Genomic DNA, 57671 nt, shown 5'->3' on the forward strand with positions numbered 1-57671 from the left:
AGTGTGCTGAAGGACTTCTTCATATTGGTCAAGTAAGCCACGAAAGATTTCATCCCAGCTTTTTGATTTGGCATAAGACGTAGCAGCTAGCCCCATTTGTATCAGTTTCTGTTCATTTTGCAATAAAGAATGGATGGATGATAGAAATGAATCCGCATGTTTGGGCGGACAAAGAACTCCCGTTTTTCCATCTGTAATAATATTTTTAACCCCGCCACTATTTGCACCAATGACAGGTGTGCCGCATGCAAGTGATTCGAGTACGACATTTCCGAACGTTTCAGTAGCGGATGGAAATACCATGATGTTAGAGCAAGCATATGCTTCAGCTAAATCCTTACCTTGTAAATATCCAGTAAAAGTGACATTTACTTTCGGAACAGCTTCACGTAAATTTGTTGTTAGAGGACCGTCTCCTGCGATGAGCCAATGAACGTCGTTTCGAGTATGCACTGTTTTCACGATAAGGTGTTGCAACGTATCAATATCTTTTTCTGGGGCAATCCGTCCAACATAGGAAAGGACATACTTCGCTGTAATATTATATTTTTTTCGGAATAGGTCTGTATTGTAAGATGGATGAAAGAGTGTGCAATCTACACCGCGTCCCCATATGGATAGGGCCTGAAAGCCTTTATTTTTTAGTTGGTGTAACGTTTCAAAAGAAGGAACGAAATTTTTTTGCATATGACTATGAAACCATTTTAAATAGTTCCAAAGCATATTAGAGAGAAATTCGATTTTGTAATAGCGTAAATAAGCATCGAAATCAGTATGATAAGAACCGACAACTGGGATGTTCAACTTTTTTGCATAATACAATCCACAAAGTCCCATGTTGAAAGGGGTGGCAATGTGAATAATGTCAGGCTTAAAGGAAAGAAGTTCTCGTTTAATGCGCGGAGTAGGAAAAGAAAAGCGACATTCTGGATATAATATTGTTAACGGGATACTTCTCATCTTGTTGACATTAGCTACGAAATTATCTTCAGCTGTATGCTGAGGGGCGAAAACAGAATAGGCGATCTTTTCTTTCTGAAAGTAACGTGTTAATCGTTCTAAGGTTTTCGCAACCCCGTTGACTTGTGGTGTAAAAGTATCGGTAAAAATGGCGACTCTCATCATATCACTCCTTTATGTGAAAAGTGGGATGAATTGATAAAAAGAGATGATGCCAGAGCAAGTGCCGAGGCACATACCGACAAATACATCAGATGGATAGTGAAGCCCTAAATAAATGCGAGAAATACCAACGCATAATGCTAACGGTAATAGAAAAAGAAATAAACTTGGATTATAGCAAATAAATGGAATAAGGACAGAGAAAACGGCTGTTGTATGACCAGACGGGAAAGAGTGGTCTTTTAATGGATGGACTGGATATTTCGCATCCTGAATTGTTAAATAAGGACGTTTTCGCGGATACCATCTTTTTAATATTTGCACCGGCATATGGCTAATTGCTAAAGAAATAGCAGTTGCGATTGCAGCTTGATGCAAAGTCCCTTTTGTGAAAATTAAAAAGAAAAGTGTGAGTGCAATTGAGAAAGTAGCACCACCGATATGAGTAATATTGCTGAAAAAGATATTTAATGTTTTTTGATCAAAGTATCGGTTAATTCCTTTGAAAATGTAGCATTCTATTTTATACAGTCCACTGACCTTCATGGAAATTCTCCTCCCTCGTTTACATATATATGGAGATATTAGCTTTTATTTTAATAAGATTTTATTGAGGGAGTAATAATGTTTTGTAAAGAAAAAGTTAGTTTTTATACAAAAAGCTGCCACTTTAATGGCAGCTGAAAAAGTTACTTCTGTAATGATTTATAGTACTGACCTTTTTCAACATATTGTGTGCGAATTCGCTCCATATCTTTACGGTCTTCTTCTGTTAACTCACGAATGACTTTCGCAGGGCGACCAAAAGCTAACGTGTTTGGTGGGATTTTCTTTCCTTGTGAAACGAGGCTTCCAGCACCGATAAAGGCTCCTTCGCCAATTTCAGCACCATCTAATATAATAGAACCCATTCCAATTAAAGCATCTTTTTTAATATGACAGCTATGTAAAATAACTTGATGCCCAACTGTAACATCGTTTTCTAAAATAAGAGAGTACTGTGGGCTTTGATGAAGTGTACATTGGTCTTGTACATTTACTCGGTCTCCAATTATTGTTGGTGACACATCGCCGCGTATGACTGTATTAAACCAAATACTTGATTCCTCGCCAACGGAAACATCGCCTGTAATCGTAACGTAGTCAGCGATAAAAGCACTACTCGCAATTTTCGGATTTTTTTCTTTGTAAGGATATATCATGTAAAGCCTTCCTTTCCTAGAGACTAGTTTCAGTGTATCAAATTATGAGAAAGAGTGAAATGGAGGAGAGCCGTATGTGGAATTATGAAGCAGAGGAAGCGAAAGCTGTCGTTGTTATCGTGCACGGCGCAATGGAATACCACGGACGTTACGAAGCTGTTGCTGAAATGTGGAATCATAGTGGCTACCACGTCGTGATGGGAGACCTTCCGTCGCATGGAACGACTTCAAGAAATAGAGGACATATTGATTCGTTTGATGAATACATAGAGGAAGTTAAATTATGGGTGAAAGAGGCAAGGAAGTACAGGTTACCTATTTTTCTATTCGGTCATAGTATGGGCGGTCTTATCGTCATTCGTATGATGCAAGAAACGAAGAGAGAAGATGTAGACGGTATTGTTTTAAGTTCGCCATGTTTAGGTGTAGTAGCTGGACCTTCAGCACCGCTTCAAGTTGCCTCAAAAATATTAAATGTGATCGCTCCAAAATTGCAATTTGCAACGAATCTTACAGTGGAAATGTCAACTCGTAATCATGAAGTTAGGGACGCGATGGAGAATGATTCATTGTTCTTGCGCAAAGTATCAGTACGTTGGTATAGTGAATTGATTAAGTCTATTGAAATTGCTCATAAAAAAATAGATGATTTTCCAGATGTTCCGCTCTTGCTAATGCAAGCTTGTGAGGATAAACTTGTAGATAAAATACGTGTCCGCACCTGGTTTGATAATGTTAAAATAAGTGATAAGGCTTTTAAAGAATGGCCCAATTGTTATCATGAGTTATTAAATGAGTATGAGCGCGATGAAATTTTGAGTTATATTCAGTCATTTACTGAAATACGCATCAATAACATAATAGAAACAAATAAGTAAATTATTTGTACATTGAATAGAGGAGATGAAGGAAGAAGTGAACGTACCGAGTAATCCCATAACGCTCATGGCGAAAGTATACCGTGATGTGTTTCCGGTTGTACACCATGAGCTAGCGGTGTGGAAAGAGCGTGCCTACCATATTCCGAATGATGAGCTTCATAGTCAGGCAATCGCAAGTATTGAGAATAAAACGTTTCATTGCGAAGGCGGTGGCATTTTAGCGCTATTAGCAAATGAGCACCGAGAGGAATGCATTCGTTTTATCGTAGCGTATCAAACAATCAGCGATTATTTAGATAATTTATGTGACCGCAGTACATCACTTGACCCAAATGATTTTGCCGCACTGCATGAATCTATGTTAATGGCATTATCACCTGAAGTAGAAGGTGGCGGTAATTATTATCGCTATCGTGATGATCAAGACGATGGTGGTTATTTAGATGAACTTGTTGAAACATGCCAAGACGTTTTAAAGAAAACGAAGCACTATGACAAAATTGCTCCTGTTCTTCATGAACTTGCTTGTTATTATTGTGATTTGCAAATTCATAAACACGTGAAATTAGAAGAAAGAGAACCACGCTTAAAAACATGGTTTGAAGCACATAAAGAAAACTTACCTGAAATGAGCTGGTTTGAATTTTCAGCATGTGCCGGTTCGACGCTTGGAATTTTCTGTCTTGTAGCATATGCATTTCATGATGAATTACATGATGAAGATATTGCGAAAATTAGACAAGGGTACTTCCCTTACGTACAAGGACTTCACATTTTACTTGATTATTTCATTGATCAAGAAGAAGACCGCGCCGGCGGGGATTTGAATTTCTGTAGTTATTATGAAAACGAGCAAGCGATATTAGATCGTATGAAACACTTTGTAGAAGAAGCAGAGAAGAGCATTGGTGATTTGCCTCATGCGAAGTTTCATCGTCTCATAAGCCGAGGGTTACTTGGTATTTATTTATCAGACCAAAAAGTATCAGCACAAAAGAATATGCACAAAATGGCACGGCGCATTGTAAAATATGGAGGCCTCACTTCAAGATTCTTCTATTGGAACGGGAAGATGTACCGAAAGAAAATGGCGCAGTGATGAAGAAAGCCACTCTTTTAGAGTGGCTTTTTTGTTATAATATGGTAAAGGTGGTGGTGGAAGTGAAGAGATTGTTTCAAAAGCTATATGACCATATTGAAGTAACATTACTCGTGCTACTTTCCATTTCATTTGTAACAGGAACGTATATGATGATGAATAAAGCCGGCGGTCCTACAACGATGGATTATGTAGCCCAAGTTATTATTGCATTGATTATTATAGTAGATATCGTCTTTTTAATAAGTGGTAGAAAAAAAGAAAATAGTAAATAAAAAAGCATTTGTACACGAGAGTACAAATGCTTTTTATTATGATCGTATTTTTGAAAATACATATATAAGAAGTTCAATCGCGAAAATAACTAAAACAGATAGTCCGAATAAAGGCATGACAGCGCCTAGTATAACCATCATGATAAAGAAAACGATTATGCTTTTCTTATCTCTTTGCTTTGGCGGTGCGGCTAATTTTCCTTTCGGTTTTCTTGCTAACCACATTTTTATTCCGTAATAAATGAGAAGTAATAAAGATAATGTCGTTAGTAAGCATAATATTTTATTTGGCCATCCGAATAAATGTCCTTCGTGAAGCGGGATACCGTAAGTGAACCATTGTGCAAATAAGCCATAATCACGATAGTCCGTTTTCGAAATGAGTTTTCCGCTATACTGATCAAAGTAAGCTGTTATTTCTTCATTTGGTGCCACATGCATACCTGTAATACCAGAACCGCTTGATTTTGAAACAGTGAATACGCCTTTCGGATCAGCTGGTAGTGAGATAACGTATGGCTTCTTTAGTTCAATTTCTTTTTGTAATTCATCGACAGAAATTGCTTTCGGTTCACTCGAATTCGATTCAGGAGGAGCTTCTTTTCTTGTTGCCCATGGTAATTCTTTTACCTTTGATTCAGGCGGTGCCATATACAACTTTGGATATCCGATCGATTCATTCGACGATGCGATTTTATAAATTTGATTCCCCATAAATCCTGACCACGGCAATCCAGATGCGACTAACAGAACGAGAGGAATTGTAAATATAATACCGATAATAGAATGACGTCGTTTTGCTTTTTCTCGCTTATTGGATGCGGGTGTGTTTTTGAATTGGCGTATACTCATATACAAACCAGTTATAATTAAAAAGATTGTCCAACATGCCGCAAGTTCTACAATATAGTTAACGACAGTGCCCCCAACTAAAAGAGAACTATGTAATTCCCTCATTATATTGGCAAACGTTTCACTTGCGTTTTGATCTCCAACAATTTGATTATTGCTATCTAAATATACATATTTTTGTTGTCCTGTATACTCATTTGCGATAGTGAGTCTCGTATTATAATCCCCATTAAACTCACTGATTTTCGCCACGCTATAATGTGGATATTTTTTCTCTGTTAATAAAAGCGAATCAGCCATCGAAATAGATTCTGTTTGGGCGCTCTTTCCAAAATATAAATCTTTATAGATGAAATCTTCAACCTCTTCCCGAAATAAATACCCAATCCCGCTCAGTGACAAAGTAATAAGAAGCGGCGTAATAAAAAGCCCAGCATAAAAATGCCAACGCCAAAAAATGTAATGAAGCGAACGTTTTACTTTCATACTTTCAGTTCCCCTAACCTTCCCTATATGAATAGATTCCTCATTTTAATATAGCGAGATTAAGTGTGGATATTTTGAAGGAATTGTGAAAAATGTTAAAAGTTTTGGGGATTTTCATCAAACATAAACCACATTTCAGAAAGTATGTTTTCTATGTTTACGAAGGTTTCTTTATATTTGATAGATACATCCTAACAACCGCTTCAGCAAGACATTGAGCAGAATCAACAAAATCCTCATTCGCCACAACATTCAAATCAGTACATGCGATAATAGCGGTATCTACTTCATCTTGCAATTGTAAAACAAGCGTACTCCATAATTTACGGGCTTCTTCAACTTCTCCGCTTTTAATATAAATAATAATTTGATTAATCATTGTCTGCCATTTTTCATGATGAATGTACTCTATATTACGTTTTGTAATCTCGTCTTGGTAAATACCAGCTTGAATTGTCGCTTCTGTTGCGAGAAGAGCGACTCTTTTTATATTTTCAAGAATTGCTTGTAACGTCTCATCGACGATATTTAAAATCGGAATGGACAGAGAAAATTGTAACTCTTCAAAATAAAGATGCGCCGTATTGCACGGCATAGCGATAAATTCTACACCAGTACTTTCCAGCTTTTGTGCCCCTTCAATAATTGCTTTTTTCATCGCCTCATGATCAATAGGACGATCCATATAAAACGGTGTTAGACAAGAATAAATCATCATATGAGGAAAGTCCATATCATGTGTTGCTCCGTATACTGTTTGGCACTTTGCTACAATTGTATCAACGAATGGTCCAGTTGATTTTGGTCCCATTCCTGCTAGTATTCCGATCATTGGTTTGTCTCCTTTAAAATGTAATTAAAAACGTTTTTTACGAACGATAAAAAGAAATAAAGTAAGTAATAAAAATGAATATACGATAGCCCAAGCTGTGAGCCATAGAGTGTGAGTAAGTATATTACATTTGTATTGTCCAAGCATTAGAAAGCTTTCGACAGGTGGTAAAAACCATAGTAACTCTTTTTTAAACCGGATGGAGGCGATCGTTATAAGTAATATAAATGTAAGGCTAAGCCAAGCGGTGCTTGCTTTTTGAATAATATTTCTAGTAAATAAAGTTGCAATTGAAATTCCTAGTATAGAGAGAGACATGTGAGCGAGAAATCCGACTAAAAATAAAGAAATTGTCATTTCTTCATTAAACATTTGCAAAATAATTGGGTAGATTACGGATATAAAAGATAAAACAGAACAAATGAGAAGAGCCGTAATATATTTACCCACATATAGTGCGGAAATATTATTTGTGTGAGAAATAGTAATTTGTTCTTGTACAGGGTCTTCAGTATGAAAAATTGTGACCGTAATCCAGGCAGATAATAAATAAAGTGCGAGTGCCGTTTCTAAGTATGTTGGCACAATAGGAGTCGGTTTATATGTATAGACAAAAAGTAAGCTCACAAAGTACATCGCAATAGGAGGGACGTACTTATAGGATTTTGTATAGTCGAGAAAATGGTAACGAATAAGCGCGAACATAATAAACCTTCTTTCGATTTAAAAGTTAGGTTGTAGCAGTGTGATAGATGCTTTTTTATGTAATAAAAACTGAAGCATTTCGTTTGTATATTCTTTTTCGATTTGTAATTGAATAAGGTTTTGATTTGAATTGTGTGCAACGTGTATAAATCCTAATTGCTTCCGTAGTTCTATCGCTGAAAATGTTTCGTGAACGATTGCTTCAATATAGACTTGTTCTGCCCCTTTTTGCACAGAGATATCTTCCGTGATTGTATGATTTGCTAACGTCACAATTCTATCAGCGAAGTTTTCTAGTAGTTGTTTTTCGTGGCATGTGAAGAGTATAGATATGCCGTGTTGTTTTAATGAGAGTAAAATATGTTCTAGTTCTTGCTGAGAGTTAGGATCAAGTCCAGAAAGAGGTTCATCTAAAATTAATAAATGGACGTCTGTAAGCAATGCTTGCATAATGCCTGTTTTTTGTTTCATGCCTTTTGAAAAGTTTCGTACAACGGAATGCCTTGCATGATGTAAATGAAAAGATTCGAGAAGCATGGGAATTTTATCTTTTAAATATTTTGTTGATAAACCGTGAATGTGGCCGAGATGATATAAATAATCCTCTAATGTAAAACGAATTCCTTCAGGAAAATGTTCAGGTACATAGCCGATTTGTATATGTTCTTTTCTTTGAAGTGTCCCTGTTGTAGGTGAAATAAATCCTGCAATTATTTTGAGTAGAGTACTTTTTCCAGTCCCATTCCCGCCAATAATAGCGAGTGCCTCTCCTTCTGGAACGGATAAATTAATGTTGTCTAGTATAAGTGATTTGCCGTACTTCTTTTGAATTCTCCTTAGTTCTACTAGCAAAGTTCTATCCTTCTTTCTTCAAATATTGTATACATCCATTATATAGGAGAATAAGAAAAAGACGTGCAATGAGTGCACGTCTTTTTTTGTTATGTTTTGTCGATAAGTTGATATAGTGTGTCGAATCGTAGATATATCGAAAAAATCGTTGATATATCTGGAGTTACGATAGATATAGTTGAAAAATCGTTGATATAATTATCGCTTCTCAATCGCCACAATAAATGGTGGGTTATTTTGCTGGTTAATGAAGCCATATCGCAAAACGTGAGCTTGTTTTTGATCTAGTTCTTCTGCAAATTTAAGAACAGCGTCGCGTTCTATTTGTCCTTCTGGGTGTCCGTGATAAATGACAAGGACGATGATTCCTTCAGGTGCCATTACTTCTAGTAATTGTTCAATTGCCGAAATTGTTGAGTTCGGTTTTGTAACGATATGCTTGTCACCGCCAGGAAGGTAACCTAAGTTGAAGATTGCGCCTGTTACTTTTCCTTTTGCATCTTCTGGTAATACAGATAAAAGCGTATCGTGACTATCGTGAACTAAAACAGTACGTTCGAAAAGTTCCTTCTCTTTTAGACGAGTTGTTGAGCTTTCAATGGCTTCTTTTTGAATATCAAATCCAAATACTTTTCCGCTATCCCCAACGATTTCAGCTAGGAAGCAAGTGTCATGACCATTGCCGAGTGTTGCATCTACAGCGTAATCGCCTTCTTTAACAGCCGTTTGCAGCAGTGTGCGAGCAAACGGTAATACACGTTCTAATTTCATTGTTGTATCTCCTCATTTGCATATTTTCCTTGCCAGCTTCCGCGGCGTACAAATTCTGCATCGATGGAATTTAATACTTCCCATTTATTTAAGCTCCACATTGGACCAATCATTAAATCAGGTGGGCCGTCACCTGTGATGCGGTGCACAATTACGTCTTCTGGAATTATTTCAAGTTGGTCAACAACGAGACTTACGTAATCCTCAAGAGAAAGGAATTCTAGTTGTCCTTTTTCATATTGCTTCACCATTGGCGTTCCTTTTAATAAATGAAGTAAATGAATTTTAATTCCTTGTACGTCAAGCTTCGCTACTTCGCGAGCTGTTTCCATCATCATGTCGTAATTTTCAAGAGGAAGACCGTTAATAATATGAGAGCAAACTCTAATGCCATGCTTACGTAATTTATTTACGCCTTCCACGTAAGATGGGTAATCGTGAGCGCGATTAATAAGGTTTGCAGTTCGTTCGTGAACAGTTTGCAATCCGAGTTCAACCCAAAGATACGTGCGTTTATTTAAGTCCGCTAAATATTCAACGACATCGTCTGGTAAGCAATCTGGACGAGTAGCGATAGAAAGACCGACAACGTCTTTTTCTGCTAGAAGCGGTTCGAATTTTTCTTTTAACACTTCAAGTGGTGCATGTGTATTTGTGTACGCTTGGAAATAAGCGATACATTTTCCGTCTTTCCACTTTGAGCGCATTTTTTCTTTCATTTCATGATATTGCGTTATAACATCATCGCGGCGATCACCAGCGAAGTCACCAGATCCGGCAGCACTGCAAAATGTACAACCGCCGTAAGCAACTGTACCGTCACGGTTCGGACAATCGAAGCCAGCATCTAATGAAACCTTAAAGATTTTTTCACCAAATTCATTTCGTAAATGGTAATTCCATGTATGATAACGTTTATTGTCGTTTGTATATGGAAAAGGGTTTTGAACCTTCATTATTTTCCCTCCTAAGCCGAGTCAAAATGAAACAAAATACATTATAACATACTCATAAGGTAGAGGTGGAAGGGACACACTAAAGGGGAATTGAAGCAAGGAGGGACAATTATGGCAGAGCGTCAATCACTTGAATCGTATATTACACAAGCGGAACAAGCGGTGGAATATGCGAAAGAACAATTAGACCAAGGTATGAGACAAGAGCATTATAATACGATGGAGTATTCGGATGCGCAGTTACAATTAGAGCAAGCATATAACGATTTACAAACGATGCAACAACATGCGAATGATGAGCAACGTGAGCAGTTAAATAGAGCACGTATGGCAATTCGCCAATTGCAACATCAAATGATTATTACACCGCACTAATAAGGAGTGAATGTAATGGCGAAACGTTCAGATCAAAATAACCCAGAGCAAAAAACACAAAATGGACATAACGCTGAGTTTTCGAATGAGCTTGATCCAGTTGTTCAAGTGAAACAGCGTAACAGTAAAAAAGGACAACCGCAAAGATCGAAGCAATCAGAGTAAACCAGGTCGCAATATGACCTGGTTTTATTTTGCTATATGACAATAATGTAAGATTTCTGTAAGGTTTTCCGATAGTTGTAAGCTAACTTTTCCAGTAGAGTAAGGGAGGATTAAATTTTGGACAAGGAGTTGCATTATGGGGAACAATATTACAAACAAACGAATTGATGAGTTAGATTACATTCGTGGCTTCGCATTACTGGGGATTATTTTAGTAAATATTCTTGCACTACTTAATATTAAAATTCCAGATCCTAATACAGTAGATGCTAGCTACCAAAGGTTTCTATACTTATTTGTAGAAGGTCGTTTCTTCTCGATTTTCTCATTCTTATTTGGAGTAGGATTTTATATCTTTATTACAAGAGCAATTGCGAAAGGGAAGAATGGATACGTTCTATTTCTACGCCGCATAGTTGCATTATTTATTTTTGGGTTAATTCATCAAATGTTTCAGCCTGGAGAAGCGCTAGCGTTATACGCAATTTGTGGATTAGTCGTTTTACCGTTTTATAAAGCGAAAAAAGAAGTGAATGTAGTAATCGGTCTTATTCTTACGATAGCTTTTAGTATTATGGCAACTAAGGAATTATTACCATTAGGTTTAATTTTATTAGGTCTTGCTGCGGGGCAGTATAAAGTGTTTGAAAATCTTTCAGAAAAAATTAAGCAAGTCGCTATTTTTACAGGCATTATGTTTGTTTTAAGTGTAGTGGCTTTATGGTATCAATATGGGCACGTTCCTGCTGAGCCATTCGTAAATATGATGCTCATGAATGAGGATGGAACAATGGATGCTGCAGGTCAATTCTTAAAAATTGGTGTTACAGTTGGACCAATTATTTCAGCTTTCTATGTAGGAGCGTTAATTTTATTACTTCAATTAAAACCAGTTCAAACATTGTTAGCACCATTGAAATACTACGGTCGTATGGCTTTAACGAATTATATTGGACAAACTGCAATGATTTTAATCGCAGGCAGTGTATTTAACTTTGCAGAAAACTTAACTTACATGCAGACGTTATATGTGTGTATCGCAATTTATGCAATTCAAATTGTATTTAGTATGATTTGGATGAAAATCTTTAAAATGGGTCCGCTAGAGTGGATTTGGCGTGTTATTACGTATTGGACGGTAACACCTTTAAAGAAATAAAGAGAGAAGTAGGCTGTTCCTTTTGTGGAACAGCCCATTTTTATTGTCATCTTTTTTCGGTCAGTCGATATATTTTGAAAATCGCTGATAAAAGTGGAAGAATTGCCGATAAAATTTCATTTACCAATGAAGTGGATCAAAAAGAAAAAAACGAACCTTACACGCACCCATTTTTTATATTACAAAAGTGTAAGGTAATTGTAATGTTAACAAATAGCAGTTCACCCTCAAAAGGCGCAAAATAGGTAATGGAAAAACAAGCGTAGGAGGATATATATGACGAAACCAGTTGTAGACGTGAAAAGCGTTCAAAAAGTGTACGGTAAAAAAGGTGAGAACCAATCACACGCGTTAAAAGGTGTTTCATTCTCAATTCAAGAGGGTGAGTTTGTTGGAATTATGGGACCATCTGGTTCTGGTAAAACGACATTATTAAATGTAATTTCAACGCTTGATAAAGCAACGGGCGGCGTTGTTGAAATTGCGGGTACAGACATTACGAAAATGAGACAAGGTGAGCTTTCTGATTTCCGTTCACAAAAATTAGGATTCATCTTCCAAGACTTTAACTTACTAGAGAACTTATCTATTTATGAAAACATTGCACTTCCACTTTCTCTTCAAGGTGTTCCATCACGTAATATTGGACCAAAAGTAGAAAAAGTAGCGGATATGTTAGGGATTACAGAAATTCTTCAAAAGTATCCATCTGAAGTATCTGGTGGACAAAAGCAACGTTCAGCAGCAGCGCGCGCACTTGTGCATGAGCCAGCAATTATTTTAGGGGACGAGCCAACAGGAGCTCTTGATTCTAAAAATGCAACGAGTTTACTTGATGCGATGACAAACTTAAATAAAGATCAAGGTGTTTCGATTATGATGGTTACTCATGATCCGTATAGCGCAAGTTATTGTCAGCGTATTTTATTCATTCAAGATGGTGAGCTGTATAAAGAAATTCATCGCGGTGGTACGCGTGAAGAGTTCTACAAAGAAATTTTAGATGTACTTGCAGATTTAGGTACACAAAAAGCGTAAGAAAGGAGGTTCCAGTATGTTATTTAAACTTTCCATGTCGGGGCTGAAAAGTAAGCTGAAAGATTACATCGTCTTACTTGTCGGTCTTGTCATGTCGATTTCAATCTTTTATATGTTCCAAACGTTAGCACTGAATAAAGCATTTATTGAATCTAACTCAGTTATTCAATCAATTGGATTCGTATTCCAGGCAGGTTCATTTTTACTAGCCATTATAACGTTCTTCTATATTTTATATGCGAACTCTTTCTTATTATCTCTTCGTCAAAAAGAGTTCGGTATGTATATGATGTTAGGAGCAAAAAAGCATAAAGTTACATTACTTATGTTTATTGAAACGATCGTATTAGGCGCTGCGTCTCTTGCGATTGGTATTACAGTTGGTGTAGGACTTGCAGAAGGTATCGGACAGCTATTAATGAAACAATTAGAATTTGCTGGTGAAGGATATAAAGCATTTTACCTTCCATCCATGACTGTTACTTGCATCTTCTTCTTTGCACTATTTGTATTATCAGCAATTATGAATAGTATTAAATTATCACGTATTTCTGTACTGCAACTTGTACATGCAGACGCACAAACAGAGCGTGTTGCAGTAAAAGGAAAAATGACAGGTTTAGTTGCATTCCTTGCAGTTATTTTATTAGGAATTGGCTATGCATCAATGATTTATATGGAAAAATTAAGAGAAATGGGAATCCTTATTGCATTAGTTACAACAACAGCTGGTACTTACATGCTATTTGGATCACTTCTTCCGGTTATTATTAAAAAGTTAAAGAGTAATAAAAAACGTAGTGAAAAAGGACTTAACGCTTTTACTTTTGCACAATTAAACTTCCGTATTAATAGTTTAACGAAAGTACTTGCGACAGTAGCGATGTTAGTAGCGCTTGGAGCTGGTGCAATTTCAGGTGGTATGGCGTTTAAGAATAACGTTATAAAAATGGTTGATGGTTTAGTAATCTATGATTCAGTAGTTCATAATCCAACAGCTGAAGAAAAGAAAATTTTAGACGGTATTACATTTAAAGAGAAAAATGAATATCGTTACAAAGTAGATGATAAATACGTTTACTATGTAAAAGAAGATTTAGAGAAAAATCGCCCTTTAGTAAAAGATATGGCAAATATGGAGTCGATGAAGGATTTAGTGAATACGAAGAAAGTTTCAGAGGAACTACCAGTAGGTGCAGTTTCTAGAGAAATGAATGAGAAAGATGCGAATGCTAAAGAACTTCCACAAGAATGGGTTGATGCTTTTAGTACAATTCATCCATATTATATATATGAAGATCATGCAATTAAAATTGTAGATCAAAAAATGTACGATGGGATGAATGGTAAAGAAGGTATAGCATTTATCGGAAAAACAGATGATTTCTTAACATATACAAAAGAATGGAAAAAACTTGACGAGTTGCAGCTAGATAAATATAAAAATGTAACAGCTGAAAGAATGAACAGTAAATATCAATCTTACGATATGTTCTACGGAGTTGCGAGCGGGACAGTATTTATGGGCTTCTTCCTTGGAATTGCTTTCTTAGCAATGATGGCAAGTTGTTTAATGTTTAAAATTCTTTCTGGTGCATCAAAAGATATTACGCGTTATCAAATGCTTCGTAAAATCGGTGTGCGCCGTGAATTATTAACGAAATCGATTTATAAAGAGTTATTCTTAGTATTCTTATTCCCAGCAATTCTAGGTATCGCTCACGTATTAGTTGGTATGAATATTTTCGGATTTATTTTAATGGATCCGTACTTCCGTATTTGGGTACCAATCGTAATTTTCGTAGTTATTTATGCGATTTATTATTTCATTACAGTTCAATTGTATAAAGGAATTGTTCTTCCGAAAGAAGATTAATACGTAAAAAGCCGAGTGAAAGCGCTCGGTTTTTTTGTATTTTCAGAAAAAACACTTCAATGTTACTGAAATGTATAATATAATATAAATAAGTAACATAATATGTGAGTGTCAGCAACTGAAAAGTGAAAGGAGGAATCCGATCTATAGAAAGAAGCTGAACTTGTACCCCCTATTTTTTCTACCCACACCGTATTTGTAAAATCATAAATTTCCAAATGAAAAATTGTCGTAAGAGTATATTGTGAAAATAATGGATAATACATGGAAATCTCATAGCGTGATAAGGTAAAATGGACAGGATAATGAGAAAATTACCGTTCATAAGATGAGGAGATACATGTATGGAAGTTGTAGAGGCATTAAAAGATATAAGCCAAATTGAGGCTATGAAAAAGTATTTAAAAGAGCACTCGCTGCGAGATTATCTTTTATTTGTTATTGGAATTAACACTGGATTAAAGATTACTGAACTACTTAGTATGAAATTTGAAGAGGTATTAAATGAAGATAAGACTGTTAAAGAGTTTTATTCCCTTCCTGTGAAAGATGAAAAATTTAAACAAGATATTTATTTAAATACAAAAGTAAAAGAAGCTCTCTTAGAGTACGTACAAACTATTGATGCTCAAAGAGAAAATTACGTATTTCAATCTAATAAAACGACAAATTCAATCTCACGCCAACAAGCGTATCGCGTTATTCATAGCGCAGCTGAAGCAGTTGGGATTGTTGGAAAGATTGGAACGAACTCAATGAGAAAAACATTTGGATTTCACGCGTACAAAAGAGGAATAGCGATTGCGCTATTGCAAAAGCATTTTCATCACGCGACTCCATCTGAGACGCTCAAGTATTTAGGAATCTCAAAAGATGAGAAGTTTAAAACAGAGATTGATGTAGATTTGTAAAAGCCGTAACTAAAAACTTTAGGAGGCGGAAAAAATGAATATTAGAGAGAGTGAACTGCCTGGCATTGGATGTAAATTTGAAGTGATTACAAAAGGTAATGAAAAAATGGTTATTGTGATTCATGATGATGGCCGAAGAGAAATGTATCATTTTGATGCGGATCACGATGAGAGTGTTTCGAGCATTTCTCTTCGTGATTCTGAAGCGAGACAAATCGCGGCTATATTAGGCGGAATGGTATATAGACCGCAAGCGTTAGATACAATTGAGATGGCTTTTGAAGGATTATCAATTGAATGGTTTAAGGTAGAAAATCATGCGCCAGTAGTACAACAAACAATTGGTAGCTTACATGTCAGAAAAACATATAACGTAACGATTATTGCTATTTTGAAAAAGAATATGAAGAAATTTTTTAATCCAGGTCCAGATTCTATTATTGAAGCTGGCGATATGCTCGTATTATCGGGTGAAAGACATGAAGTGAAAAGAATTATTAATGAATTGCTTTCAACAGGAGGTGATTCCTAATCGATGGATACTTTAATCTTTGAAGTTGGAACTGCGTTAGTATTAGTAGCTTTTGCAGCTATCCTCGCTGCGAAGTTAAAGTTCTCGATTATTCCGTTTCTCATTATACTCGGTATGTTAGTGGGGCCTCATGCCCCAGATTTAGGACTTATCGATTTAAGGTTTATTGAAAGCGGAGAAGTTATTTCCTTCCTCGGCCGCGTTGGCGTCATATTCCTCCTATTCTATTTAGGCTTAGAATTCTCAATAAAAAAATTAATTAAATCAGGAAAGTCGATTGCTTTCGGGGGAACCGTCCACATATCACTTAATTTCATATTAGGTTTGCTTTATGGATATGTGATGGGCTTCCCCTTATTAGAAACATTAATTATTGCTGGAATCATTACAATTTCATCGAGTGCAATTGTTGCAAAAGTAATTGTTGATTTAAGAAGATCTGGTAATAAAGAGACTGAATTAATATTAGGAATCATTATGTTTGATGATATTTTTTTAGCTGTATATTTATCAGTCGTTTCAGGATTAGTACTTGGGGGCGCAACATCATTTGTAGGTGCTCTTACATCGGTATTAATCGCAGTAGGATATATGCTATTATTCTTTGTAGTCGCTAGAAAAGCTACGCCGTTCTTAAATAAAATATTAGATATTTCGTCAAATGAAATTTTTATTATCGTAATATTCGCTATTTTATTCTTTGTAGCAGGATTTTCAGAAACGATTCATGTTGCTGAGGCGATTGGAGCGTTATTGTTAGGACTCGTTTTTTCTGAAACAGAGCATAGTGATCGGATTGAGCATCTCGTCGTTCCGTTTCGTGATTTCTTTGGAGCTATATTCTTTTTCAGCTTCGGTTTAAGTATAGATCCGTTTTCACTTGGAGGAGCGGTGTGGTTAGCATTAGGAGCAGTTCTTATTACGCTCATCGGTAATTTTACTGCTGGAATGATGGCGGGACGTAAAGCTGGGTTATCGCATAAGGCTTCTACGAATATCGGTTTAACCCTCGTATCACGCGGAGAGTTCTCTATTATTGTCGCGAATATCGGTATTGCAGGTGGCTTAATGGCAGCGATTAAACCGTTCTCTGCACTGTACGTTTTAATATTAGCATCGTTAGGTCCATTATTAACGAAAGAGTCTGGGAGAATATACTCTTTATTAGATAAGATATTTAAATGGAGCGCTAAAGAACGTGCGAAGCGAAAAAAAGAAGTTGGATAGTATAAATAAGGGGAGACTGCGTGAAATTCAGGCGGTCCCCCTTTATTTATATACTGTTATTGATGTGATTTTTTGTTGGTAAGTCGATATATTTTTAAGTGGCAATCAATATAATTTCATTTACCGAAACGCCCGTTATCTGAATTTCATCAACTATTAATCAGTTGCCTTCCTATTTAAAAACGACTACAATTTTACTGTTATAGATGAACGAAAAAAATAGAATAGGAGGGGAGACTATGCCAAGGAAAGTATGGCTATTAGTAGCTGGGATGATTATTAATGTCACGGGTGCTTCTTTTTTATGGCCTTTTAATACAATTTATTTGCATGATCACCTAGGAAAATCTTTATCTGTGGCCGGAATGGTATTAATGATCAACTCGCTTACTGGTGTAATCGGAAACTTGCTCGGCGGTGTTTTATTTGATAAATGGGGCGGTTATAAATCAACTTTAGTAGGGATTGTCATTACACTCGTATCAATTTTAGGGCTTGTGTTCTTCCACGGTTGGCCGTTATATGTTGTATGGCTAGCGTTAATCGGATTTGGTTCTGGAATGGTCTTCCCATCGATGTATGCGATGGTTGGTACGGTTTGGCCAGAGGGCGGAAGACGAGCATTTAATGCGATGTATGTTGGACAAAACGTTGGTATCGCGATCGGAACAGCGTGTGGTGGATTAGTTGCATCGTATCGTTTTGATTATATTTTCTTAGCGAACTTTATTTTATACTTTGTATTCTTCTTAATTGCTTTTATCGGATTCCGTGGTATGGAAGACAAAAAAGAGCCAGGAGTGCAAAAAGAAGTCGAAACGAAAAAGGGCTGGACGCTTACACCTGGATTCAAAGCACTTCTTATCGTATGTGTAGCGTATGCGTTATGCTGGGTTACATACGTACAGTGGCAAGGGGCAATTGCAACACATATGCAAGAATTAAACATTAGTCTTCGTCACTACAGTTTATTATGGACGATAAACGGAGCGATGATTGTTTGTGCGCAGCCATTAGTTAGCATGTTAATTCGCTGGATGAAGCGTTCTTTAAAACAACAAATTATGATTGGAATCATCATTTTTGCGGCGTCATTCATTGTATTAAGTCAAGCGCAGCAATTTACGATGTTCCTCGTTGCGATGGTAACATTAACAATTGGTGAGTTATTCGTTTGGCCAGCAGTTCCAACGATTGCAAATATACTTGCGCCAAAAGATAAACTTGGATTTTATCAAGGCGTTGTAAATAGCGCGGCGACTGTAGGGAAAATGTTCGGACCGGTCGTTGGCGGAGCGATTGTTGATTTATACAATATGGAAGTATTGTTTATAGCAATCATGGTAATGCTTGTAGTAGCGATTATAGCAACGAGCATGTATGATAAGCGAGTAAAAGTAGAAGAAACAGTTGAAGAAAAAATTGCAGTTTAGTTTGACGGAACATGTAACATGTTTTAGAATATATTTAAATAAAACAACCTTTTGAACAAGGGAGATAGCTCGGCTGTCTTAAGACGATTTCGTTAGTTATGAAGAGTAACGATTAACCGAGAAGCCTTAGCTTTAAGTAAGCTCTTAAGAGATACGAAGTGGTGGGTAGTTCACATTAACTCATATTTGTAATAACAGTGAGAAGGAGTAGTAGTAATAGAAGCTGGTTTAGAGAGTTGACGGTCGGTGCAAGTCAATCCACGTTTCGTTATGAACTCGCCTTTGAGTTGCAGTTGTGAAACTAATAGTAGCAATTGCCGTTAATCCACGTTACGGATCTAAGCGAATGTATATTTTTACATTAATTTAGGGTGGTACCGCGGGAATCTATAACCTCTCGTCCCTTTCTAGGGATGAGAGGTTTTTTGTATTTTGGGCGGTGAAAATAAATAGAATTTCAAGGAGGGTATCTCATGAGCTTTAATCATCAAGATATTGAGAAGAAGTGGCAAGGGTACTGGGAAGAGAATAAAACATTCCGTACGCCAGATGAGACAGAAAAACCAAAATTTTATGCACTAGATATGTTCCCATATCCATCAGGTGCAGGCCTACACGTAGGACATCCAGAAGGTTATACAGCGACAGATATTTTATCTCGTATGAAGCGTATGCAAGGATATAACGTTCTTCATCCAATGGGATGGGATGCATTCGGTCTTCCAGCAGAGCAATATGCACTTGATACTGGGAACAGCCCAGCAGAATTTACAGAGCATAATATTAATACGTTCCGTAACCAAATTAAAGCATTAGGTTTCTCTTACGATTGGGACCGTGAAGTAAATACAACAGATCCAAACTACTACAAGTGGACACAATGGATTTTCCTAAAGCTATTTGAAAAAGGCTTAGCTTACGTTGATGAAGTACCTGTAAACTGGTGTCCAGCACTTGGTACAGTACTTGCGAACGAAGAAATTATTGACGGTAAGAGTGAACGCGGTGGACATCCAGTTGAGCGTCGTCCGATGAGACAGTGGATGTTAAAAATTACAGCTTACGGAGATCGTCTATTAGAAGATCTAGATGAGCTTGATTGGCCAGAAAGCTTAAAAGATATGCAACGTAACTGGATCGGTCGTTCTGAAGGTGCAGAAGTACACTTCAACATCGACGGTACAGATGAGAAATTCACAGTTTTCACAACGCGCCCTGATACATTATTTGGTGCAACATACTGTGTACTTGCTCCGGAACATGCACTTGTTGCAGAAATTACAACAGCGGAACAAAAAGAAGCGGTAGAAGCTTACATTAACGCTGTAAAAATGAAGAGTGACCTAGAGCGTACAGAACTTGCGAAAGAAAAAACTGGTGTATTCACTGGTGCTTACGCAGTTAACCCAGTAAACGGTGAGAAATTACCAATCTGGATCGCTGATTACGTTCTGGCAACTTACGGAACAGGTGCTGTTATGGCAGTTCCAGCTCATGATGAGCGTGACTATGAATTCGCATCAGTATTCAATCTTCCAATGAAGGAAGTTGTAAAAGGCGGAGACATTACGAAAGAAGTGTACACAGGTGATGGTGCACACGTAAACTCAGCATTCCTTGATGGTTTAAATAAAGAAGAAGCAATCGCAAAAATGATTGAATGGCTTGAAGTAACAAGCGCAGGAAATCAAAAAGTAACGTACCGTCTACGTGACTGGTTATTCAGCCGTCAACGTTACTGGGGTGAGCCAATTCCAGTAATCCACTGGGAAGATGGCACAATGACAGCTGTGAAAGAAGAAGAATTACCATTAGTTCTTCCGAAAACAGAAAACATCCGTCCTTCAGGTACAGGTGAATCACCACTTGCAAATATTGACGAGTGGGTAAATGTTGTTGATCCTGAGACTGGTAAAAAAGGTCGTCGTGAAACGAACACAATGCCACAATGGGCTGGTAGCTGCTGGTATTACCTACGTTACATCGATCCAAACAATAGCGAAGCACTTGTAGATCCTGAAAAAGTAAAACAATGGCTTCCAGTTGATATTTATATCGGCGGAGCGGAGCACGCTGTACTTCACTTACTATATGCTCGTTTCTGGCATAAAGTATTATACGATATCGGTGTAGTTCCAACGAAAGAGCCGTTCCAACAATTATTCAACCAAGGTATGATTCTAGGTGAAAACAACGAGAAAATGAGTAAATCAAAAGGTAACGTTGTAAACCCTGATGATATCGTAGCAAGCCACGGTGCAGATACACTTCGTCTATACGAAATGTTCATGGGACCATTAGATGCTTCAATCGCTTGGTCTGAAAATGGTCTTGACGGAGCTCGTCGTTTCCTAGACCGCGTATGGCGTCTATTCGTTCAAGATAACGGTGAATTAAGTGAGAAAATTACTGATGCGCCAAATAAAGAGCTTGAAAAAGCTTACCACCAAACAGTGAAGAAAGTAACAGAAGACTATGCAGAGCTTCGCTTCAACACAGCGATTTCTCAAATGATGGTATTCATCAACGATGCATACAAAGCTGAAACACTTCCGAAAGAATATGTAGAAGGTTTCGTGAAAATGATTGCACCAGTTGCACCTCACATTGGGGAAGAGCTATGGAGCAAACTTGGATACAATGAAACAATCACATATGCAAGCTGGCCAACATTTGATGAGTCTAAACTTGTAGAAGATGAAGTTGAAATCGTTGTTCAAGTTATGGGCAAAGTTCGCGCAAAACTAACAATGAGTAAAGACGCATCAAAAGAAGAAATGGAACAACTTGCACTTGAAGCAATTCAAGACCAAATTGAAGGGAAAACAGTTCGTAAAGTAATTGTTGTTCCTGGAAAACTTGTTAACGTTGTTGCAAACTAATTCATTCTAAATAAAAGCTCAGAGCATGTATGCTCTGAGCTTTTTTGTGTAGAAAATAATCTCTGGATCACCTTAGTCTAAGTTTTCAATTATTCCACTACGTACAAATAAAAGAGCGGAATTCCAATACAGACAAACACCTATTTTTCTATGGGAAATATGATAAAAAAGGTAGGCTAAATTGAGTAGAAGAGGTGAAAGGAATGAAAGGGATGGACAATAATGCACCACATGGCTTCTTCGGAGGTGGATCGGATAGTTATGAACAAATGATGTTAATGGGAGGAGCTGGCCAACAAGGGTACGGTGGAATGCCGAGCTGGATGGGTGGATCAGCAGGAGGGTTCCCAACATCGGTAGCTGGCATGCAAACTGGAATGCCTACATCAATGGGAGGCTTTTCGACATCAGGGGCTGGAATGCCTACAGTAACAGGAGGGTTTCCGACATCAGTAGCTGGCGTACAGACAGGATTTCCGGTACCGGGAGTAGGTGTTGTAGCTGGAGGAATAGGTGGGTATCCGCAAGTTGTTCACGGTCATCATGGACATCATCACCATCAAGGTCACCACGGTCATCATGGACATCATCACCATCAAGGTCACCACGGTCATGATGGACATCATCACCATCAAGGTCACCAAGGCCAACACGGGCATCACCATCACCAAGGCCAACACGGTCACCATGGTCATCACCATCATCACGGCCATCAGGGGCAACAAGTACATCACCACGGACATCATCACATTCATCCGCAAGCTGTTCTTTATCAAATGCACCAAGGCCACCAAGGTCAGCACGGTCACCAAGGACAGCACGGTCACCAAGGTCAGCACGGTCACCATGGACACCACGGTCACCAAGGACAGCACGGTCATCAAGGTCAGCACGGTCATCAAGGTCAGCACGGTCATCATGGCCACCAAGGTCAGCACGGTCACCAGGGTCAACACGGTCACCAGGGTCAACACGGTCACCAGGGTCAACACGGCCATCAAGGTCAACAGCACCAACAATATCAGCAATATCAACAACAGCAACAATCTTCTCCTTGGGCAGGTGGAATTGGAGCGGGAGCAGCAGGAGCAGCGGCAGGAGCGGCTAGCATTAGTGGAGCAGCAGGACACGCTGGACACGTGGGGCATTAATGACTTGCAGAAAAAAAGACATAATAAAAAACTGCTAGGAAATCCTAGCAGTTTTTTTCAGCTTCTTGGCGCTGACGTTCGATTTCAGCACGAAGTTGTGGTTCTGGTGCTTGCCAGCCTTCTGGTTTTAGAATTTTGCCATCGCCTTCGCGGAATCGAGGTTTCCCATCAGGGAATAATTTTGCCATGTTTGCGTTATTTACAATTTCGAATCCTTTATCTGGACGTACGCCCATTTCTGCAAACGTTCCGAATGCAAAGTAGATAAGGTCAATTAGTGCATCATATTGATCTTCAACAGTCGTTGCTTCTAGAAATTCTTCTAGCTCTTCTTGCATAAAACTTGCACGGATTTTTGCACGTTCTTCTGTTAGTTTTGTTGGAGTATTTGTCACGGGGTGTCCGAATTCTTCATGCATTTTTGCAACAAGCTCGTATCCTTTATCTAAACCTTTTTCGTTTGTCATGTTGTTTCATCCTTTCTCACTTTGTGCCGAATCTCATTGTAACATAAGGTGATTATGAAATGAAAAGGGACTGTTCAAAAGTTTCATCTTTTAGTTCAGATAGCGATAGTGAAAGATTAAATCGATTTAACGACAAAACCTGTTAAAAAAAGAAAGCCATCCCGAAATACTTTTGGGACGGCCCTGCTCGTTATTTTTCTTCTTTTATTAAAATGGATAAAATAAGGTCGATGCCAAACATACCAACGAGCAACATTGGTATAACGACAAGTAAATAACGTGTGAAGGAAACATTTTTTAAGTATGTATGAGCAAATAAAAAGACGCCGAGAAATAAAATACCATTTAAAATAGGCTTTACTAATTTTTTAGACATAAGCTCCCCCATAAATATCTTCTCTCTCTATCTAAAATAAAAACTCCTCTTTCCGTTGTATCATGCCGGGGAGAGGAGTTCAATCATTTCTCATTCAATTACACCAGAATTTGTAATGTTTACGGTATATTTTATAGTAACAGGGACATCTTTGTACATTCGTCGCCACTCTTCTAAATTGAATGGGCGATAATGTTGCTTATATTTAGCTCCTAGCCCGAGAGGATCGACACCTAAAGATTTAAACTGCTTAATTAATTTAGCAGCTTGTGTATCTAATTGTTTTTGGACATCTTTTTCAATATTTTTTGAGTTCTTATTATTTTCTAAGTTAATTTGTTTCGATAGTTCTTGAATGCGCGCCTCAAGATGAACGTGAATGAAAAAAGAGGGTTTCCCGTTTTTAATTTTTATATCGTAAGTTGGAACAGAATGAATATTATTAATCATTACGTACGCAGAATCGGTTTTAAATTCATGTGAATCTAATTTATGTTTTTCTAACAATCCTTTAAATACGAACATATCTTTTTGCGCAATTTTACCGATATATTTATCCTTTTTAAAAAGACCAATTCCGGTAATTTTTATTTTATCACCATGCTTCTTTAGAATTGGAATATAGTAGTCTTGCCCTTCTTGATAATAACGGAATGCTCCTACATGCAGATTATCCGTTGGTAAAGGACCAGTTTCCATGTTATGCTCTAACAATTTTTTTATATAAATTGCAACGTTGTATGAGGTCGTATATTTCCCTTTTAAGAGTTCAGTGCCATTACCTTCAAGTAAAGCAACATATAAAGCGTTCCCTATATTCACATCTCGAAGTAATGTATCGAATGAAGTAGACATTCCTTTTTTGGCAAGTCTTATAGTATATAGAGCAACACGCATCTGTCCGCTAGCAAATGGTTGGGAAGACTCTAAAGATGTGTCTGCTTTTACTTGTTTTACAGCGTTTGCGGTACCTTCAAAAACTTGAACTTTATTTCCTTTTTTCTGAATGGGACAAACGAATGTCACTTTTACTTTATTATCTTTTGCAACGTCAAATACGGTTCCTTGAATAAGTTGTACATCATCGATAATATTTTTTTGTAAACATCCAGTTAGACTGAATAATGTTATACAAGAAATAAGTATTAATTTGCTTGTGCTTTTGATTTTTTCCATTTTCTTTTCACCCACACAATAATAAATAGGATTGGGATGTATACATAAATGAGCCAAAAACTAACTTTTGATGCATTACTAATAAAATTGTTAATATCGTGCCTGTTTGTTAAAAGTTGTGAAACAATAAGCGTGATAAAGAAAAAAGCAATTAAAATACCTCTTTGTTTTACACGAAATATTTCGTGAGTTGCTCTCATTGACGCCCATAAAGGGAGGATAAAACTTGAAATAATAACGAGTGCATAGCCTGAAATTGCGATATATTCGAGTCTTTCTATAAATGGTAATTGAATGACTTGGGTCATAGAAAGTTGGGCCCATATCGTTTTTAACAGTTGTTTTTCACTAAAAAATGCAAAGGCTAAAAGGGTGCTAAATAAATATAGAAGATTTGAAAATAGTGCTCCGTATTGAGCGTATTTATGAGATTGCATAGGCTTTTTCACAAATGGATACACCATGAGGTAAATCTCAAAACCGGTCATACTGTAGATTGACAGTTGAGCGGATTTTAAAATGTCTGAAAAAGAATGTGTGAATATAGGTAGCAAATTATCCCAATGTGAATATTTCAAAACGAATAAGCTTAAAAATAAATATCCCAATGTACCACCAATAGAGATGACGCAAATACCGGTAATGACACGAAATCCAGAAGAGATAATGTAATAGCTAACTAAGCATAAAAAAAGTGTTAACATCCACGTGGAAGCAGTTGGGAACATCCATACTTGAATAATTTCAACATACGTTCGAATAACCGAAATACTGACGATTAAAAAATAGGCCGCAAAGATGATATTAAAGACATTCCCTATCCACTTTCCAAACGTTTGTCGTTGTAAATCAATTAAATTTCCGTTTGTTTCTTTTAATAAAAAATACATCATCCATATAAGGAGATGGATACAGAGTCCTGTGATTAGAACGCCTATCCAGCCGTCGTATCCAGCAGCCTTGGCAGTAATTCGAGCGAAGCCGAGAACGCCAGCTCCAAACTGTGCACCGTGAATTAAGAAGAAGACAAAGACAGGAGATATTTGATATTTTTCTTGAACTTTACTCATCAATGCACCTCATTCCTTAATCATCGAAGTCTGATCTATGTTTTGTTGAAATTCCTTTTGCTGATTTTTTTACATGTTGTGGTCTTGCTTGTACATCTCTTGTATCAATCATTGTTAAAGGAAAACGAATCCAAGAGTCCTTAACCGATTGTTGTCTCGTCGGGTAAAACAAAGCGTACGGCTTACGTAAGGAAGTAAGTCTAAAAAGATGAGTAAATAAAAAGATAAATCCAAGAGAGATACCGAAGAGCCCTCCTATTTCTGCGAATGCTAGAAACGGGAAACGTAGTAATCGAACTGCATTACCCATTTTATAAATAGGTGTAATAAAGGAAGCGAGTGCTGATAAGGCAACGATAATTAATAAAATATTACTCGTTAAACCAGCTTGTACAGATGCTTGTCCGATTACGATACCGCCTACAATACCGAGCGTTTGACCAACTTTCATCGGTAACCTCGCGCCAGCTTCTCTTAATAAGTCGATTGCAAGTTCTAAAAATAGTGCTTCAATTAATGGTGGGAACGGTACTTGTGCCCTTGATAAAATCAAAGTTTCAAGTAAATCACTTGGAATAAGTTCATAATGATAATTTAAAACTGCAACGTATAACGGTGTAGCGCAAATTGAAAATAGCACGGCAATTAATCTTAAAATCCTTGAAAATGTAGCGTACATCCAAGAGACATTATAGTCTTCTGGCGAAATGAAAAAATCAAAATAAGATACAGGTGTTAATAGAACGCTTGGAGAACCATCCACAAAAATAGCGATTTTCCCATCAATGAGTGCTTTTGTAACTCTATCAGTACGTTCTGTATTGATATAGAGGGGAAAAATTGACTTTTCTCCCATTAGTTCTTGTATATAAGCACTATCATTAATTTGATCATATTCAAGAGCGCGTAATGACTCCTCGAGAAAATCTACATTATCTTTTTCAGCGAGGTTGTCTAAATACATCATGACAACCTTTGTTTTGGAAAACTCACCGACAATCATTTCTTTTGTTTGTAAATCTAAAACCGGAAGACGTTTTCGTACTAAATTAATATTTGTATCAATATCCTCTACGAAACCTTCTTGAGGACCGATAACAGTTGATTCATTTAAAGGAGGTGTTGGTGCGCGATAATTATCAATTGCAATGTTTGCGAGCATACACTTTTGATCTCGTTGATTTACTTGAACAATTGCATGCCCCTTTAAAACCATATCCTCAATTTTTTGTAAATCGTTCGTAATTGTAATGCCACTCATCGGAATATGTTCTTTCAGCTCTTCTAGTGAAGCCTTAGGTCGTTCTAAAAGAGTAGGCATTAAATACTTTTGCAATTTCTCACCATCAAGCGAAGGTCGATAGTAAGAAATCCAATAAGGCATCGTTTCATCGTCAGATGTATGGTAATTAACAAAATCACTAGACTTTTTGAGTTTCTCTATTAAATCTTGTAGAGAATGAATACGGTCTTTTTCTGGTTTTGTAAAATCATAAATACTATTATTTCCAGAGCTTTGCTGTTTATCTTGAGATGAGTCACCTTGTTTAGAGTGTTGTTGCTGATTTTGAGCCGAGTCATCTTGTTTAGAGTGTTGCTGTTTACCTTGATTCGAATTATCTTGTTTAGAGCTTTGTTGTCTATCCTGAGCTGAATCGCCTTGCTTAGAATGTTGTTGTTTATCCTGAGCTGAGTTGCTTTGTTTAGAATGTTGCTGTTTATCCTGATTCGAGTCATCTTGTCTAGAATGTTGTTGTTGTTTATCCTGAGCTGAGTCATCTTGTTTAGAGTGTTGCTGTTTATCCTGATTCGAGTCGTCTTGTTTAGAGTTTTGTTGTTTATCCTGAGCCGAGCCATCTTGTTTAGAATGTTGCTGCTTATCCTGATTCGAGTTATTTTGTTTAGAGTGTTGTTGCTGATCTTGAGCCGAGTCATCTTGTTTAGAATGTTGCTGCTTATCTTGGGAAGACTCCTTATGATCTTCTTTTTTTTGTTCGCTCTTGCTACCTTTATTATGTTTCATACTTCTAGTCTGTTCTTTGTTATCATCCTCTTGATTGTTAGGTTGTTGCTCCGAATTATCTGTTTCGTTTTTCTCTGTCGTATTTGATTTTTTTTTCTTACGTAGCCAATTCCAAATCATATGTATGCCCTCTTTGATTGTGTAATATAGTGCTATTTTGTGGCTAATTTTGTATATTATTCATTTATTTATGAAAAGAAGGAGGAGATTGGTTTGCATAGAAAAAATCCTTTAGTAAGTAGTTCATACTATGATGGGAAGAGGGTGAGTCTGTGCAATTTGTAAAAAAAGAAAAGTTTGTTTTAAGTGAGTTTACGTTTGAAAATGGTAGGGAAATTCCTGTTCAAATGGGGTATGAGACGTATGGTACTTTAAATAGAGAAAGGTCAAATGCGATTTTGGTATGCCATTATTTTAGTGCAACGAGTCATGCAGCAGGAAAATATACAGCGCATGATGAGGATTCTGGTTGGTGGGATGGTTTAATTGGATCGGGAAAAGCAATTGATACAAATAAATACTTTGTTATATGTACTGATAATCTTTGTAATGTGCAGGTGAAAAATCCTTATGTGTTTACAACAGGACCGAAATCAATTGATCCGAAAACTGGAGATGAATATGCGATGGATTTTCCGGTTTTTACATTTCTTGATGTAGCTCGTATGCAATATGAGTTAATAAAAGATATGGGAATCGTAAGGCTGCATGCTGTAATGGGGCCGTCAGCTGGCGGGATGATTGCGCAGCAATGGGCTGTTCATTATCCTCATATGGTAGAGCGGATGATTGGTGTTATTACGAACCCGCAAAATCCAATTATTACGTCGGTAAATGTAGCGCAAAATGCAATGGAGGCTATTCAACTGGATCCAAGTTGGAAGGGCGGAAAATATGGAGAAGAGCAGCCAATGAAGGGACTTCATTTAGCAAACAGAATGATGTTTATGAACGCATTTGATGAGCATTTTTATGAAACAACATTCCCTCGTAATAGTATAGAAGTAGAACCTTATGAAAAAGTTTCTACATTAACATCATTTGAGAAAGAAATAAATAAAGTGACATATAAAAGTATAGAGTTAGTAGATGCAAATTCGTGGATGTACACTGCGAAAGCAGTTTTATTACATGATATTGCGCATGGGTTTTCTTCCTTAGAAGAAGCACTGTCTAACATAGAAGCGAATGTACTTATGATTACGTGCAAACAAGACCTGCTTCAGCCGTCACGTTATAATTATAAAATGGTAGACATGTTGCAAAAACAAGGGAAATATGCGGAAGTGTATGAGATAGAAAGTATAAATGGACATATGGCGGGAGCATTTGATATTCATTTATTTGAAAAGAAAGTTTATGAATTTTTAAATCGGAAAGTATCTAGTTTTGTGTAGAAAATAAATGGTGTGAAAAAGGTGCAATGTATGTAGTAGGCACCTTTTTTTACATGATTTGTAGACGGAAAATATATGTGGCAATTGCTATACCGAAGAATGCGATACTAAGCAATAGAAATAAGAATGACATTTCTTGTGGTGATTTTATCTTTTTATTATTTTTCATACTAAGAGCAATAATTGCGGCGATTAAGAAAATGATGCCCGTAATGAAAAGAAAAAGTGTCATTTTCATTGGCTCCTTTCATAAAACAAGTATATTGAGGATACAATGCAGGAGTTAGATTTGTAAAGAATAAGTTTTGCGGGGAAATTGAGAAATAAATTTTCCGTTCTTTGCGTTCTTTCTTTCGCATGCTAAAATTGATTAGACATGCTTGTTTAAGGAAGAGATTAAAGGTTTTATTGTATATAAGGAGGAACGACATATGACAGAAGTTAAAACAATTACTACAGAAGAAGTACAAGAGCGTTTAGAAAATGGAGAAACGTTATTTTTAGTAGACGTAAGGGAAGATGAAGAAGTAGCGGCAGGGAAAATTCCGGAAGCTGTACATATTAAAATGGGTGATATCCCAAATAAAGTAGATTTCTTTGATAAAGAGAATGAATATATCTTTATTTGCCGTTCGGGAATGCGCAGTGAAAATGTATGCCATTATTTAAATGAGCAAGGATTTAAAACAGTGAACATGGTTGGCGGTATGCTTCAATATGAAGGTGAAACGAAATAAGTAGTTTAAAAAACTTGAAACGTGTTTGTTTCAAGTTTTTTTCTTTTGCATACAGTGTACAAAAGGGGGATAGGTAAATGGGGATTAACTTGCGGAAAGTAAAAATTATTAATAATACAGGGGCTGTTAATGTCGGTGACTGTTATGATATCTCACCTTTAGCTGTAGCAAAAGTATATGCAGGTGCTGGAGGATCGAGTGCGGCTATTTTTTTAAATGGGAAAAGACAGCCAGAAGCGGTGATTCGAACATCAGTGTTTCTTCCGCCATTAGCAACGAGTACACGTACATTAGGTTCATAGAGGAAAGGTAGAGTGTAATTATGCCTGCTCATATAAAAGAGTTTGTTATTGTAAATAACACTGGGAATATATTTACCGGAGATAATTTGAGTGATACGTCGTTTACTGCTACGAAATCGTATAGTGGTTCAATGGGGTGTACTTGGATTGATGTTGTTACAGTAATAGGAACGGAGACAAAGCTTTGTTTACAGCCTGGAGATTCGGTGACGACAACATATACACGAGGTACTCCTGCTGGTACTGTAACAGGAACAAATATGGGGCAAGGTACAAATGTATCGGGTATAGCACAAGCCGTCCCAAATACAGATAATTTGGATTCAACTGCTGGACTCCCTTAAAGAATTAAGGGAGTTTTTATTATTTCAAATAAAAATAGTCTTTGAGTTTGTCTTTGTAAATACATATTAAGAAGAAGAGGTTTGTTTCATGTAAAAAAGATAGTCTGTAGGTGGTGAAAGTGTGAGAGAGCGCGATAAACAAAATTCATTAAACTCTAATTTCAGAATTTCACCAAATCTTATTGGGCCTACCTTTCCTCCTGTTCCAACGGGATTTACTGGCATTGGGATTACTGGTCCAACCGGTCCACAAGGTCCGACTGGCCCACAAGGACCAAGAGGATTGCAAGGTACGATGGGGGAGATGGGCCCGACAGGTCCTCAAGGTGTCCAAGGGATTCAAGGACCAGTTGGACAAATGGGTGCAACTGGTCCAGAAGGACAGCAGGGGCCACAAGGATTGAGGGGACCAGAAGGAGCAACAGGAGCGACAGGCCCTCAAGGGGTGCAAGGGTTACAAGGTCCGATTGGTCCAACCGGAGTGACTGGGGCACAAGGTATACAGGGGATACAGGGATTACAGGGGCCAATTGGAGCTACTGGACCTGAGGGACCTCAAGGAATCCAAGGAGTGCAAGGAGTACCAGGAGCAACTGGTTCGCAAGGAATACAAGGACCTCAAGGGATACAAGGCTCACAAGGACCGAGTGGAAATACGGGAGCAACAGGAGCGACAGGTCAGGGGATTACTGGTCCGATTGGCATAACAGGTCCAACAGGGATAACAGGTCCATCTGGAGGACCTCCTGGTCCAACGGGGCCAACTGGTGCGACAGGTCCGGGGGGCGGACCGAGTGGGAGTACAGGTGCGACGGGAGCAACAGGAAATACAGGGACAACAGGAAGTACAGGTGCAACTGGAGTAACGGGAAATACAGGTCCGACTGGAAGTACAGGAGAAACAGGAGCACAGGGACTGCAAGGAATACAAGGGGTTCAAGGGCCAATTGGGCCAACCGGTCCAGAAGGTCCACAAGGTATTCAAGGTATTCCTGGCCCGACGGGAGTAACTGGTGAACAAGGAATCCAAGGGGTTCAGGGGATTCAAGGGATAACGGGGGCAACTGGAGATCAAGGAACACAAGGTATACAAGGGGCTATAGGACCTCAAGGTGCAACCGGAGCAACTGGAGATCAAGGTCCACAAGGAATCCAAGGAGTACCAGGGCCAACAGGAGAAACGGGAATACAAGGAGTTCAAGGGCTTCAAGGCCCGATGGGTGAGATAGGACCAACAGGACCAGAAGGCTCAGAAGGACTTCAAGGCCCCCAAGGAATACAAGGGGTGCCAGGACCAGCTGGAGCAACCGGTCCAGAGGGTCCGCAAGGTATACAGGGAATTCAAGGGCCGATAGGAGCAACCGGTCCAGAAGGTCCACAAGGTATACAGGGGGCTATAGGACCTCAAGGTGAAACAGGAGCAACTGGAGCACAAGGAGCAACTGGAATTCAAGGTGTACAAGGGAATATAGGTGCAACAGGTCCAGAGGGCCCACAAGGTGTTCAAGGTGCACAAGGAGCGATTGGCCCAACAGGTCCGATGGGGCCACAAGGAGTTCAAGGAGTACAAGGAATTCAAGGAGCAACGGGTGCGCAAGGAGTGCAAGGGCCACAAGGAATACAGGGAATCCAAGGTCCGACAGGAGTAACGGGGGATACGGGTACAACAGGTGCGACAGGGGAAGGAACTACAGGACCAACTGGAGTAACTGGTCCAACAGGGGTAACTGGTCCTTCTGGAGGCCCAGCAGGCCCGACTGGTCCGACGGGGCCATCAGGACCGACTGGTGTGACAGGTCCATCCGGTGGCCCACCTGGCCCGACAGGGGCAACAGGTTCGACAGGAGTAACGGGAGATACCGGGGCGACGGGCTTAACAGGAATGACAGGTGAAACGGGAGCAACCGGAGCAACCGGGATTACGGGTTTACAAGGCCCACAAGGAATTCAAGGAGTGCAAGGGATCCAAGGTCCAACAGGCCCGCAAGGAGTTCAAGGTCCCCAAGGAATACAAGGAGTAACTGGGGCGACAGGAGATCAAGGTCCACAGGGAATCCAAGGTCCACAAGGAATTCAAGGAACAACGGGTCCCCAAGGAATTCAAGGAGATCAAGGACCCCAAGGAATCCAAGGTGTGACAGGGGCAACCGGAGCACAAGGTCCGCAGGGAATTCAGGGGATACAAGGTGTGCAAGGTCCGACTGGTCCACAAGGCCCAACCGGAATTCAAGGAGTACAAGGAGAAATAGGTCCAACCGGTCCGCAAGGCGTGCAAGGATTGCAAGGTCCACAAGGACCAACAGGGGACACAGGACCGACTGGAACACAAGGTTCACAAGGGATTCAAGGTCCACAAGGCCCAACGGGATCCACTGGAGAAACCGGAGCGACAGGCCCGCAAGGAATTCAAGGCCCGCAAGGAATTCAAGGCCCACAAGGAATCCAAGGTCCAACGGGAGTAACAGGTTCACAAGGTCCAACAGGGTCCACGGGTCCAACTGGTTCGCAAGGAATTCAAGGTCCAACAGGCCCGACTGGAGCGGGAGCAACCGGGGCTACTGGAGCAACGGGTGTGACCGGAGTTAGTACAACTGCAACGTACTCATTTGCAAATAATACATCCGGAAGTGCTATTTCTGTTCTGTTAGGTGGTACGAATGTACCGTTACCGAACAATCAAAATATTGGTCCAGGGATCACTGTTAATGGTACGAATACTGTATTCACAGTTGCGAATGCAGGGAATTATTATATAGCTTATACAATTAATATAACGGCAGCTTTACTCGTAAGTTCACGCATAACTGTAAATGGGGTTCAACTTGCAGGAACCGTTAATTCACCAGCAGTAGCTACAGGTTCGTTTAATGCGACAATCATTGCTAATTTGCCTGCTGGAGCTGCTGTTAGTCTGCAGTTATTTGGATTACTTGCAGTAGCTACATTATCTACGACAACACCAGGAGCTACGCTAACTATTATTAGGTTAAGTTAATAGGGAGAAAACCTTGGGGCTTTTATGCTTCAAGGTTTTTTATCTCGTTATAAGTAGGGAGTCTAATTGGTTAGGAAAGTTTCACTTTATTCACTTGAGCAAAAACATCGCAGTTCGAAAATATATTATAATAGAATGAAAAGAGAGAAATTTGGCAGAAAGGGAGGGTGGCGATGCAGGAGATGGTTACAGATTTTTTTGGACGCCCGCTTCAAGATTTGCGCATATCTGTCATTGATCGTTGCAATTTTAGATGTACATATTGTATGCCAGCGGAAGTTTTTGGGCCAGATTATGCTTTTTTGAAAGATGAGTTTTTATTGACGTTTGATGAAATTGAGCGTTTGGCAAAACTATTTGTTAGCATCGGTGTACGAAAAATTAGACTTACTGGTGGCGAGCCACTGCTTCGTAAAGATTTAACAAAACTTATTGCACGTCTCGTGAAAATTGAAGGGTTAGTAGATATAGGGTTAACGACAAACGCGATTCATTTAACGAAACAAGCAAAAGCATTAAAAGAAGCTGGATTACATAGAGTAAATGTTAGTTTAGATGCAATAGATGACGAGGTATTTAAGGATATTAATGGCCGGAATATCAATACGAAACCTGTTATAAAGGGAATTATGGCTGCAAAAGAGGCAGGGCTTGATGTAAAGGTAAATATGGTTGTGAAAAAAGGGATGAATGACCATCAAGTACTTCCGATGGCTGCTTATTTTAAAGAGCAAGAAATCACGCTTAGGTTTATTGAGTTTATGGATGTTGGTAGTACAAATGGTTGGAACTTTGATCAAGTCGTTACAAAACAAGAATTAATTGAAATGATTCATAGCGTGTATCCGCTTGAGCCAGCTGAAGCGCATTATTTCGGTGAAGTTGCGAAGCGATATCGTTACGTTGGGACAAATGTCGAAGTCGGTTTTATTACTTCTGTTTCAGAGTCATTTTGTTCCTCTTGTACGAGAGCTAGAATTTCGGCAGATGGAAAGTTTTATAATTGCTTATTTGCGACAGAAGGATTGGATATAAGGGAACTTCTTAGAGGAGATCTTTCGGATGTTGAGTTAGTAAGAGTTATACAAGATGTATGGATGAATAGAAAAGATAGATATTCGGATGAACGGACAGAAGAAAGTGCGAAAAATCGTCCGAAAATTGAAATGTCTTACATAGGAGGATAAGAAAGGGGGGTATCGTATGCAGGAGCGATATTCAAGACAAATATTATTTGCTGGTGTTGGAGAAGAAGGACAGAGAAAAATTAGAGGGAAGCATGTGCTTATTATTGGTGCTGGTGCTCTTGGTGCGGCAAATGCAGAAGCAATTGTTAGGGCAGGTGTTGGAAAAATAACAATTGCGGATCGCGATTATGTAGAATGGAGTAATTTACAAAGGCAACAATTATATACAGAAGAAGATGCAAAGCAGTATAAACCGAAGGCGGTAGCAGCAGCAGAGCATTTAAAAGCGATTAATTCTGAGGTGGAAATAAATCCGGTTGTGACGGATGTAACAGTGCAAGAAATGGAAGAGCTAGTGAATGATGTAGATTTAATATTAGATGCGACAGATAATTTTGAAACGCGTCTTCTTATTAATGATATTTCACAAAAGTATAATATTCCGTGGATATATGGTGGTTGTGTCGGAAGCTACGGAGTAACGTATACAATTTTACCAGGAAAAACACCGTGTTTCCGCTGTTTAATGGAACATCCAGCGAGCGGGGCAACATGTGATACGGCTGGTATTATACAGCCAGCAGTACAATTAGTAGTGGCGCATCAAATAACGGAAGCGCTGAAAATATTAGTAGAAGACTACGGAGCACTGCGCGAAACGATGTTATCGTTTGATCTTTGGAATAATCAACAGATGGCATTTAAAGTGAATAGGCAGAAAAAAGACACATGTCTATCCTGCGGAAGATTACGTACATATCCGAGTTTAACATTTGAAGCACAAACGAAAACAGAAGTTTTATGTGGCCGAAATACAGTACAAATCCGTCCAGGTGTGCGGAATGAGTTTAATTTAGAGGAAATTAAAAAGCGCTTACAAAGGAGTGTGGAAGTAAAAGCTACTCCGTATTTATTATCATTTCTGGTAGAAGAGTTTCGTTTTGTTTTATTTACAGATGGCAGGGCGTTTATTCATGGGACGAATGATATCAATGTAGCAAAACGTTTATATGCAAGATATATAGGCTGAACCTAAAGGGAAACCCTTTAGGTTCAACAGAGTGAAGATTAAGATTTTCTCGTATAATCGCCACTTTTTCCGCCTGTTTTTTCAAGTAAGTACGTTTCGCCAATAATCATACCTTTATCAACAGCTTTACACATATCGTACACAGTAAGAGCTGTAGCCGAAGCAGCTGTTAAAGCTTCCATTTCAACACCAGTGCTACCTTCTGTTTTAACTTTTACTTCAATAAGTAATCGATATTGTTCTTCGGATTGTTTCCAATCGAAAGAAACGTCAACACCTTTTAATAATAAAGGATGGCACATTGGGATAATATCAGAAGTGCGTTTCGCAGCCATAATACCTGCGATTTGTGCAACTGCTAATACGTCACCTTTCCCGATTTCATTGTGAGAGATTTTATCGTAAATTTCTTTTGTAACGACAATGCTAGAACAGGCAATTGCTGTTCGAACGGTTGCTTTTTTGTCGCTTATATCAACCATCTTCGCGCGTCCTTGGTCATTAAAGTGTGTAAATGAAGACATGGAATTCCTCCTTGAAGTAATTTCTATTTAATATATAAAGTTTAATCGAGATAAAAAAAATTGCAAATATGAGGTGAGAAACGATGGTAGAAAAACGAATTCCGATTCAAGTTGCTGAGGCAGTAGAGAGGGTAATGGAGCATGCGAAGAATGGTGAAGTAGAAGAGGTTTCTATTACGGAAAGTTACGGGAGAATTCTTGGGGAGGATGTTGTCTCTGATCATGACGTTCCTCATTTTGATCGTTCTCCTTACGATGGTTTCGCAATTCGAGCAGAAGATACGAAAGAAGCGAATCAAGAGAATGCAGTTGAATTTGAAGTAATAGGAGAAATTGGGGCGGGATCTGTTTTTACAAAAGAAGTAGGATCTTTTCAGGCCGTTCGTATTATGACGGGAGCGGCTATTCCAGAGGATTGTGATGCAGTTGTAATGCTGGAGCTGACGGAAGGTTTTGAGAAGAACGGAAAAACATATATGAAGGTAAAGCGTCCTTTTCATAGTGGTGACAATGTGTCATTTAAAGGAGAAGATATAAAACAAAATCAAGTTCTCGTTCAGAAAGGCGTTGCAATTAATCCAGGTGTTGCGGCCTTATTAGCGACATTTGGATATAGCACTGTAAAGGTTGTAAAACAGCCTGTTGTTGGTATTGTGACGACAGGAAGTGAATTGTTAGAAGTACATGAGTCGTTACAGCCGGGGAAAATTAGAAATAGTAACTCGTATATGATTGCCGCTCAAATTATGAAAGCCGGAGGGAAAGTTCGTTATTATGGCCAACTTGCCGACGAGTTAGATGCATGTTTTACAGCCGTTCAATCGGCGATGGATGAAGTTGATATTTTAATTACGACAGGCGGTGTGTCGGTAGGAGATTATGACTACTTGCCGGCTATTTATGAAAGATTACAGGCGAATGTACTCTTTAATAAAATAGCGATGAGACCAGGAAGTGTAACGACAGTAGCTGAAGTTGATGGGAAGTTACTTTTCGGTTTATCAGGGAATCCGTCAGCTTGTTACGTAGGATTTGAGCTATTTGTGCATCCGGTGATCCAAACGTATTTGTATGCGAAGGAGCCTCACGTATATAGAGCAGATGCTATTTTACAAAAAGATTTTCCAAAGCCAAATCCGTTTACTCGTTTTGTAAGAGCAAAGGTGACAATTGTGGAAGGGGCATTACAAGCGATGCCGGTCGGTTTAGATAAATCGAGTGCGGTATCTTCACTCGCCGATGCGAATGCTTTTATTGTGTTACCTGGGGGAACGAGAGGTTTTGAGGCAGGGATGAAAGTATCTGTATTATTGTTAGAGCACGCCGAGGGAAGTGATTGGCCATGGGCAAAGCCCCTTCAATCTTACAAATAGTAGGGTATCAAAATAGCGGAAAAACAACGCTTGTTGAGAAAGTTGTGTATGCATTAGCCGAACGGAAAATGAAAGTTGCTACCATTAAACACCACGGGCACGGAGGATTTCCGGAAGTAGCGCAAAAAGATAGTGAGAGGCACCGAAAGGCTGGTGCTGTCGTTAGTAGTGTAGAGGGCGCTGGCTTACTTTCGCTGTCGTCGTTAAGAGAGGAATGGTCCTTGCAAGAAATTATTCGCTTATATGAGTTTTTTGAAGTGGATACAATTTTAATAGAGGGCTATAAAAAAGAGAGCTATCCGAAAGTAGTGTTACTTCGTTCTGCAGAAGACGTTGAACTTTTGTATAAAGTAGAAAATATAGTAGCGGTTATTACGTGGCATGATGCTCCCGCAAACTTACGAGAAGAATATAAAATATTTCATATAACAGAAGAAGATTTGTATATAGATTGGTTTGTACAAACGGTAAGGAGTACGAAATGACAAATACGTATTATGAAGTAATTGATACAGAAATCTCGATTGAAGAGGTAGCGAAGAAGGTTATTCGCCGCGAATGCGGTGCTGTTACAACATTTATTGGAACGGTTAGAGAGTTTACGAAAGGGCGTCGTACATTATACTTAGAATATGTCGCTTATAAAACGATGGCAGAAAAGATGCTAGAGAAAATTGGATCAGAAGTGAAAGAGAAGTGGCCAGGTACATACGTTGCGATTACACATCGCACCGGAACACTGCAAATTTCTGATATAGCGGTTGTTGTTGCAGTTTCAACGCCGCACCGTAAAGCGGCTTATGAGGCGAATGAATATATTATGGAACGCATAAAACAAATTGTTCCGATTTGGAAAAAAGAGTTTTGGGAAGATGGGGATTCATGGATTGGTGATCAATTAGAAAAAACGCCATATCCGGCGGGAGAGCCTGGGAAGGAGCTATAAGTATGATTCGAGTATTGTTATTTGCGTACTTGCAAGAGGAAGCTGGAACAAGTGAGTTACAAATAGAGAAAGAAAATATTACGGTTGCAGAGTTAAAAGATATTGTTGCTAAAGAATATAATGTACCAATGACAGCGCCAATTATGGTTGCGATTAATGAAGAATATGCAAATGAAGATGACAGGGTCCAATCTGGTGATGTTGTTGCACTAATCCCACCGGTGAGCGGTGGTTAATATTGGATTCATTAAAACGACTTTCCTACATAGGGGAAGTCGTTTTTTTATGGGAGTTTTGCGAACACTAACGTATAGAACAAGGAGGGTGTTATGAAAAAAATATGTGTAGTTATTACAATGCTATGTGCGTTTTTTTTCTTTTCTCCAATTGATTCTTTCGCGAAAGAATCAAGGGAGCAGCTTTTAGAGAGTGCATTATCGAATAGGTATTATTCGGTTATTAGACAAGTGACAGAAGATCAATATGAATGTGCTTCAGTTATAAATATAAAGCGTCTCGGTAAGAATGGTGAGTTCATTCCTAGATTTGAAATTACGCTACAATTTCTTACGTTCCAAGGTGCACATAATCCGCCGAATGATAAAGTTACACTTACTTTGGAAGATCATTTAAATCACGTAAAGATAAAGAAGGTGGAGCGAGAAAAGAATGTTTCTGGTGCTATTGCAGAAAAGGTTTGTGAACGGGAAAAAGAAAAAATAAAAGCTCACTCCAATGATTCAGAGTGATAACCTATGACATTCAGTAAAGAAAGGTAATGAGCGATGGATATACTTTTAGCGATTTTACCGGCTCTATTTTGGGGAAGTATTGTGCTATTTAACGTGAAACTGGGCGGAGGACCGTATAGTCAAACGCTCGGTACAACGTTTGGTGCACTTATTTTCTCGATTGTTGTTTATATTTTTATGAAGCCCGTATTAACTCCTACTGTTATCGGAGTTGGGATTGTGTCAGGTTTATTTTGGGCACTTGGTCAGGCGAATCAATTAAAAAGTATTGATTTAATGGGCGTTTCGAGAACGATGCCCATTTCAACAGGACTTCAATTAGTTGCGACGACTTTATTTGGAGTTATCGTATTTCATGAGTGGTCCACGACGATATCAGTCGTCCTTGGTGTATTAGCTCTCATTTGTATTATTATCGGTGTTATTTTAACTTCACTTCAAAGTGAAGAAGAAAAGAATGCAGAGCAAGCAGGGAATTTTAAAAGAGGCATTATCATTTTATTGATTTCAACAGTCGGTTATTTAGTTTACGTAGTAGTAATTAGACTATTTAACGTAGATGGTTGGTCAGCTTTATTGCCACAAGCAGTCGGTATGGTGTTAGGGGGCATTTTGCTTACTTTTAAACATCATCCATTTAATAAATATGCAATACGAAATATTATTCCAGGATTAATTTGGGCAGCTGGAAATATGTTTTTATTCATTTCGCAGCCGCGTGTTGGAGTGGCAACAAGTTTCTCGCTATCACAAATGGGAATTATTATTTCAACGCTTGGCGGGATTCTTATATTAGGTGAAAAGAAAACGAAACGTCAATTAACAGGCATTGTTATCGGTATCGTTTTTATTATTGCAGCCGGAATTATGTTAGGTATAGCAAAAAGTTAAAGGAGGTATGGAAATGTATAGTGATTTAGAAGGGAAAGTAGTCGTTATTACAGGATCAGCAACTGGTCTTGGAAGAGCGATGGGAGTGAGGTTTGCTAAGGAGAAAGCAAAAGTAGTGATTAACTATCGCTCACGCGAGTCAGAAGCACATGATGTATTAGAAGAAATTAAAAAAGTAGGTGGAGAAGCGATTGCTGTAAAAGGTGATGTGACGATTGAATCCGATGTTGTGAATCTCATTCAATCTGCTGTGAAAGAATTTGGTACGCTCGACGTTATGATTAATAATGCAGGGATAGAAAATGCAGTACCATCGCATGAAATGCCGCTTGAAGATTGGAATAAAGTAATCAATACAAATTTAACAGGCGCTTTTTTAGGAAGCCGTGAAGCGATTAAATATTTTGTAGAGCACGATATTAAAGGATCTGTTATTAATATGTCGAGTGTTCATGAGAAAATTCCGTGGCCACTATTTGTGCACTATGCGGCGAGTAAAGGCGGCATTAAACTGATGACGGAAACGTTAGCGCTAGAATACGCACCAAAAGGCATTCGAGTAAATAATATTGGACCAGGTGCAATAAATACGCCCATTAATGCAGAGAAGTTTGCTGATCCTAAAAAACGCGCTGACGTAGAAAGTATGATACCGATGGGTTACATCGGAAAACCGGAAGAAATTGCAGCAGTTGCAACGTGGCTCGCTTCATCGGAGGCCAGTTACGTAACTGGAATTACGTTATTTGCAGATGGCGGAATGACGTTATATCCATCGTTTCAAGCGGGGCGCGGGTAATGGAAAAGGACAAAGAGGTTTATCTCTTTGTCCTTTTTTCTGCAAAAAAAAATAGCGGCCAGCTATTTTAAATTTAATGATTAATTGTCTCTTGAAGATATTCTGTTGCTTGATGTTCAGAAACATTTTGTACGAGTGCAACCTCGCTAATCATCATTTTTCGGGCATTATCTAGCATTTGTTTTTCGCTCGCATTTAAAGCTCTCTCTTTATTACGGCGAAGTAAATCCCGAACAACTTCTGCACTATCTTGCAGATTGCCGTTTTTCATTTTTTCCATATTCATTGTATATCTTTGTTTCCAGGAAAGTGATGTGTCTGATTCCCCGTTTTGAAATTCAAGAAGTATATCATCTAACGTACCTTTATCTACGATATAACGAATACCTGATTTTTGTAATTGATCCATAGGAAGCATTACTTGCATATCTTTACTAATGATACGTATCACACAGTATTGACGTATAGTTCCTAATATTTCTTTCTCTTCAATGGCTTCGATGACTCCTGCGCCGTTCATTGGATAAACGATTTTATCACCAATTTGAAACAAATCATCCACCTCCATATGTGGTAACCATCTTTAATGATAACACAAGTTAATAAAAATGTCAAATTTTATATAATACCATAATAATTATATTTGAGTCAATAAGCAAAAGCTCTTTTTTATATATATTTTTTTGCTCTTACTTATCTATGATTTTTTTAGAAAAATAGTACAGGTGAAGAAGGAAGGCATATCCACTTATTTTTAAGCATAAAATGTAAAATCGCTAATACAATATACCTAAATCCGTTCTTTGCAAAGGAGGGAGAGAAGGTGGGGCGCACAATAAAAATTGATATTACAAATAAAGTTGTAGCTAAATTTAGACCAGATTGTTTGGAATTATATACGAGTAAATTTATGATAGGTAAGTTTTATGTCTATACTGAAGGTAAACAATATGTGTTAGAAGACGGATATATATATGAAGACGGAAAATTTTATCGCATCATAGATACGCACCGTGGCAATAATCAAGCGGCGGAGGGCTGCGATCTAGGATGGTGTTAACATGATTCGTGTGAAAGTGTTTGATGAAAGTCACGAAAAAGACTTAGAAGACGCTGTAAATGTGTTTTTGAAAAAGATTGATGATAGTAACTTTGTAGATATTAAGTATCAAGTCGGTGTTTCGATTAACGATGATGAAAACCAAATTTATTGTTTTTCAGCAATGATCGTTTATAAAACATAAAAAAGAGCTGGGTGAGCCAGCTCTTTTTTATGTTTTATGTTGGGACAACATGTGTCGGTAATACGTTCATAATAGATTGGTTTGCACTTAATTTCTTCGTCGTTAAAAGAGGCTCCCCAGTTTCATGGTTTTGGGCATCTGTACACATACCAAGGTGATAACGATCACCTAAAAATGGATCAATATAAAAACCGTTTTTGAATACTTTATCATTCGGATGTTTTTCATGATGAATGTCAGAGCAGTTAATGCAATAGAACATAGTTCTCATCCCCTTTTTATTTTTGTTTGAAAAAAGTGAGTCGGTAGTCATTTCGCTCCTAAGGAAATGTTGAGGAGAAGAGAAATAACTACCTACTCAAATGGTGGGCATATTCCTTCTGATTTTTCATATCTCGCGTAGTGTCCATGAGGGAAGGAGGAGAGACGAAATACGCATGATATACGTAAGGCACTTCTTTCAAGATGAATGATGGATTTTCATGTTGAGAGAAGTTTTTTATTTTTTGTTGCCTTTGTGAGTATATTATGAAGGAACGCTGAGAGGGTGTTTGTCCTGTTGAAAAAATGTTGAGAATTTCTCAACAGTAAAAAAGAATCAGCGTTGACATGAAACGAAAAGGTGTTATATCATCTAAATGTAACCAAAAGGTGTTATATTTGATGACCGAATAAAGGAGAATGAAAATGGAACAACAAAATACATTAACTGATATTAAACAAACAATCGTTTTCAACGCGTCTATTCAAAAAGTGTGGAATGTGGTATCAACTGCAGAAGGGATTGCGTCATGGTTTATGCCAAATGATTTTGTATTAGAGGTAGGACATGAATTTCATGTGCAATCACCATTTGGGCCATCACCATGTAAAGTGTTAGAAATCGATGAGCCAAACCACCTATCTTTCTCATGGGATACAGATGGCTGGATCGTTTCATTTAATCTGAAAGACCTAGGAGATAATAAAACAGAATTTACGTTAATTCACGGCGGCTGGAAACATCCTGATGAAATTCTTCCGAAAGCGAATGCGAAGAGCTCTATTATTCGCGACAGAATGAGCGGAGGCTGGGTAGCGATTGTACATGAAAAACTGAAAAAGGTTGTCGAAGGCTAAGTGTCCTCATCGGCAGCGAAATATGATGTATTTCAAGCAATTGCTGATCCAACCCGCCGAGAAGTAATACGGTTATTAAGTGATAAAGAGTTACCGATTTCCAAAATAACGGATCATTTTCCGATGAGTCGTACTGCGGTTGTAAAACACCTTCATATTCTTTCAGAAGCGAATTTAGTAAGCGGAAGAAAGAGCGGAAGAGAGAAGATATATCGCTTGCACCCAGAACCATTAGAGGAATTACAACAGTGGCTCTCGTACTATGAACGTTTTTGGGACAATAAATTGTCCATGCTGAAACATATTGTGGAGAATGAAGAGTAAAAGAGGATGACCGAAATGGTCATCCTCTTTATTATTGCTCACTTGTTTGTGTAGCTGGCTTTAATAAAAGCCAAGCGATAATTAAAGTTAATACAGCTAATACGAAAGTGCTCATATAAATGACGTGTACACTTGCTGCTAATGCGGATTGTGATTCAGTTGCTACATTTGCTGTAGTTCCGCCGTGTCCGCCAGATACAAGATCAAGGTTTTTAATGCCGCGTGCGTGAATCATCGTATTAAAGATTGTTCCAAAGATTGCAGCACCTAACGTTTGACTAAATGTATTAATAAATGTGTTTAAACCAACGGCTGTTCCGCGTGTATGAGCTGGTACGGCTGCTTGAATTGTTACCATATAAATTGGTGTCACAAGCCCCATTCCTAAGCCGAATAATCCGACTGCTACATAAATAAGGAACGATGGTGAATTTGTTGATAATGTAAATAATAAGAACGTAGCGACTGATAAAATGCTAGCTCCAAGTAAAATGATTTGTTTCGTTTTTAATTTGCCTACTAAGTTACCGGAGAAAATAGCGCCAAATGTCCACATAACAGGGATTGGCATTAAAATAAGTCCAGCTTCCGTTGCATTTTTTCCTAATACACCTTGGCTCCAAATTGGAAGGTACATTGTAATACTAATGATCATTGCGCCAGCAATAAGCGTTAATATGTTTATCGTAGATAATGTACGGTTAGAGAAAAGTGCTAGCGGAATTAATGGTTCCGGAGATTTTTTCTCGATGAATAAGAAAATAATGAATGAAACGACGGCAAAGATTAATAGGCCGATAATTGTAATGTCTCCCCAGTTTTGCTTACTGCTACCTGTTAATAGTGCATATAGTAGAGCAATCGTACTTAATGAGAAGACTGTTGCACCAAGATAATCGATATGGTGTTTAGCTGGTTTAATAGATTCTTTGTAGTAAATTGCAATCATTAAGCAAGCGATAATTCCGAATGGAACGTTTAAGAAGAAAATATAACGCCAAGATAGGGAATCAACTAAAAATCCACCTACTAACGGTCCGATAACACCAGATACACCCCAAACGGCACTCATCCAGCCTTGTGCTTTCGCGCGGTCTTTCGCTTCGCTATATAGGTCTCCAATAATCGTCATTGTGATCGGCATGACAGCACCAGCACCAATACCTTGAAGAGCGCGGAAGAAAATTAATTGTTCCATTGATGTAACGACTCCGCAAAGTGCAGAACCGACTAAAAAGATTGTAGCTCCGATAAGTAAGACTTTTTTACGGCCAAATAAATCAGCAAGCTTTCCGTATATTGGAGTCGAAACAGCTGTTGCAAGCATATAAATTGCATATACCCAACTAACAAGTTCGACGCCTGACAAATCACTCGTTATACGAGGGATTGCTGTACTAACAATCGTTCCTTCAACCGCAGAAAGAAACGTCATTAGCATTAAAGACATCATGACTTTTTTTCTCATATGTTTTCCCCTTACCCTTTTTCAAATATTCAACAATATAAAATATAAAGGTACTAAGGTATATAAAGCAACAAAAAAGCAATGGGAAGTTAGTTAGAGGGGATATTTGTCGCTTCTTGTCGGTAAGTCGATATATTTAAGGAATCGCCGATATCATTTCATGTGCCTATAAAAAAAGAAACAGGAAGCCCTGTTTCTTTTTTTAGTACTGCATTTTCGCGTTTTCTCCAGCTGTTGTTCCGGCAATTCTACCAGTAACAAGAGCAGATGTAATATTATAGCCGCCAGTATAACCGTGAATATCAAGAACTTCTCCGCAGAAATATACGCCGTTCGTGAATTTAGAAGACATTTCTTTCGGATTAATTTCTTTAACGGATACACCGCCGCCAGTAACGAATGCTTTTTCAATTGACTGCGTACCATTTACATTCACAGTAAATTCTTTAAAGTCTTTCACAAGTGCACGAATCTTTTCGTGAGAAACTTGTCCAGCTTGTTCACTACCGTCAATTTCATTTTTTTCTAATAAGAATAGGAAGTAACGCTCAGGTACATAACCTTTTAAAACGTTTTTAATTCCTTTTTTCGGATCTTCTTTCATTTGTTTCAGCATGCGCTGGAATAGTTGTTCACTATTTTCTTCTGGCAATGCATCGATACTCATTTGTACTGTATTCGTTTTAAACTTTTTCAGTGCTTTCACGACGAATTGACTACAGCGAAGAGCAGCAGGACCAGATAGGCCGAAATGAGTGAAGAGCATGTCCATTTTATGAGAAATGATAGCTTTTCCTTTCGGGTTTAATACGCTTAAGTTTACATCGCGTAAAGCAAGACCTTGTAAGGAGCGGTCACGAATAAATGGTTCGTTTGAAAGGATAGGTACTTCTGTTGGGAATAATTCTGTAATTGTATGCCCAGCTTTTTCAGCCCAAGCATATCCGTCACCAGTAGAGCCAGTTTGAGGAACAGATTTTCCGCCAACAGCGATAACAACGTGATTCGTTTCTAGCACTTCGCCAGTTTGTAGTACGACTGCCTTCGTTTGACCATTCTCGTATTCAATTGTTTCAACGGGTGTATTCGTACGTATTTTTACACCTAAGTCTTTTAATCGTGTTAAAAGTGCGTCTACTACTGATTGTGCTTTATTTGATACAGGGAACATACGGCCGTGGTCTTCTTCTTTCAGCTTTACACCGAGATTTTCGAAGAATGTAATAATATCTTCATTATTGAAAATAGAAAAAGCGCTGTATAAGAAGCGGCCGTTTCCTGGTATATGTTTAACGATTTCATCAAGTGGTAGACGGTTCGTTACGTTACAACGACCACCACCAGAAATCGCAAGTTTACGCCCTAGTTTATTTCCTTTATCAAGAAGTAAGACACTTGCGCCTTCTTCTGCAGCACCGATTGCAGCCATTAGCCCAGAAGGCCCGCCGCCGATGACAATAACATCATAATGCATAATATATCGACCTCATTTTCTACATTTCCTGCCTAAAAGAATAGCATGTTTTCCCTTAAAAGAAAAATAGAGTGAAGTACTGCTTAAGGAGAGAATTGTGGTACAATACAAAAGTTAGAGTTCAGCACTATCCTGCTATTTGTGGGCCATAAGACGAAAACCTTAATATGTAAGAGAAATAAAAAGGGGATTTGATAGCCCGTAAATGCTCGAATAGTTCAACTAATAAAGAGTAGGGAGTGAACACCTTCCCTGCAAATTATAGTTTCACTTTATGTAGATGTAGGAGGATTTTTGTATGTCCGATTCGAAATTTCTGCGCGGAACGCTTATTGTTACGTTAGGGACATTTTTAGTAAAGTTCTTAGGCATGATTTACGTCTTTCCGTTTCATGCATTAGTAGGTACAGAAGGCGGGACGCTCTATACATATGGATACATTCCATATACGATCTTTTTAAGTATTGCAACGGCAGGGGTGCCGCTTGCTGTTTCCAAATTTGTTTCCAAATATAATGCGCTTGGCGATTATAAAACGAGCCGGAGAATGTTCCGCTCGGGAATGGTTATGATGATAGTAACAGGAGTTCTTTCGTTCCTAGTTCTATATATGTCGGCACCATTGTTTGCAGAAGCAATGCTTGGTAAACAAAGTATACACAGTAATGTAGAAGAGGTTACGACGATTATTCGTCTTGTAAGTTTTGCACTTATTGTTGTACCAGCAGCGAGTTTAATTCGTGGTTATTTCCAAGGTCACCAATCTATGGGACCGACTACTGTTTCGCAAATTATTGAACAAATTATTCGTATCGTCTTTTTATTAGCAGGTAGTTTCATCGTTATTAAAGTACTTGGCGGTACAGTTGCAACAGCAGTTGGGGTAGCAACATTTGCTGCGTTCGTTTCAGCAGTTGGAGCGCTTGGTGTACTCATTTGGTACTGGTTAAAACGTAAAAAACATTTGGATCAATATTTAATTGAACAAACTGTACCAGAGTCGACAGTGAGTACCGTTCAATTATTTAAAGAATTATTTGCATATGCGATTCCTTACGTTGTAATTGGGTTAACAATTCCTTTATATCAACAAATTGATACATTGACATTTAACTCAATTATGCAAGCGATTGGCCAAGGTGATATCGCAGAACGAGCGCTTGGTATTTTCACAATGTGGACGCATAAATTAATTATGATTCCTGTATCGCTTGCAACAGCGTTTAGTTTAACGCTTGTACCAGCGATTACAAAATCATTTACTGAAAAACAATACCGTTATTTAAAGTTACAAATTACACAAACATTCCAGGCAAATATGTTCTTAACATTGCCAGCAGTTGTCGGTATTTCAACACTTGCATATCCAATTTATACTGCGTTTTATGACTCAGATCCATTAGGTGGACAAGTGTTAATGTGGTATGCACCGGTTGCGTTGTTATTCGCTTTATTTACAGTAACAGCAGCAATTCTGCAGGGAATCAATCAACAAAAACATGCGATTGTCGCGCTTATTATGGGTGTTATTTTGAAATTCGTATGTAACGTAATCTTTATTCGTTATTTCGGTACGGTTGGAGCAATTTTAGCAACAGCAGTCGGCTTCTTAGCTTCCGTATGGTATACGAATAGACAAATCAAAAAACATGTACACTATTCATTTGGTGTTGTATATAAGAGAACATTCCAAATTGCAGTATTAACACTTGTAATGGTCGTTGCTGTAAAGTTATCACAATGGATTCTGTCCTTCATGATTTCGTCTGATGGCCGAATTGGTGCTCTTATTACAGTTGTGATTTGTGCAGGTATTGGTGGGCTTGTGTACGGATTGTTAGCAATTCGCACGGGAGTACTGGAAAGAGTATTTGGCGGAGAAGCGTTAGAGAAAATCCAACGTAAACTTGGCAATAGATTCAAAATAAAGTTGAAATCAAAAGGGGCGTAATTACGTCCCCTTTTCTATGATAAACAAAGAAGGTGAAAAACGTGAGATTAGATAAATTATTAGCGAATATGGGATATGGAAGTAGAAAAGAAGTAAAGAAATTGTTGAAAGACGGCGTTGTGAAAATTGATGGAACGCCAGTGAAAGATGCAAAGGTTCATGTAAATGTAGAAGAGCAAGAAGTTATGATTCACGGTGAAGTTGTGGAATATAAAGAGTTTGTTTACTTAATGATGCATAAACCACAAGGCGTTATTTCAGCGACAGAAGATGATAATCATGAAACAGTAATAGATTTATTAGAGTTAGAAGATGCAATCTTTGATCCGTTCCCAGTTGGAAGACTTGATATTGATACGGAAGGTTTCTTATTGATAACAAATGACGGGAAGTTATCACATCAATTGTTATCTCCGAAAAAGCATGTGCCGAAAAAATATTATGCACACGTTGCAGGAGTCGTAACAGAAGAGGATGTAAAAGAGTTTGCTAAAGGTGTTATTTTAGATGATGGCTATGAAACAAAGCCAGGTGCACTTACAATATTAAAAAGCGATGAGATTTCTGAAATTGAGCTTGTTATTACAGAAGGAAAGTTCCATCAAGTAAAGCGTATGTTTGAAGCGGTAGGGAAAAAAGTAGTCTACCTAAAGAGAACAGAGATGGGACCATTAGTATTAGATGCAGAGTTAGAACTTGGAGAATACCGAGAGCTATCAGATGAAGAAGTAGAAATGTTAAAAACATATCAAGTAGATACTGAGAAATAGTGCTGTTTTTCGGCGCAGAAAAGACCCCTTTCTAATGAGTTAGAAAGGGGTATGTATTTATTTACATACAATTATTTTTTCATTATGAGGTCATTCTCACTTTCTTTCCTGTTGTTGTCCACTTACCGCGGCAAGGGCTATACACGAGTTCATTAAACTGCAACACATTTAGATCACGTTGTATCGTTCGCGGTGTGATCCCGAACTCATCTACAAGGTCTTTCGTCGTTACCGTTCCGTTTTCATTGATGTACATATAAATTGATTTAATGCGTGTTAGCATACGAGTAGTTGTAGGTTTCAAGAGAAAACCACTCCTCTACTAGTTTTTTTGACCCCATTCAGGAAAGAAGGTCGTTACTACCATTGTACTCTACATGATAAAATTCATGCTTTAATCTACTTAAATTTTACAAAAGTTTAACAAATATTCATATAGAAAAATATTGGTAGTTGACATTGTATATATGGTCAGTCAACTAACTCATAAAATTCTACGTAAAACGCCAAATTCCTGCAAAATTTTTTGGGAAAATAAAAGAAAAACTAATGAGAAATATCTGAAATATTACAATTGTTCGGTATTTGGTTTTCGTATATAGCATAAGAGATTTCGGTTTGTTATGATGAAAGAAACAATATAGTGAAGGATGGATGCGTGATGTCAGCAATTAATTGGACAGAAGAAGTTGCAAAACGAAAAGATGATTTAATTCGTGATACACAACAATTTTTACAAATTAAAAGTGTATGGGAAGAAGAATCGGCGAAAGAGGGCGCACCATTCGGTGAAGGTGTAGAAAAAGCTTTATCTTTCATGTTACATAAAGGGGAAACTGAAGGTTTTACTTCTAAAAATTTAGAAGGATATGCAGGTCATCTTGAAATGGGACAAGGAAAAGATTTAGTAGGTATTCTTTGTCATGTTGACGTTGTACCAGAAGGAGACGGCTGGACGACTCCTGCATATAGTGCAGATATTCGTAATGGAAAGATTTTTGCACGTGGTGCAATTGACGATAAAGGCCCAACGATGGCAGCTTATTATGCGATGAAAATTGTGAAAGAATTAGGTTTACCTCTTTCAAAACGCGTTCGTATGATTCTAGGAACAGATGAGGAAAGCAATTGGAAATGTGTAGATCACTACTTTAAAAACGAAGAAATGCCAACAATCGGTTTTGCGCCAGACGCAGATTTTCCAATTATTAATGCAGAAAAAGGAATTTCTGATATACAAGTTGTGCAAAGTGGTAGTGAAGAGAAGAAAGGTACATATGAACTTGTTTCATTTGAATCAGGTCGCCGTTTAAATATGGTTCCTGATTTTGCAGAAGCAATTATTATAGGAGAAGATGTAAATGCACTTACAGTAGCATATGAAGAGTATTTACAAACTGCTAAAAAAATAGGTGAAGCCATTGTAGAAGGTAATACGGTGACGTTGCAAATTAAAGGGGTTTCAGCTCATGGATCTACTCCAGAGAAGGGTGAGAATGCAGGTTTATTACTGGCAAACTTCTTAACGAAAGTCGCTCTTGATGGAAAAGGAGCTTCGTTTGCAACATTTGCAACAGAAACATTTACTGGTGATATTTATGGTGAAAAGGCTACTATCGCTTATAAAGATGAAGTTAGCGGTCCGTTAACAGTGAATGTTGGTCGTCTTTCTTATACGAAAGAAAATGGTGGTAATTTAGGATTAAATGTACGTTATCCAGTTACGACTAACTTTGAAGAGATGATTACGAAGTTAAAAGAATACGTTGGTACTCATGGATTTGAAGTAGCGGACTATTCGAACTCTCGCCCGCATCATGTTGATAAAGACCACGTGTTAATTCGCACGTTGCAGCGCGTATATGAAGAACAAACAGGTGAAAAAGCAGAACTATTAGCAATCGGCGGCGGTACTTACGCTCGTTCATTGAAAGCGGGTGTTGCATTTGGCCCGTTATTCCCTGGAAAAGAAGAACTTGCGCATCAAAAGGATGAATATATTGAAATTGAAGACTTATTAAAAGCGACAGCAATTTACGCGCAAGCAATTCATGAATTAGCGAAGTAATAGATATATAAATAATAAGAGGCCGTCCCGATACATATTTTGGGACGGTTTTCTGTTACGTATCGTTTATTGTTAAGCCAATATAATTTCATTTATTAACACGACCTGAACTTGGTTAGACTTGTAGGGAAGTTTGATTCTTTTTACCTGAATGAGAAAAGAAAGAAAAGCAACAATAGAAAGAAGGAGAAGATGTACATGGAGCCGCATTATTTCGTCGCGATTACGTTACCAAATCATATAAAAGAAGTGCTGTCTAACTATAAAGAGGAAATGCAGGGAGAATTACCATTTCGTTCATGGGTACATAAAGAAGACTATCATATTACCCTTTCATTTTTAGGAAGTGCGACAGAGGAACAAGTAGATGGAATACAGAATGGATTACAAACACTTACGGAAATGAAAGAACTATCGTTCACATTAAAAGGATTTTCAACATTCGGTATGGAAGATAGGCCGCGTATTTTTTGGTCGAAGGTAAGTGAGAATCACGATTTGTTCCAGTTACAAAAGCAAGTACACGCTATTTGTGAAGGGAATGGATTTTCTTTAGAAACACGCCCGTATCATCCGCATATTACTGTTGCTCGTAAATGGGTAGGAGAAGAGAAGTTTGATTTAGAACATATAAAGGAAGTGCCGGAAATATCATTTCAAGCGGATACAATTACTTTATACGAATCTCACGTGAAGGAGACACCGAAGTATAAAGCGATTGCTGAAATAAAATTACAAAAATAGAATGTATGAAAACGTTTTTTATACAGGTGAATATACTATAGAGAATAATGTGTTACTGTATAGAGCTTTGCTGATAAGAAAAGCCTTATCATTTGCAGCTCGTTTCATTTAACTTTAAGAATGATGGTGATTTTTTTATGTTGAAAGTAAAACGTCCATTTGATGCCTATTTAGATGAAATGAATAAAATTACAATTTTGCTCCCACATGCGTATGGAACAAGTCGGACATTTCGTTTGCAAGAAGGAAGTAACGTGACAGATTTACCGATTTCTCATACGATTGCGCTTCCGGATGCAACGAAGTATGAGTGCTTTATAGAAGAGCCGCTAGATGTGGGGAAGTATTATACAGTACGAGATGAACGGAATGAAGAAACAGATTTACAAATAGGTGCTGTCATAAGAACAGCGATTTTCGATGAAAAGTATTATTACGAAGGTACAGATTTAGGGGCTGTGTATCAAAAAGAGGAAACGACATTTAAAGTATGGGCTCCAACTGCGAGGCTTGCGAAAGTAAGAGTATATAAAAGTGATAAAGAATATACCGATTATGAAATGTATAGAGGAGAAAATGGAGTTTGGACTCATACATTACAAGGCGATTTAGCCGGAGCAAAGTATACATTTCTTGTTTGTATTAATTTAATATGGAATGAAGCTGTGGATCCTTATGCAAAGTCAGTGACTGTAAATGGGAAGTACGGCGTTGTTATCGATTTAGAAAAGACAAATGTAATAAAGCGAGAGCAATTACCACCATTACAGGCAATGACAGATGCCATATTGTATGAACTGCATATTCGTGATGCTACTATTCATCAGGGCAGTGGAGTGAGTAAAAAAGGAACATATAAGGGGCTAATGGAAGAAGGAACAACAGGGCGAAACGGGACGTTAACAGGCTTGTCTCATATAAAGGATTTGGGTGTTACACATGTTGAATTATTGCCATTGTATTGTTTCGGTGGTGTAGATGAGGCGAATCCTTCCTCTGCATATAATTGGGGTTACAATCCATTATATTACAATGCACCGACGGGATATTATGCTACAAACGCATCTGATCCGTATAACAGGATAGTAGAGTGCAAACAATTGATTGAAACATTTCATGAGCACGGCATAAGGGTAATTATAGATGTTGTATATAATCATGTGTATGAAAGAGAGCTATCATCATTTGAAAAGCTTGTCCCAGGATATTATTTTCGTCATGGTGAAGATGGTATGCCTTCTAATGGGACGGGAGTCGGGAATGATATAGCATCTGAACGGAAAATGATGCGGAAATTTATTGTAGAGTCTATTTTATATTGGCTTACTGAATACAATGTTGATGGATTCCGGTTCGATTTAATGGGAATTTTAGATGTTGATACAATGAATATAATAGAAAAAGAAGTGCGGAACATAAAGCGAGATGCATTGTTATTAGGAGAAGGGTGGGATCTACAAACACCACTTCCAGCTGAAGAAAAAGCAACGCTAAATAATGCGAAGAAAATGCCGCATATTGCGCAATTTAATGATCAATTTCGTGATGGGATAAAAGGGAGTACCTTTCATATAAATAAGCGCGGTTTTGCATTCGGTGGGTATGTAGATTGTAATCATTTGCAATATATAGCATCAGGAAGCCTGTTGAGTATGAAAGAAACAGGTCTGTTTTTAGAGCCTGTGCAAAGTATTAACTATGTAGAATGCCATGACAATATGACGATGTGGGATAAACTAATGCGCAGTAATGAAGAGCCAGAAGAGATTTTGAAAAAACGGCACCTTCTAGCGAGCGCGATGGTGATTCTTTCGCAAGGCATTCCCTTCTTACATGCTGGGCAAGAGTTTTATCGTACGAAGCAAGGAAATGAAAATAGTTATAATGCAAATGATGAAATTAATCAATTAGATTGGGATCAAAAAGAGAAAGAGATAGAGACCGTTAACTATATAAAAGGTTTAATTGCAATTCGCAAAGAGCACGGAGCATTCCGATTACAAAACGCAGACCTTATAAAAAAGCACATGACTTTTTTGCAAACCTCTCCAGAAGTACTTGCATATCAACTAGAACATGCAGAATCGTTTGGACCGTGGAAAGAGATTGTAGTTTTATTTAATAGCGGTTTAGAAGCTACAACAGTGCAACTCCCAAAAGAAGAAACGTGGTATGTGTTAGTAAACGAAAAGCAAGCGAAAATAGAGCCAATTTCTTCATTTAGAGGAAAGGAACTTAGGCTCGCTCCAATTAGCATGTATATATTGACGATAATGTGACAAATCGCTACTTGACGATGAGAATGTAATAAATGTAGAATTGACAAAGGTGACGATTTTGATAAGTTGTCATTCTATGACTGGTTTTGTAAAATAAAATAGAGAGTTTTTGGCTTATGCCAAGTTTTCTTTTCATTTACAGTAAAATATATGAATCCACAACATGTGTAGAAATGTTGCGGTTTTTCTTTTCATAACTATAAAAGATAAGGATTTGTTAACGGGTAATGAATATGGAATGGTTGGAACAATTATTAGGAAAAGAGTGGAGTCTTGTACCGGCTGGTGGAGTAACGGGCGATGCATATATTGCGCAAAACGGACAACAGAAGTTATTTTTAAAGCGGAATACATCGCCCTTTTTAGCGGTATTGTCAGCAGAAGGAATTGTTCCAAAATTACTTTGGACAAGAAGGGTAACGAACGGTGATGTAATTTCTGCTCAAAAATGGCTTCCGGGACAGAAGCTAGAGCCAGAGGATATGAAACTAGAACGTGTTGCAAAACTTTTGAAGAAAATACACTCCTCTAAAGCGCTTGTACAGATGATTCAAAGACTTGGGAAGCAGCCGCTTCACGCACAAGAGTTATTACAACAACTGCAACTTGTTTTAAGAGGAGATATAAGGGATGATGAAACAATTCAGCAAGGCCTTCAATATTTAATGAATTCATTAAAAGATATTGAATACAATGAATTCGTTGTATGCCATTGTGATGTAAACCATAACAACTGGCTATTGTCGGATGAAGATGAGCTGTTTTTAATTGATTGGGATGGAGCTGTAATTGCTGACCCAGCTCTAGACCTCGGTATGTTATTATATTGGTACATTCCGCGCCACGAATGGAGCGAGTGGCTCGAATATTATGATATTGAAATGGATGAATCGCTGCTTAGGCGTATGAGATGGTATGTAATAGCACAAACGATTTTGTCTATTCAATGGCACACAACAAAAAAGCAGCAAGCAGAAGCTGAATATTGGCATCAATATTTACAGCAACTACTTGCTTCAGAGTAATACTTAAGAAAAATTGTCCATTCCAGCAATCCACTGAGTAAGTTGTTCTTGATTATTGGAAATGTGGTTGTCCAAATTAGAGGAAGATTTACCCGATTGACTATAAGAATATACATCGTTTAGCATTGCTTTAGCGTCACTACTTACATTATCGTTTGCGAGTAACGATTGAATGAGGCGCTCTAATTGCTCGCATTCAGAAACTGTCCCGCAACAATCACTTTGGTGATTGACTAAAATATCTTTCAGCACTTCTAATTGATGTTGTTGATTAATTGGCATGAACGGATCATCCTTTCGATGGTTTTTCTCTTCCTAGAAATGTAAGAGAAAAAGCTGTTTCGTCATGGAATGTTTAATGCTGTATGTAGTTTTTATCAAAATGGTACATCTTATACTTGAAAGAAACGGACCGAGTGCTCGTACGTACTTGGTTTTTTGTTTGGTAGATTGACTAAAACAGAAAGAAGGAATTATTCCTTTAAAATAGCTATGTAAAGAGAGGGAGACATCTATGCGTTTAAGACATAAACCATATGCAATGGATCGAATTAATGAGTATTCACATATCGTAATTGGAAACCCAGAGGAGCGCGCTGGTAACTGGAAAGAAGTATTTGGAAATGAACAACCAATTCATATTGAAGTAGGTACAGGTCGTGGCCGCTTTATGTATGATATGGCAAAAGCGAATCCACATATTAATTATATTGGAATTGAAAAATTCACAAGTGTTGTTGTAGATGCACTTGATAAATTAATTGAAGAAGAATTACCGAATTTAAAGTTAATTAATAAAGATGCTGAAGATTTAACAGTTTTCTTTGCAAAAGGTGAGATTGATCGCGTTTATTTAAACTTCTCAGATCCATGGCCAAAGAAACGTCATACGAAGCGTCGTTTAACGTATAAAACGTTTTTACGCAATTATGAAGAAGTGTTAGTAGAAGGCGGAGAAATTCATTTCAAAACAGATAACCAAGGTTTATTTGAATATTCTCTTATGAGTATGGCTGAGTATGGCATGTTATTAACTTACCTTAGCCTAGACCTTCATAATAGTGATTATGAAGGAAACATTATGACAGAATACGAAGAGAAATTCTCTAGTAAAGGTCATCGTATTTACCGAGTAGAAGCGAAATATCGTACAGAGCCTATGCAGTAATGCATAGGTTTTTTTACGTCTAAAATAATCAGAATTTTATGTTAAAATAAATTTAAAAGGGGGATGTGTAATGGAACAGTTACAAATTGGAGAGATAAAAGTGACGTGGCTAAAAGGTGGGAACACACATTTAGACGGGGGAGCGATGTTTGGCGTTGTACCGAAAGTACTTTGGTCACGTAAATACAAACATAATGATACAAATCATATTTATTTACGAACAGATCCGTTACTTTTGCAAACGAAAGACGGTAATATGCTGATTGATTCCGGAATAGGAAACGGGAAATTGAATGAGAAGATGAAGAGAAATCAAGGTGTAACAGAAGAATCATCGGTTTATGGATCATTAGAAAAACTAGGATTAAAGCCTGAAGATATCCACTATATTTTAATGACGCACCTTCATTTTGATCATGCATCTGGTTTAACAAAATGGGAAGGTGATCACCTTGTACCGGCGTTTCCGAATGCGAAAATTTACGTAAGTGAAACAGAATGGAATGAAATGAGGACCCCAAATATCAGGTCGCGTAATACATATTGGAAGGAGAATTGGGAGCCGATTGTAGATCAAGTTGTTACATTCCAGCAAGAAATAGAAATTACAGATGAAATTAAAATGGCGCATACAGGCGGTCATAGTAATGGACATGCAGTTATTGCTTTGGAAAGCCAAGGTGAAACGATGCTTCATTTAGCGGACCTATTGCCGACGCATGCCCATCAAAATGTATTGTGGGTAATGGCATACGATGATTACCCGATGACATCAATTGAAAATAAGCAAAAGTGGATGAAGTACGGCGCTGAAAAAGATGCGTGGTTTACGTTTTATCATGACGCGTATTACCGTGCAGTAAAGT

General features: G+C 38.1%; 62 protein-coding genes and 1 other annotated feature (2 of these 63 cut by a window edge). Of the genes, 40 read left to right on the forward strand and 22 right to left on the reverse strand.

The annotated features are described in order from the left end of the window. The 3 genes from FS742_RS09655 to FS742_RS09665 all read right to left on the reverse strand — a co-directional run. A protein-coding gene (locus FS742_RS09655) for a glycosyltransferase family 4 protein (RefSeq protein WP_144612168.1) crosses the window boundary here: on the reverse strand, window positions 1-1122 show its 5' portion. 21 nt of this gene lie to the left of the window's left edge; only the first 1122 of its 1143 coding nucleotides appear in the window; it begins with the start codon at window positions 1120-1122; the stop codon falls past the left edge of the window. A gap of 12 nt (window positions 1123-1134) precedes the next feature. Beyond that, the gene (locus FS742_RS09660; protein WP_144612169.1) at window positions 1135-1668 is read right to left on the reverse strand and encodes a phosphatase PAP2 family protein; all 534 of its coding nucleotides are present in this window, start codon (window positions 1666-1668) and stop codon (window positions 1135-1137) included. A 143-nt stretch (window positions 1669-1811) separates the two neighbouring features. Then, window positions 1812-2324 carry a gamma carbonic anhydrase gene (locus FS742_RS09665; RefSeq protein WP_144612170.1) on the reverse strand — a complete coding sequence of 171 codons (513 nt, stop codon included), beginning with the start codon at window positions 2322-2324 and terminating at the stop codon, window positions 1812-1814. Window positions 2325-2398: 74 nt separating this feature from the next. On the opposite strand from FS742_RS09665, the gene FS742_RS09670 reads away from it, so the two are divergent. From FS742_RS09670 to FS742_RS09680, 3 genes are read left to right on the forward strand one after another with little or no spacing between them, the layout of a single operon-like run. After that, window positions 2399-3202, forward strand: a complete 804-nt coding sequence (locus tag FS742_RS09670; protein ID WP_144612171.1) for an alpha/beta hydrolase — start codon at window positions 2399-2401, stop codon at window positions 3200-3202. Between the two features lie 37 nt (window positions 3203-3239). Then, window positions 3240-4304, forward strand: a complete 1065-nt coding sequence (locus FS742_RS09675) for a tetraprenyl-beta-curcumene synthase family protein (protein WP_144612172.1) — start codon at window positions 3240-3242, stop codon at window positions 4302-4304. A 41-nt stretch (window positions 4305-4345) separates the two neighbouring features. After that, complete coding sequence (locus FS742_RS09680; protein WP_144612905.1) at window positions 4346-4579, forward strand: hypothetical protein; 234 nt, start codon at window positions 4346-4348, stop codon at window positions 4577-4579. Window positions 4580-4615: 36 nt separating this feature from the next. On the opposite strand, the gene FS742_RS09685 is transcribed toward FS742_RS09680, so the two are convergent. The 6 genes from FS742_RS09685 to mnmL all read right to left on the reverse strand — a co-directional run bounded on the left by FS742_RS09685 (window position 4616) and on the right by mnmL (window position 10033). Continuing rightward, on the reverse strand, window positions 4616-5917 hold the full coding sequence (locus FS742_RS09685) for a PepSY-associated TM helix domain-containing protein (protein WP_144612173.1): 1302 nt from the start codon (window positions 5915-5917) through the stop codon (window positions 4616-4618). A 157-nt stretch (window positions 5918-6074) separates the two neighbouring features. Beyond that, on the reverse strand, window positions 6075-6749 hold the full coding sequence (locus FS742_RS09690) for an aspartate/glutamate racemase family protein (RefSeq protein WP_144612174.1): 675 nt from the start codon (window positions 6747-6749) through the stop codon (window positions 6075-6077). Window positions 6750-6773: 24 nt separating this feature from the next. Next, the gene (locus FS742_RS09695; RefSeq protein ID WP_144612175.1) at window positions 6774-7454 is read right to left on the reverse strand and encodes an ABC transporter permease; all 681 of its coding nucleotides are present in this window, start codon (window positions 7452-7454) and stop codon (window positions 6774-6776) included. 18 nt (window positions 7455-7472) lie between these two features. Beyond that, window positions 7473-8306: an ABC transporter ATP-binding protein gene (locus FS742_RS09700; protein ID WP_144612176.1), complete on the reverse strand. Its 834-nt coding sequence runs from the start codon at window positions 8304-8306 to the stop codon at window positions 7473-7475. 198 nt (window positions 8307-8504) lie between these two features. Further along, complete coding sequence (gene mnmM, locus FS742_RS09705) at window positions 8505-9077, reverse strand: tRNA 5-(aminomethyl)-2-thiouridylate-methyltransferase MnmM (protein ID WP_144612177.1); 573 nt, start codon at window positions 9075-9077, stop codon at window positions 8505-8507. Then, entirely contained in the window at window positions 9074-10033 is a 960-nt protein-coding gene (gene mnmL, locus FS742_RS09710) for a tRNA modification radical SAM protein MnmL/YtqA (RefSeq protein WP_144612178.1), read from the reverse strand. The genes mnmM and mnmL overlap by 4 nt, the downstream gene beginning before the upstream one ends. A 111-nt stretch (window positions 10034-10144) precedes the next feature. Between mnmL and FS742_RS09715 the strand changes: the two genes are divergently transcribed. From FS742_RS09715 to FS742_RS09770, 11 genes are all read left to right on the forward strand, one after another. Continuing rightward, a complete protein-coding gene (locus FS742_RS09715; protein WP_000840869.1) occupies window positions 10145-10408 on the forward strand; it encodes a YtzC family protein in 264 nt (87 codons plus the stop codon). 15 nt (window positions 10409-10423) lie between these two features. After that, window positions 10424-10573 (forward strand): hypothetical protein, encoded by a 150-nt coding sequence (locus tag FS742_RS09720; RefSeq protein WP_001129345.1) that lies wholly within the window; start codon window positions 10424-10426, stop codon window positions 10571-10573. Between the two features lie 136 nt (window positions 10574-10709). Then, on the forward strand, window positions 10710-11732 hold the full coding sequence (locus FS742_RS09725; RefSeq protein ID WP_144612179.1) for a DUF418 domain-containing protein: 1023 nt from the start codon (window positions 10710-10712) through the stop codon (window positions 11730-11732). A gap of 276 nt (window positions 11733-12008) precedes the next feature. Next, window positions 12009-12770 carry an ABC transporter ATP-binding protein gene (locus tag FS742_RS09730; protein ID WP_144612180.1) on the forward strand — a complete coding sequence of 254 codons (762 nt, stop codon included), beginning with the start codon at window positions 12009-12011 and terminating at the stop codon, window positions 12768-12770. A 16-nt stretch (window positions 12771-12786) separates the two neighbouring features. Beyond that, the gene (locus tag FS742_RS09735) at window positions 12787-14646 is read left to right on the forward strand and encodes an FtsX-like permease family protein (RefSeq protein ID WP_144612181.1); all 1860 of its coding nucleotides are present in this window, start codon (window positions 12787-12789) and stop codon (window positions 14644-14646) included. A gap of 344 nt (window positions 14647-14990) precedes the next feature. After that, the gene (locus tag FS742_RS09745; RefSeq protein WP_144612182.1) at window positions 14991-15557 is read left to right on the forward strand and encodes a tyrosine-type recombinase/integrase; all 567 of its coding nucleotides are present in this window, start codon (window positions 14991-14993) and stop codon (window positions 15555-15557) included. A 34-nt stretch (window positions 15558-15591) separates the two neighbouring features. Continuing rightward, the gene (locus FS742_RS09750; protein WP_144612183.1) at window positions 15592-16089 is read left to right on the forward strand and encodes a cation:proton antiporter regulatory subunit; all 498 of its coding nucleotides are present in this window, start codon (window positions 15592-15594) and stop codon (window positions 16087-16089) included. Between the two features lie 3 nt (window positions 16090-16092). Then, the gene (locus FS742_RS09755; RefSeq protein ID WP_144612184.1) at window positions 16093-17316 is read left to right on the forward strand and encodes a cation:proton antiporter; all 1224 of its coding nucleotides are present in this window, start codon (window positions 16093-16095) and stop codon (window positions 17314-17316) included. A gap of 239 nt (window positions 17317-17555) precedes the next feature. Next, window positions 17556-18749 (forward strand): MDR family MFS transporter, encoded by a 1194-nt coding sequence (locus tag FS742_RS09760; RefSeq protein WP_144612185.1) that lies wholly within the window; start codon window positions 17556-17558, stop codon window positions 18747-18749. Between the two features lie 188 nt (window positions 18750-18937). Beyond that, window positions 18938-19157 (forward strand) — a binding site (T-box leader). Between the two features lie 65 nt (window positions 19158-19222). Further along, complete coding sequence (gene leuS / locus FS742_RS09765) at window positions 19223-21631, forward strand: leucine--tRNA ligase (protein ID WP_144612186.1); 2409 nt, start codon at window positions 19223-19225, stop codon at window positions 21629-21631. 203 nt (window positions 21632-21834) lie between these two features. Further along, entirely contained in the window at window positions 21835-22782 is a 948-nt protein-coding gene (locus FS742_RS09770; RefSeq protein ID WP_144612187.1) for a hypothetical protein, read from the forward strand. Window positions 22783-22826: 44 nt separating this feature from the next. On the opposite strand, the gene FS742_RS09775 is transcribed toward FS742_RS09770, so the two are convergent. The 5 genes from FS742_RS09775 to FS742_RS09795 all read right to left on the reverse strand — a co-directional run bounded on the left by FS742_RS09775 (window position 22827) and on the right by FS742_RS09795 (window position 28014). Then, window positions 22827-23249: a pyrophosphohydrolase domain-containing protein gene (locus FS742_RS09775; RefSeq protein ID WP_000180547.1), complete on the reverse strand. Its 423-nt coding sequence runs from the start codon at window positions 23247-23249 to the stop codon at window positions 22827-22829. 190 nt (window positions 23250-23439) lie between these two features. Beyond that, window positions 23440-23625, reverse strand: a complete 186-nt coding sequence (locus FS742_RS09780; protein WP_000038782.1) for a hypothetical protein — start codon at window positions 23623-23625, stop codon at window positions 23440-23442. A gap of 90 nt (window positions 23626-23715) precedes the next feature. Then, on the reverse strand, window positions 23716-24801 hold the full coding sequence (gene gerHC / locus FS742_RS09785; RefSeq protein ID WP_144612188.1) for a spore germination protein GerHC: 1086 nt from the start codon (window positions 24799-24801) through the stop codon (window positions 23716-23718). Further along, window positions 24771-25871: a spore germination protein gene (locus tag FS742_RS09790; RefSeq protein WP_144612189.1), complete on the reverse strand. Its 1101-nt coding sequence runs from the start codon at window positions 25869-25871 to the stop codon at window positions 24771-24773. Before FS742_RS09790 ends, gerHC begins: the two co-directional genes overlap by 31 nt. 16 nt (window positions 25872-25887) lie before the next feature. Further along, entirely contained in the window at window positions 25888-28014 is a 2127-nt protein-coding gene (locus FS742_RS09795) for a spore germination protein (protein ID WP_144612190.1), read from the reverse strand. Between the two features lie 152 nt (window positions 28015-28166). On the opposite strand from FS742_RS09795, the gene FS742_RS09800 reads away from it, so the two are divergent. Next, window positions 28167-29291, forward strand: coding sequence for a homoserine O-acetyltransferase family protein (locus tag FS742_RS09800; RefSeq protein ID WP_144612191.1), 1125 nt, complete (start codon window positions 28167-28169; stop codon window positions 29289-29291). A 49-nt stretch (window positions 29292-29340) separates the two neighbouring features. Here the strand turns inward: FS742_RS09800 and FS742_RS09805 are convergent, their stop codons facing one another. Then, window positions 29341-29523 (reverse strand): hypothetical protein, encoded by a 183-nt coding sequence (locus tag FS742_RS09805; RefSeq protein WP_000171896.1) that lies wholly within the window; start codon window positions 29521-29523, stop codon window positions 29341-29343. Window positions 29524-29722: 199 nt separating this feature from the next. Between FS742_RS09805 and FS742_RS09810 the strand changes: the two genes are divergently transcribed. The 6 genes from FS742_RS09810 (at window position 29723) to FS742_RS09835 (ending at window position 35886) form a co-directional block, all read left to right on the forward strand. After that, a complete protein-coding gene (locus FS742_RS09810) occupies window positions 29723-30028 on the forward strand; it encodes a rhodanese-like domain-containing protein (protein WP_000141212.1) in 306 nt (101 codons plus the stop codon). Window positions 30029-30105: 77 nt separating this feature from the next. Next, window positions 30106-30330, forward strand: coding sequence for a spore germination protein (locus FS742_RS09815; RefSeq protein WP_000512463.1), 225 nt, complete (start codon window positions 30106-30108; stop codon window positions 30328-30330). Window positions 30331-30350: 20 nt separating this feature from the next. Then, window positions 30351-30674: a hypothetical protein gene (locus FS742_RS09820; protein WP_001110861.1), complete on the forward strand. Its 324-nt coding sequence runs from the start codon at window positions 30351-30353 to the stop codon at window positions 30672-30674. 121 nt (window positions 30675-30795) lie between these two features. Then, window positions 30796-33669: a BclA-related collagen-like exosporium protein gene (locus FS742_RS09825; RefSeq protein ID WP_144612192.1), complete on the forward strand. Its 2874-nt coding sequence runs from the start codon at window positions 30796-30798 to the stop codon at window positions 33667-33669. Window positions 33670-33842: 173 nt separating this feature from the next. Then, window positions 33843-34856 carry a GTP 3',8-cyclase MoaA gene (gene moaA, locus FS742_RS09830; protein ID WP_144612193.1) on the forward strand — a complete coding sequence of 338 codons (1014 nt, stop codon included), beginning with the start codon at window positions 33843-33845 and terminating at the stop codon, window positions 34854-34856. A 16-nt stretch (window positions 34857-34872) separates the two neighbouring features. After that, the gene (locus tag FS742_RS09835) at window positions 34873-35886 is read left to right on the forward strand and encodes a molybdopterin-synthase adenylyltransferase MoeB (protein ID WP_144612194.1); all 1014 of its coding nucleotides are present in this window, start codon (window positions 34873-34875) and stop codon (window positions 35884-35886) included. A gap of 38 nt (window positions 35887-35924) precedes the next feature. Here FS742_RS09835 and moaC read toward each other — a convergent pair whose 3' ends face one another. Then, window positions 35925-36410 (reverse strand): cyclic pyranopterin monophosphate synthase MoaC, encoded by a 486-nt coding sequence (moaC, locus tag FS742_RS09840; RefSeq protein WP_016085884.1) that lies wholly within the window; start codon window positions 36408-36410, stop codon window positions 35925-35927. Window positions 36411-36493: 83 nt separating this feature from the next. Here moaC and moeA point away from each other — a divergent pair, with 83 nt between their 5' ends. The 7 genes from moeA (at window position 36494) to FS742_RS09875 (ending at window position 41171) form a co-directional block, all read left to right on the forward strand. Beyond that, window positions 36494-37783, forward strand: coding sequence for a molybdopterin molybdotransferase MoeA (gene moeA, locus FS742_RS09845; RefSeq protein WP_144612195.1), 1290 nt, complete (start codon window positions 36494-36496; stop codon window positions 37781-37783). Beyond that, entirely contained in the window at window positions 37753-38268 is a 516-nt protein-coding gene (gene mobB, locus FS742_RS09850; protein ID WP_144612196.1) for a molybdopterin-guanine dinucleotide biosynthesis protein B, read from the forward strand. The genes moeA and mobB overlap by 31 nt, the downstream gene beginning before the upstream one ends. After that, entirely contained in the window at window positions 38265-38729 is a 465-nt protein-coding gene (gene moaE / locus FS742_RS09855) for a molybdopterin synthase catalytic subunit MoaE (protein WP_144612197.1), read from the forward strand. Before mobB ends, moaE begins: the two co-directional genes overlap by 4 nt. Before the next feature lie 2 nt (window positions 38730-38731). Next, complete coding sequence (gene moaD, locus FS742_RS09860) at window positions 38732-38965, forward strand: molybdopterin converting factor subunit 1 (RefSeq protein WP_144612198.1); 234 nt, start codon at window positions 38732-38734, stop codon at window positions 38963-38965. A gap of 93 nt (window positions 38966-39058) precedes the next feature. After that, a complete protein-coding gene (locus FS742_RS09865; RefSeq protein WP_144612199.1) occupies window positions 39059-39478 on the forward strand; it encodes a DUF3888 domain-containing protein in 420 nt (139 codons plus the stop codon). Window positions 39479-39514: 36 nt separating this feature from the next. After that, window positions 39515-40372, forward strand: a complete 858-nt coding sequence (gene glcU, locus FS742_RS09870; protein ID WP_144612200.1) for a glucose uptake protein GlcU — start codon at window positions 39515-39517, stop codon at window positions 40370-40372. A 13-nt stretch (window positions 40373-40385) separates the two neighbouring features. After that, window positions 40386-41171, forward strand: coding sequence for a glucose 1-dehydrogenase (locus tag FS742_RS09875; protein WP_144612201.1), 786 nt, complete (start codon window positions 40386-40388; stop codon window positions 41169-41171). Window positions 41172-41244: 73 nt separating this feature from the next. Here FS742_RS09875 and FS742_RS09880 read toward each other — a convergent pair whose 3' ends face one another. Continuing rightward, the gene (locus FS742_RS09880) at window positions 41245-41739 is read right to left on the reverse strand and encodes a CarD family transcriptional regulator (protein ID WP_186327165.1); all 495 of its coding nucleotides are present in this window, start codon (window positions 41737-41739) and stop codon (window positions 41245-41247) included. A gap of 255 nt (window positions 41740-41994) precedes the next feature. Here FS742_RS09880 and FS742_RS09885 point away from each other — a divergent pair, with 255 nt between their 5' ends. Together FS742_RS09885 and FS742_RS09890 are read left to right on the forward strand one after the other, a co-directional pair. Beyond that, window positions 41995-42231, forward strand: a complete 237-nt coding sequence (locus tag FS742_RS09885; RefSeq protein WP_000533797.1) for a DUF2553 family protein — start codon at window positions 41995-41997, stop codon at window positions 42229-42231. A gap of 1 nt (window position 42232) precedes the next feature. Beyond that, window positions 42233-42415: a sporulation protein Cse60 gene (locus FS742_RS09890; protein ID WP_000621752.1), complete on the forward strand. Its 183-nt coding sequence runs from the start codon at window positions 42233-42235 to the stop codon at window positions 42413-42415. 34 nt (window positions 42416-42449) lie between these two features. Here the strand turns inward: FS742_RS09890 and FS742_RS09895 are convergent, their stop codons facing one another. Next, a complete protein-coding gene (locus tag FS742_RS09895) occupies window positions 42450-42677 on the reverse strand; it encodes a DUF3973 domain-containing protein (RefSeq protein ID WP_144612203.1) in 228 nt (75 codons plus the stop codon). 425 nt (window positions 42678-43102) lie between these two features. Here FS742_RS09895 and FS742_RS09905 point away from each other — a divergent pair, with 425 nt between their 5' ends. Continuing rightward, on the forward strand, window positions 43103-43534 hold the full coding sequence (locus FS742_RS09905) for an SRPBCC family protein (RefSeq protein ID WP_144612204.1): 432 nt from the start codon (window positions 43103-43105) through the stop codon (window positions 43532-43534). Beyond that, on the forward strand, window positions 43535-43858 hold the full coding sequence (locus FS742_RS09910) for an ArsR/SmtB family transcription factor (RefSeq protein ID WP_000098837.1): 324 nt from the start codon (window positions 43535-43537) through the stop codon (window positions 43856-43858). Between the two features lie 31 nt (window positions 43859-43889). On the opposite strand, the gene FS742_RS09915 is transcribed toward FS742_RS09910, so the two are convergent. Continuing rightward, window positions 43890-45326, reverse strand: a complete 1437-nt coding sequence (locus tag FS742_RS09915) for an MDR family MFS transporter (RefSeq protein ID WP_144612205.1) — start codon at window positions 45324-45326, stop codon at window positions 43890-43892. A 202-nt stretch (window positions 45327-45528) separates the two neighbouring features. After that, on the reverse strand, window positions 45529-46800 hold the full coding sequence (locus tag FS742_RS09920; protein ID WP_144612206.1) for a BaiN/RdsA family NAD(P)/FAD-dependent oxidoreductase: 1272 nt from the start codon (window positions 46798-46800) through the stop codon (window positions 45529-45531). A 298-nt stretch (window positions 46801-47098) separates the two neighbouring features. Between FS742_RS09920 and FS742_RS09925 the strand changes: the two genes are divergently transcribed. Both FS742_RS09925 and FS742_RS09930 read left to right on the forward strand, forming a co-directional pair. Beyond that, window positions 47099-48751 carry a putative polysaccharide biosynthesis protein gene (locus tag FS742_RS09925; RefSeq protein ID WP_144612207.1) on the forward strand — a complete coding sequence of 551 codons (1653 nt, stop codon included), beginning with the start codon at window positions 47099-47101 and terminating at the stop codon, window positions 48749-48751. A gap of 41 nt (window positions 48752-48792) precedes the next feature. After that, window positions 48793-49521, forward strand: coding sequence for a pseudouridine synthase (locus tag FS742_RS09930; protein ID WP_071722484.1), 729 nt, complete (start codon window positions 48793-48795; stop codon window positions 49519-49521). 82 nt (window positions 49522-49603) lie between these two features. On the opposite strand, the gene FS742_RS09935 is transcribed toward FS742_RS09930, so the two are convergent. Then, window positions 49604-49825 (reverse strand): DeoR family transcriptional regulator, encoded by a 222-nt coding sequence (locus FS742_RS09935; RefSeq protein WP_000805512.1) that lies wholly within the window; start codon window positions 49823-49825, stop codon window positions 49604-49606. Between the two features lie 357 nt (window positions 49826-50182). Between FS742_RS09935 and pepV the strand changes: the two genes are divergently transcribed. From pepV to FS742_RS09955, 4 genes are all read left to right on the forward strand, one after another. Further along, entirely contained in the window at window positions 50183-51589 is a 1407-nt protein-coding gene (gene pepV, locus FS742_RS09940) for a dipeptidase PepV (RefSeq protein WP_144612208.1), read from the forward strand. A gap of 198 nt (window positions 51590-51787) precedes the next feature. Next, window positions 51788-52333: an RNA 2',3'-cyclic phosphodiesterase gene (gene thpR, locus FS742_RS09945; RefSeq protein WP_144612209.1), complete on the forward strand. Its 546-nt coding sequence runs from the start codon at window positions 51788-51790 to the stop codon at window positions 52331-52333. 137 nt (window positions 52334-52470) lie between these two features. Continuing rightward, entirely contained in the window at window positions 52471-54612 is a 2142-nt protein-coding gene (gene pulA, locus FS742_RS09950) for a type I pullulanase (protein WP_144612210.1), read from the forward strand. Window positions 54613-54839: 227 nt separating this feature from the next. Next, on the forward strand, window positions 54840-55637 hold the full coding sequence (locus FS742_RS09955) for a phosphotransferase family protein (RefSeq protein ID WP_144612211.1): 798 nt from the start codon (window positions 54840-54842) through the stop codon (window positions 55635-55637). Between the two features lie 3 nt (window positions 55638-55640). Here the strand turns inward: FS742_RS09955 and FS742_RS09960 are convergent, their stop codons facing one another. Then, the gene (locus FS742_RS09960; protein WP_016118745.1) at window positions 55641-55919 is read right to left on the reverse strand and encodes a YtzH-like family protein; all 279 of its coding nucleotides are present in this window, start codon (window positions 55917-55919) and stop codon (window positions 55641-55643) included. Between the two features lie 232 nt (window positions 55920-56151). On the opposite strand from FS742_RS09960, the gene trmB reads away from it, so the two are divergent. Together trmB and FS742_RS09970 are read left to right on the forward strand one after the other, a co-directional pair. Beyond that, window positions 56152-56805 (forward strand): tRNA (guanosine(46)-N7)-methyltransferase TrmB, encoded by a 654-nt coding sequence (gene trmB / locus FS742_RS09965; protein ID WP_001239381.1) that lies wholly within the window; start codon window positions 56152-56154, stop codon window positions 56803-56805. Between the two features lie 70 nt (window positions 56806-56875). Then, window positions 56876-57671, forward strand: the 5' portion of a protein-coding gene (locus FS742_RS09970) for a YtnP family quorum-quenching lactonase (RefSeq protein ID WP_144612212.1). It continues 59 nt past the right edge of the window; only the first 796 of its 855 coding nucleotides appear in the window; its start codon is at window positions 56876-56878; its stop codon lies beyond the right edge, outside the window.

It is taken from the genome of Bacillus cereus, assembly GCF_007678085.1.
Classification (GTDB): domain Bacteria; phylum Bacillota; class Bacilli; order Bacillales; family Bacillaceae_G; genus Bacillus_A; species Bacillus_A cereus_BE.

What these genes read in the sequence shown, in the direction of transcription:
- FS742_RS09815 (WP_000512463.1), top strand. Translation starts at nt 30,106, where the DNA reads ATGGGGATTAACTTGCGGAAAGTAAAAATTATTAATAATACAGGGGCT.
- FS742_RS09715 (WP_000840869.1), top strand. Translation starts at nt 10,145, where the DNA reads ATGGCAGAGCGTCAATCACTTGAATCGTATATTACACAAGCGGAACAA.
- moaE (WP_144612197.1), top strand. Translation starts at nt 38,265, where the DNA reads ATGACAAATACGTATTATGAAGTAATTGATACAGAAATCTCGATTGAA.
- moaC (WP_016085884.1), bottom strand. Translation starts at nt 36,410, where the DNA reads ATGTCTTCATTTACACACTTTAATGACCAAGGACGCGCGAAGATGGTT.
- leuS (WP_144612186.1), top strand. Translation starts at nt 19,223, where the DNA reads ATGAGCTTTAATCATCAAGATATTGAGAAGAAGTGGCAAGGGTACTGG.
- FS742_RS09775 (WP_000180547.1), bottom strand. Translation starts at nt 23,249, where the DNA reads ATGACAAACGAAAAAGGTTTAGATAAAGGATACGAGCTTGTTGCAAAA.
- FS742_RS09820 (WP_001110861.1), top strand. Translation starts at nt 30,351, where the DNA reads ATGCCTGCTCATATAAAAGAGTTTGTTATTGTAAATAACACTGGGAAT.
- FS742_RS09735 (WP_144612181.1), top strand. Translation starts at nt 12,787, where the DNA reads ATGTTATTTAAACTTTCCATGTCGGGGCTGAAAAGTAAGCTGAAAGAT.
- FS742_RS09865 (WP_144612199.1), top strand. Translation starts at nt 39,059, where the DNA reads ATGAAAAAAATATGTGTAGTTATTACAATGCTATGTGCGTTTTTTTTC.
- FS742_RS09960 (WP_016118745.1), bottom strand. Translation starts at nt 55,919, where the DNA reads ATGCCAATTAATCAACAACATCAATTAGAAGTGCTGAAAGATATTTTA.
- FS742_RS09730 (WP_144612180.1), top strand. Translation starts at nt 12,009, where the DNA reads ATGACGAAACCAGTTGTAGACGTGAAAAGCGTTCAAAAAGTGTACGGT.
- FS742_RS09805 (WP_000171896.1), bottom strand. Translation starts at nt 29,523, where the DNA reads ATGACACTTTTTCTTTTCATTACGGGCATCATTTTCTTAATCGCCGCA.
- FS742_RS09760 (WP_144612185.1), top strand. Translation starts at nt 17,556, where the DNA reads ATGCCAAGGAAAGTATGGCTATTAGTAGCTGGGATGATTATTAATGTC.
- FS742_RS09725 (WP_144612179.1), top strand. Translation starts at nt 10,710, where the DNA reads ATGGGGAACAATATTACAAACAAACGAATTGATGAGTTAGATTACATT.
- FS742_RS09680 (WP_144612905.1), top strand. Translation starts at nt 4,346, where the DNA reads ATGGTAAAGGTGGTGGTGGAAGTGAAGAGATTGTTTCAAAAGCTATAT.
- FS742_RS09745 (WP_144612182.1), top strand. Translation starts at nt 14,991, where the DNA reads ATGGAAGTTGTAGAGGCATTAAAAGATATAAGCCAAATTGAGGCTATG.
- glcU (WP_144612200.1), top strand. Translation starts at nt 39,515, where the DNA reads ATGGATATACTTTTAGCGATTTTACCGGCTCTATTTTGGGGAAGTATT.
- FS742_RS09660 (WP_144612169.1), bottom strand. Translation starts at nt 1,668, where the DNA reads ATGAAGGTCAGTGGACTGTATAAAATAGAATGCTACATTTTCAAAGGA.
- trmB (WP_001239381.1), top strand. Translation starts at nt 56,152, where the DNA reads ATGCGTTTAAGACATAAACCATATGCAATGGATCGAATTAATGAGTAT.
- FS742_RS09695 (WP_144612175.1), bottom strand. Translation starts at nt 7,454, where the DNA reads ATGTTCGCGCTTATTCGTTACCATTTTCTCGACTATACAAAATCCTAT.
- FS742_RS09835 (WP_144612194.1), top strand. Translation starts at nt 34,873, where the DNA reads ATGCAGGAGCGATATTCAAGACAAATATTATTTGCTGGTGTTGGAGAA.
- FS742_RS09875 (WP_144612201.1), top strand. Translation starts at nt 40,386, where the DNA reads ATGTATAGTGATTTAGAAGGGAAAGTAGTCGTTATTACAGGATCAGCA.
- FS742_RS09790 (WP_144612189.1), bottom strand. Translation starts at nt 25,871, where the DNA reads ATGAGTAAAGTTCAAGAAAAATATCAAATATCTCCTGTCTTTGTCTTC.
- FS742_RS09920 (WP_144612206.1), bottom strand. Translation starts at nt 46,800, where the DNA reads ATGCATTATGATGTTATTGTCATCGGCGGCGGGCCTTCTGGGCTAATG.
- FS742_RS09880 (WP_186327165.1), bottom strand. Translation starts at nt 41,739, where the DNA reads ATGGAGGTGGATGATTTGTTTCAAATTGGTGATAAAATCGTTTATCCA.
- FS742_RS09685 (WP_144612173.1), bottom strand. Translation starts at nt 5,917, where the DNA reads ATGAAAGTAAAACGTTCGCTTCATTACATTTTTTGGCGTTGGCATTTT.
- FS742_RS09720 (WP_001129345.1), top strand. Translation starts at nt 10,424, where the DNA reads ATGGCGAAACGTTCAGATCAAAATAACCCAGAGCAAAAAACACAAAAT.
- mnmL (WP_144612178.1), bottom strand. Translation starts at nt 10,033, where the DNA reads ATGAAGGTTCAAAACCCTTTTCCATATACAAACGACAATAAACGTTAT.
- FS742_RS09755 (WP_144612184.1), top strand. Translation starts at nt 16,093, where the DNA reads ATGGATACTTTAATCTTTGAAGTTGGAACTGCGTTAGTATTAGTAGCT.
- FS742_RS09925 (WP_144612207.1), top strand. Translation starts at nt 47,099, where the DNA reads ATGTCCGATTCGAAATTTCTGCGCGGAACGCTTATTGTTACGTTAGGG.
- FS742_RS09690 (WP_144612174.1), bottom strand. Translation starts at nt 6,749, where the DNA reads ATGATCGGAATACTAGCAGGAATGGGACCAAAATCAACTGGACCATTC.
- FS742_RS09770 (WP_144612187.1), top strand. Translation starts at nt 21,835, where the DNA reads ATGAAAGGGATGGACAATAATGCACCACATGGCTTCTTCGGAGGTGGA.
- FS742_RS09890 (WP_000621752.1), top strand. Translation starts at nt 42,233, where the DNA reads ATGATTCGTGTGAAAGTGTTTGATGAAAGTCACGAAAAAGACTTAGAA.
- FS742_RS09905 (WP_144612204.1), top strand. Translation starts at nt 43,103, where the DNA reads ATGGAACAACAAAATACATTAACTGATATTAAACAAACAATCGTTTTC.
- mnmM (WP_144612177.1), bottom strand. Translation starts at nt 9,077, where the DNA reads ATGAAATTAGAACGTGTATTACCGTTTGCTCGCACACTGCTGCAAACG.
- gerHC (WP_144612188.1), bottom strand. Translation starts at nt 24,801, where the DNA reads ATGGAAAAAATCAAAAGCACAAGCAAATTAATACTTATTTCTTGTATA.
- FS742_RS09665 (WP_144612170.1), bottom strand. Translation starts at nt 2,324, where the DNA reads ATGATATATCCTTACAAAGAAAAAAATCCGAAAATTGCGAGTAGTGCT.
- moaD (WP_144612198.1), top strand. Translation starts at nt 38,732, where the DNA reads ATGATTCGAGTATTGTTATTTGCGTACTTGCAAGAGGAAGCTGGAACA.
- pulA (WP_144612210.1), top strand. Translation starts at nt 52,471, where the DNA reads ATGTTGAAAGTAAAACGTCCATTTGATGCCTATTTAGATGAAATGAAT.
- FS742_RS09915 (WP_144612205.1), bottom strand. Translation starts at nt 45,326, where the DNA reads ATGAGAAAAAAAGTCATGATGTCTTTAATGCTAATGACGTTTCTTTCT.
- FS742_RS09670 (WP_144612171.1), top strand. Translation starts at nt 2,399, where the DNA reads ATGTGGAATTATGAAGCAGAGGAAGCGAAAGCTGTCGTTGTTATCGTG.
- FS742_RS09810 (WP_000141212.1), top strand. Translation starts at nt 29,723, where the DNA reads ATGACAGAAGTTAAAACAATTACTACAGAAGAAGTACAAGAGCGTTTA.
- FS742_RS09750 (WP_144612183.1), top strand. Translation starts at nt 15,592, where the DNA reads ATGAATATTAGAGAGAGTGAACTGCCTGGCATTGGATGTAAATTTGAA.
- moeA (WP_144612195.1), top strand. Translation starts at nt 36,494, where the DNA reads ATGGTAGAAAAACGAATTCCGATTCAAGTTGCTGAGGCAGTAGAGAGG.
- FS742_RS09795 (WP_144612190.1), bottom strand. Translation starts at nt 28,014, where the DNA reads ATGATTTGGAATTGGCTACGTAAGAAAAAAAAATCAAATACGACAGAG.
- moaA (WP_144612193.1), top strand. Translation starts at nt 33,843, where the DNA reads ATGCAGGAGATGGTTACAGATTTTTTTGGACGCCCGCTTCAAGATTTG.
- thpR (WP_144612209.1), top strand. Translation starts at nt 51,788, where the DNA reads ATGGAGCCGCATTATTTCGTCGCGATTACGTTACCAAATCATATAAAA.
- pepV (WP_144612208.1), top strand. Translation starts at nt 50,183, where the DNA reads ATGTCAGCAATTAATTGGACAGAAGAAGTTGCAAAACGAAAAGATGAT.
- FS742_RS09955 (WP_144612211.1), top strand. Translation starts at nt 54,840, where the DNA reads ATGAATATGGAATGGTTGGAACAATTATTAGGAAAAGAGTGGAGTCTT.
- FS742_RS09895 (WP_144612203.1), bottom strand. Translation starts at nt 42,677, where the DNA reads ATGTTCTATTGCATTAACTGCTCTGACATTCATCATGAAAAACATCCG.
- mobB (WP_144612196.1), top strand. Translation starts at nt 37,753, where the DNA reads ATGGGCAAAGCCCCTTCAATCTTACAAATAGTAGGGTATCAAAATAGC.
- FS742_RS09780 (WP_000038782.1), bottom strand. Translation starts at nt 23,625, where the DNA reads ATGTCTAAAAAATTAGTAAAGCCTATTTTAAATGGTATTTTATTTCTC.